Genomic DNA, 57,671 nt, shown 5'->3' on the forward strand with positions numbered 1-57,671 from the left:
TACTGTGCTTAGCAATCTAACAGAATCATTTTTTGGTATCATAATTTCTGTTTCTATTGGTAATACTAATTGTTGATTAGTATTGTATAAACTGAATAGTTTCATGATTTAAGTTTATGCAAAAAAGATGGATTCTATTGAATCCACCTTTTCCCATTTATTCGGCTAGTTGCTTTTGCAACAGCCCCTACTAGATACTAATTTAAATCTCTATAATCATTAAAATTAATTGTTACATCTTCATAGCTAATATTTTTCTTTTTAATAAAGTAAAGTGATGTTATTAACCCTATAGCTCCAACTACTACAAAGCCTATAAGAATACTTGTTAAATCTGGAACATTTTTTAAGATATATGGTGATAAAGTAGCTATACTATTATTAATCATATGCATAATTATAGATGTCCATAATGATTTTGTTTTGTATGTTATATAACCAAATACCAAACCTAATAGTGTAGCGTATGTCCCTTGAATTAAATTTCCGTGGAAAATACCAAAGAATAATGCTTGTATAATTATTGTCCATAAAATAGATATATTCTTATTTAAAGTCTTAAATATAACACCTCTAAACATAAATTCTTCTGTAAATGGTGCTATTATTCCTACTGTTAATAAAGCAATAAATATATTACCTTGGTTTAATGGTGCAAGAAGATTTTCCATCATAGAAAAATTATCTTTGAATAATCCTGATTCTTGAACTAAACTTAATGCACCAGAGTTGAATAACCACGCACTTATACCTAAAGTAATTCCAATTATAAGATTTACTTTAGCAGTCTTAACTATTTGTAACTCTTCCTTAAAGTTCTTCTTTCTTATCTTGTATATTAATAAAAATACTAGCACTGTTATTATTGAAGATGCTAATAGAATATAATTTGTTAATCCTAATATCTTATTAGTTAGCTCTTCAGGATTAAATCCATTTAATTCATTTAAATTATTCATTGCATATATAACTCCAATTATTCCCCCTCCCACTATTGATACTATTAACTGAATTCCAAATGTTAAAAATAAATACCCAACTGCTGCAAAAAAACTTTTTAATTTTTCTTTCATTTTCATACCCTCTTTCTAGTAAACTTTTATACCATATTTTCCCTAATATAATTATATATTACATTTGTACATTTAACTATAATCATATAAGAAAATAAGATTTTTGCATAAATAAAAAAACATATTTTTATAAATTTATACTACTCTTATCATAAATTTATTTATATACTTTATAAATTCTTTAACTTTTTGGTTAAATACTCATAAAAAACTCATTTTTACCATACTTATATCTTTATTTTTTTTCATCCTTAGTTTAAAATTAGAAGTAAAACTAACATATTATTATCTAGATATATACATAAATTTATTAAAATCACGAATATATAAGTTATAGTAATAATTTAACTTCTTAATAAAAAATATCAGTAATTGATAGAATATAGATAAGTTAATATTTTAGTAACTTATATAAAAATTACATACTATATATAGTTTCAATTTTGCTATTTTAATTAACTAAGAATATAATCTCTTTAATGCACTTATAATCTCAATTGTTTTATTATTAATTGAAACATATATATGATAAATTGATTTAAAAGTAAAAAAATAGTATATAACTAATATATAAGCATTAAAAAGATAAATTTATATAGGAGAGGTATTCGTATGTCAAATGAAATTAATTCATCAAATTTTATAAGAAATATAATAATTGAAGATTTAGAAAGCAAAAAACACGATGAGATTATAACTCGTTTCCCACCTGAACCAAATGGATATTTACACATAGGTCATGCTAAATCAATAGTTTTAAATTCAGGTCTTGCAAAAGAATTTAACGGAAAGTTCAACCTAAGATTTGATGATACAAATCCAACTAAAGAAGATACTGAATATGTTGAATCTATTAAGGAAGATGTTAAGTGGCTTGGTGGAGATTGGGATAGCATTTACTTTGCTTCAAACTACTTTGATATAATGTATGATAAAGCAAAACTTTTAATAAGAAAAGGATTAGCTTACGTATGTGATTTAACAGCTGAAGAAATAAAAGAATATAGAGGAACTTTAACTGAACCAGGAAAAGAAAGTCCTTATAGAAATAGATCGGTTGAAGAAAATCTAGATTTATTAGAAAGAATGAAAAAAGGTGAATTTAAAGATGGAGAAAAAGTATTAAGAGCTAAAATTGATATGTCTTCTCCTAATATAAATATGAGAGATCCTATTATATATAGAATTGCACATGCTACTCATCATAATACTGGTGATAATTGGTGTATATATCCTATGTATGATTTTGCTCATCCACTTGAGGATGCAATAGAAGGTATAACTCATTCAATTTGTACTTTAGAATTCGAAGATCACAGACCTCTTTATGATTGGTTTGTAAGAGAATGTGAAATGGAAAGCACTCCAAGACAAATAGAATTTGCTAGACTTAACATGACTAACACTGTTATGAGTAAGAGAAAACTTAAACAACTAGTAGATGAAAATATAGTTGATGGTTGGGATGACCCAAGAATGCCTACTGTATCTGGTTTGAGAAGAAAGGGATATACTCCTGAAGCTATCAGAAATTTCTGTAGTGCAATTGGTGTTTCTAAAGCTAATTCAGTTGTAGATTCTCAAATGCTTGAATATTTTATAAGAGAAGATTTACAACTTAAAGCAAATGCTGCTATGGCTGTTATGAGACCATTAAAGGTTGTTATTACTAACTATCCAGAAGGTCAAACTGAAATGCTACCAGTTCCAAACAATGCTAAAAATGAAGATGCTGGTACAAGAGAAGTTCCATTCTCAAGAGAAATATATATAGAACAAGATGACTTTATGGAAGTACCTGTTAAAAAGTATTTCAGATTATTCCCAGGTAACGAAGTTAGATTAATCGGTGCTTATTTTATAAAATGTAACGATGTTATAAAAGATGAAAATGGAAATGTAGTTGAATTACATTGCACTTATGATCCAGAAACTAAGAGTGGTTCTGGATTTACTGGAAGAAAAGTTAAAGGAACTATTCACTGGGTAGATGCAAAAACTGCTAAACCTGCTGAATTTAGACTTTATGAACCATTAATATTAGATGATGCTCCTGAAAATGAAGGTAAGCACTTCTTAGAACAAATAAATCCTAATTCATTAGAAGTATTACAAGGATTTATTGAAGAAACTACTGCTAAGATTGCAAAATCACAAGATAAATTCCAATTAGTAAGAAATGGTTTCTTTAATGTAGATCCTAAGTACACTACTGATGATAAATTAGTATTTAATAGAATAGTATCTTTAAAGAGTTCATTTAAAATTAATAATTAAAGAATGAAAAAGTGAAAAATTATGGATATAATTCAGCTATGCTGAATTAATTTAAAAGAGTTGCATTGCGACTCTTTTTCTATTTTATATAAATTATATTTTAAATATCTTCAAACTTTTTATCTATTTTAAATTCTTTATTCTTTTTAAATTCTTTATTCTTTAAAATATTTTTGTTTCTTATATAATTTTATACTAATTAGTCAATTTTCTATTGAAATAATTCTATATTCCTTATAAAATTATCTATGAATTTAAATACTCTTTATATTAAATCTAATTATAAACTTTTATAAATTATGCTATTATACTTTACATAACTAGGAGGTACTTATGAATAATTTTATTACTATTTTAATATTAACGATTGTTGGTGGGCTTATTGGATGGATAACTAATATCTTGGCAATAAAGCTTTTGTTTAGACCAATTAAACCTGTTAAAATTCCTATTTTAAATATTGAAATATTAGGATTAATTCCTAAAAGGAAAAATGAAATTGCTGCTAATATTGGTGAAGTAATTTCTAATGAGTTACTTTCAATAGATGACATATTAGATCAAGCTTTAAGTAGTTCAAATGGAGAAAATTTCAACTCTTACATAATAGATAAAATAAAAAACATTATAAATGAAAAGCTAAATATAATTCCTATGCCGTTTAGAATGATGGCTTCTCCTTATATTGATGATATTTTAAACAAGGAAGTACCTAATGCAGTTGATGAAATTAGCGTTGACCTATTAGATAAAGCTAAAGAAAATGTTAATATTCAAGAAATTGTTGAAGAAAAAATTAACCAATTAGATTTGGAAAAACTAGAAGATATAATAATTAGTGTTGCTAAAAAAGAGCTAAAGCATATTGAAATTCTAGGCCTTGTACTAGGTGCTATTATTGGAGTACTTCAAGGTGTTTTAGTTATTTTTCTTTAATCTCTAAAAATATCATTTAAAAATATATAAACTTACGCATTATTGCTAAGTGATTCAAAAAAAATACTGTATTACACCTTTATAGTAATACAGTATTTTTAGCTTAATGATATTTTATATTAGCATAATTTATTTATCTAAATTAATAGTTATTTTTTCATTTTCTAATATTTTAGCCCCATAATTCATCTTAGTGATAAAGTACTCTTTACTATTCTCTAATGCTGGTAATGTTAGTGTGAAGTTATAGCCATCATCAATTCCATTAAATTTAGTTTCTAGAATCTCTATATCCTTTGTGTTTTTATACCAATCCTCTTCTTGACCATTGTTGGAATTTTTATATTTATTAATTTTATCTTCATCCCAAATTTCAATATCTATATCCTCTAATCTATATAAATATTTTTTAACTTTTACTTCTATTACAGTTTTATCTTCTTTGAATTCAATATTTTTTATAATATATTCTTGTTCATCTCCTATCTTTATAGCTGTTTCACTATTTCTATTTATTCTCTCCATCACTAACTCTCTACTATAATCACTTTTACTTATAACAGGTATAAGACTTATCGATTTTGCCTCCTCTGTGGCCCCTTTATATCGCCAATAATAATTACCTTTAACTCTTTCATCATTTATATTTTTCCCACTACCTGAACCTCCTATAATACTTATAGGAATACCTTTATCATCTTGCACTAAAAAGCTCAATGAATAATTTTCCGAGAAATTTTCAGGATTATTTTCATCTAGTTTCACTAGTTCTGTGTCTGTATCCATATAGACTATAGTATTTAAATTAGATGTAATTAACTTATTTATCTTAAAAATACTATTCTCATATTTTATTTCTTTTTTACTTCATATTCTTCTTTTCCCATATCCTTAGAATCTAAAGAAAATTTAAATTTAAATTTTTTAGGATAACTTCCTACCCAATTTCCATATAAATCATTAACTATAAATTCTATTTTTGCCTTATCTGATAATTCATTTTCTGTAAATGCATAAGATGCTAATCCAACATAAGTATTTTCATCTATGAACTCACCATCATTTTCTTCATTTTTATAATTTATATCTTTAAAGCCACTTTTTATAATAGGAAATATTATAGGTTTATCATCAAATCCACTTTCTGACTTTAGCTCATATGCTATAGCAAGTTCAATTCCATCATAGTAAATATTTTTAATTGTCATTGTAATATCTTTATATTTTTTTGTTATATTTATATCCTTAGCCCCTTTTATATATTTATCCCCAACACCTATAGCATCATTAATACTTTTGAAAGTAGGTCCTATAAGTGGTAAATTTTCTGCATATGCAGGCATAAACATATTAAAGCTTAACATACCAACTATAATTACCGCTGCTACTTTGGATATATTTTTCAGCTTGCTTTTTTTCTTTATTTTTCTTTCAGGTAATTCATCTAAAGTTTTTAATATAGTATGTTTTAGTGTATCTGGTATATTTATATTGATATTTTTCGCTTTTTGTTTAAGGATTCCATCAAATTTATCTTTATCATACTTATTCATGATTATCACCTTCACTCATAATATTATAATTTTTTTCTCTACCTCTATTTAATCTAGATTTTATAGTTCCTTTAGGAATTTTCAATGTATCACTTATATCCTCTATTGACATATCATCAAAATAAAATAACCACATAGTTATTCTTAAATCAGAACTTAATTAATCGATAGCCCTAATTAAATCAAGATTTTTATATTTATCCTCATAAGTCTCATTATTAATTTGTGAATCTTCAATATAAGTAACCTTTTTATTTTTTCTTATTATGTTGTTACATTCATTTATCAAAATCCTTGTTAACCATGTTTTAAAAAACTCTTCATTTTTTAAACCAGAAATCTTCTCATAAGCCTTAAGTATAGTATTTTGAAAAGCATCTTCTATATCATATTCACTATTTAACATGCCTCTTGCTACTATATATAAAGACTTTAAGTTTTCTTGAAGTAATATATTAAATGCTTCTTTATCCCCCTCTATGGCTAATCTAACATTATTTTTCTTAAGCTTTACATCTTTATATTTGTTAAATACCCCTATAGGAATAATATTAGACATATTCATTATATTTCTCCTTCCCATCTAACATAGCTATGTTAACTTACCTTCACTTAATTAGACGTATAACTTAAATTAAAGGTTCCATTAAAATATATAATTAATATTTATTGTAAAAAAAAGAGCTGTGGCAACAGCTCCAAGTTAAATATATACTCATTTTTTTTTTTACTCTTCATATAACTTTTTATCCTATGCTTTTCTTGTCGCTTAGATTTTAATAAATTATAAGCTTCTTCTTTTTTAAGCTTTCTATATCTTTCTAGCCTTTCTGGATCTAAATTTCCATTTTCTATAGCTTCTCTTACTGCGCATTTAGGTTCATTTTTATGAGTACAATCAGAAAATTTACATTGTTTTTCTAACTCTTCAATATTACTAAAAGATTTATCTACATCTGCTGATATTAATCCAAGTTCTCTCATTCCAGGTGTATCAATAATTACTCCACCAGACTCTATAACAAATAGTTCTCTATGTGTTGTAGTATGTCTCCCTTTATCATTTTCACTAATTGAATTGGTCTTTAAAACTTCTTTATTCATTATCTTATTAATAAGAGTTGACTTCCCTACCCCTGATGACCCTATAAATGCTATTGTTACTCCAGTTTTTATATATTTTCTTATTTCATCATATCCATCTTCATTAATACTTGATGTTACCACTATATCTATTCCTATAGCTATCTCTTCTATTTGTTTTACTTTATCATTTATATCTTCGCATAAATCTGATTTAGTCAATATTATAATTGGAGTAGCCATACTATCCCAAGCTACTGCAATATATCTTTCTAGCCTTTTTATATTAAAATCATTATTTAATGACATACATATAAAAACAAAATCTATATTAGATGCAACTATTTGCTTATCATACCTAGTACCTGCTACCTTTCTTGAAAAATAGCTTTTTCTATTTAATATATTATGAATTATTGCATCTCCATTTTTATTATTTATCCTATCTAATAGTACCCAATCTCCAACAACAGGATAATCAAAAGTACTATTTGAAGAATATGATAATTTCCCAGATACTCTTGCAAGTACTTCTCCTTCTTCAGTAAAAACCTTATAAATATCTTTATATTGTACTGAAACTCTCCCTAAATAAAAGTTTTCATTATAAATACTTGCTTCCTTTACGTATCCTTCATTTACTCCTAATTCTAGTAAGTTTTTATTATTCATTTTTCCTCCCGAAACTAAAACATATTGGGAAGGATATCTAATTCATTGCTATACTGTAGTCACCTTCCCATTAACAACAATATAGGTTTTATTTTTTCTTACTAAACTCATCATAAAACATCACATCCTTTCAGATAATTAATGGTAAAACAAAACTTACCATTATATTCATTATATATTAATATTCATAATTTTTGCATAATTTATTAAATATTTTTGTAATTTCAACCTCTAATTAATGTATGATAAAAATATACATTAATTAACAATATTATTAATAGTGTAAGTAAATTTTATTGGAAGAATAAACTTATGCTTAATACTTTAAATTGGTTTAAATCCTATTCAATAACTGATATACAAATAAATGTAGTATATGCAAATGATGAAGCAATACCATTTTATAACCGTTATGGATTTTATATTGGAAATTATATCTTAAAAAGAACTTGATACTTAAGACTCAATTTAAAATTATTATGAATTAATAAAAATATCAATTAGAACTTTATTAATAAAATACTATGATAAATACTGTAATCTCTTTGTAATGGCATGATAAGTTAAATTATATGTTAAATTAGTAAAGTGGGAAATATACGATGAAAGCACAAATTAATCTTATTACTATTTTGACAAATGGTATAGATAAAATGAAAGCATTCTATAATAAAGTCCTAGGATTTAGAATTGAAAATGACCTTGGTAATTATGTTTAATTTGAAAATGATGGAATAAGATTTGCTATTTGCATGATAGACGTTATGTATGATCATAGTAGTGAATATAGGAAAGAGTCATCTAGACAAGGGTTCGAACTTGCTTTTCCATGTGAAAGTCCTAAGGATGTTGAGGAATCATTTAATATGTTAATCAGCAAAAGAATAACTTCTGTTCATGAACCACAAGATATGACTTGGAATCAAAGAACAGCATTATTTGCTGACCCCGATGTAAATATACATGAAATTTTTGCAGAAATTAAATAGTTAATAGTTTTAAACTATTACAAATTAAAAGTTGATAAATTTAATTATCAACTTTTATACTTTATTAGTTAGATATAACATCACCATTTTCATCTAATAAATATATTGCAAAAACTATCTCAATTTTCATTGGATCTTCTTTAACACTTTCACCATTATAAACAATTCTTATTCTATCACCCTTATTTAATTGTGGAAGATTCCCAATAGATATGTTATTTAAATCTATGATAATACTATCTGCATCAATAATATCTTTATCTGAATTAACACTTTCATTATCTATGGGACTAACATCAAGACTTTCCTCTGTAATATCATTAACCACTGCATTCATATAGTTTTCTGCTTTACACTTACTACATCCTGTTATTAATAGAATTAAACAAAAAGCCCTAATAAAGAAAATTAATTTTTTCATAGGATACTTATACTGACTCCTACTATTGACTAAATTATTTAACATGATAATTCCCCCACTCACTTAAAAATAATTAATACCTAATAGAATAAATGCTTCTTATAAGACTATATTATGCTTACTAATATAAATATACAATTATTTACTTTTGAATGTATAGGAATTTAATGAAGATGCACTTAAATTTTACGAGTCAATTGGGATGTGTACAAGAAAGCGAAAAATAGAATTTAACTTATAATAGTTTGTTACTTAATCTTAAATCTATTATGAGGTTATTAATTTATTTGAATTGAATAATTGTATTATAATACAAATTGAATAAGAGTTAGATTAGCGTACACACCTAGAAAAGTGGAAGCCATTACCTAATGAGCTGCTTTGTTAAAAATAACAAAAAAGAGATTAATCCTATTTAGTAAAAATCACTCCCTATAATTTAATTATACCATGTATAAAATGAAAATATAAGTATACATTTATTATTATATATATGTTAAGATAATGTACCTATAATAATAAGAGGAGGGTACATTAAATGAGCACTAAATTTGATCCAAAAAACAAAATTATAAGACTATGTATGTTGGGAATGAATATGGAAGATCAAGGTAACTCTGAAGAAGCAAGTGCATTATTTCTTCAAGCTTTGAATGAATCAGTAAATGACTTTGAAAGATTTATTGCAGCCTACCAAGTAGCTAAACATAAAAAAGATATTTCAGATAAATTAAAATGGATGGAAAAAGCTTTAGAGTATGCCATAAAATCAAATGATGATAGTGTTAAGAGTGCTTTTCCCACAATATATTTAAGCATTTCAAAATGCTATGAAGAATTAGGTGATTCTGATAAGGCGAAAGCAAATTATGAATTGTCAAATTCATCTAATACTGAACCTTATGATAAAGGACCTTTTTATCATGGAACTAGAGCAGATTTAAAGATTGGTGATTTGCTTGTAGCAGGTCGAAATTCAAATTATAATTCTGAAGTTAAGATGAATCACATTTATTTCACATCCAATCTTAATGGTGCAGGACTTGCAGCTGGATTAGCAAAAGGAGAAGGTAGAGAACATGTTTATATTGTAGAGCCAACAGGAGCCTTTGAAAATGATCCAAATATAACTGATAAGAAATTTCCAGGAAACTTAACATGTTCTTATCGCTCTCAAGCACCTTTAAGAATTGTAGGTGAAAAAACAGACTGGATGGAACAGACACCTGAAGAACTTAGCCAATGGAGTAAAAAATTAGCTAATACCAAAGGTGAAATTATTAATTAAAGATATCTTTAGTTGATATTCTCCTATCTACTGGCTACATTTTTCGTGAAGAAATCTATTATGTAATAAAAAAAGAAATTCCACCAAAAGTGGAATTTCAATCTAATCTCTTCTCTTTAACTTTCTCACTAAAAATAGAGAATCATATCTAACTAATTTTACACTATAACTTTCAAAACTACTTCTAGTAGTTTTCACTATAATTATGCATTATCAATTATGCATTGTTATAGCACCTCTTATCTTTTTATTTGCCAATAACATCTTTTTGATGAATAAATTTTTTCTTCCTTTTTAAGTTTATCCATAACTTTTGAAACTTCTTTTTTGTCTACCCCTGTTCCTTCTGCAACTGCAGTAGCATTTAGTGGTTTATCATTTTTAGTAAAGAAATCTAAAACTAAATCATAATTTTCCATATGTTCATCTCCTTTTGTATTTGTTACTATAATTTTACATAATACTATATATCAATTTCAATAATTATTTTTAATTTTTTTAAATTATTAACTAATATTTAATATCTGCAATTGAAATCTTATAAAATTAATTGTTTTATACTCCATTTTAATATTTCTGATAACCTTTTATATTTCATAATATTAATATTTAAATTATATACAAATAAAAACACTTTTAAACTTCATTGTAAAATTATTTTTATATCTACTTTAGTCTATATAGAATATTCAAAAAGGACGTCGCGTAACGCGACGTCCTTTTTATTATAATCAGGAATCAAAATATCCTTATTCCTTTTCAAGTATTTATTTTATAGATTTAAAAATGCTTCAAATCTATCTCTTACTTTATCTTCACCTAATATTTGCATAATAGTATAAAGATCTGGAGTATTGCTTCTATGAGATAGAGCGGCTCTTACAGCTCCAGCAACATCAGAAATCATTCCCTTAAATGCATCTGGATTTGCTTTGTATTCTTTTCTATTTGCACAGTATCCAAGTTCTGCTCCAATAACCTTTAACTCTTCAAACCAATTTTCTTGGCTTCCAGAATTGAAGTTGAATTTATCTTTATATACTTTAATTATTTCTTTGGCATTTTCTAAGCTTAAAGTCTTTGGAAGTTCAACATTTTCTGCTGTTTCCTTATTGAATAATTCATCAAAGAAGTAATCCACTTTTCCTCTTACTTCATCCCACTTAGCAAAATCTTTTCTTGGCTTTGGACCTTCCTTATCTATATTGAATATTTCTTTTGACATCTTTTCATTAGATGTTACTAAATCGTACATTTCTTTATCGAACTCTTTAGCCCAAGCTGTATAATAATCATAAACTACATCTGCTTTCATTTTGCAAATAACTTCTTTACTTACATCATTTAACTTAACTATATCAAATAATGCTCCTGACTTACTCATCTTGTCTAAAGCAACTTTAAATTCATGATAATCTACAGATGGATTTTCTGCTCTCCAATCTTCAAATGTAGAATTTATTATATTTAATAAGTATTCTATTACTGATACCATTGGATATCCAACTTCTTTGTAATATGAAACTGCTGCTTCAGCATCTTTTCTCTTTGATAATTTTCTCTTTGAGCCATTATCATTTTTCATTATTGTTGGGATATGTGCATAGTTTGGTCTATCTAATCCTAATACATCAAATAATTGAACATGTATTGGAAGTGATGATAACCATTCTTCACCTCTTATAACATGAGTAGTTCTCATTAAAGCATCATCTACAACGTGTGCAAAATGATATGTTGGAAGTCCATCTCCCTTTATGATAACTATATCTTGATTATTTTCTGGGAAACTTATATCTCCTTTTATTAAATCATGGAACTCTACTCTATTTTCTATATTACCTGGTGACTTGAATCTAATTATGTAGCTTTCACCATTATTTATTTTTTCCATAGCTTCTTCAGGAGTTAAATTTCTATCCTTAGCATATTCTCCATAATATCCTGGTGTTATTTTAGCTGCTGTTTGCTTTTCTCTAAGTTCTGCTAATTCTTCTGGTGTATCAAATGCTGGATAAGCTAATCCTTTTTTAATTAAATCTTTTGCAAAAGCTCTATAAATTTCTGCTCTCTCACTTTGTCTATATGGACCATATTCACCCTTAGATGTTTTATCTCCAGTCATTCCTTCATTAAAGTCCATTCCAAAGTTATGCATTGTTTGAATTGTATCTGCTATAGCACCTTCAACTTCTCTTTTTTGATCAGTATCTTCTATTCTTAAGAAGAAAACACCTTCACTTTGACTTGCTAATCTTTCATTTATTAATGCTGCAAAAACACCTCCAATATGTTGGAAACCCGTTGGTGATGGTGCATATCTTGAAACAACATCACCTTCTTTTAAATTTCTTTTTGGATACTTTGCAATATAATATTCTGGTGTTTTATCAACATTTGGAAATATTAATTCTGCTAATTTTTCAAAACTCATATTCATCTTCCTTCCGTAGTTTAAAATTTTATATAAATAAAAAAGTTGGCATATGTAAATTTACTTATTCCGTCGCTTCTCTCCAAGTCAACGCAAACTTACATATGCCAACTTGAAAACTAAAGGATGGAAATTATAAAATGTTATTAATACTGGTAACATTTTTATAATTTCCTATACATAAAAAAAGCCCTTCATCCTATAAATATTAGGACGAAAGACAAAATTCCGCGTTACCACCTAAATTGATTAATTAAAATTAATCCACTCATTCTCTTTAAGGGGAGAATCCCACAAACTTACTTGCAATTTTTTTAATATGCTGTTTCAGTTTATAGCTCTAGAGCTTCTTCAATAGGATCAAATTTTAAGCTTCCACCTATACTTAAATCTCTGTTAAATGACTATCTATCTACTTTTCTCTTTCATTGCTTATTATTTATAGTTTATCATAAACATTATAACTATACATTTAGCATTTGTAAATAATTTTATACTATTCACTTCATTAGGATAATTTTCAATCTAAATTCTCACTATAAAGTCTATCTAATTCATCCTTTGGCATTAAAACTTGAACTAAATATCCCATTATTATTACTCCAGGTATGTCAATCAAAAGCCTTGCTAAAGTAAATTCATAACCAAGTGACGAGAACTCAAACATCACTGTAGATATTTTAGTTACGCACCAAGCATTCATAAATATTATTATATTACTAAATTTAACACCTTTTTTAAGGAGGACTTTTGTAAATGGGAAAGCTGCATACATTGGTCCTGCCGCTATTGATCCTATTAATATTGCAAGAGAAATTCCTTTTATTCCTGAATCGTCTCCCATGTATTTCATCATAGTTTCTCTTGGAATCCAAACATCCATAAGCCCAAGCATTATCATTATTGGTGGTACCACCTCAATCATTTGTTTAAAACTTGAAAAAGCTGTATTAAATGATTTTAAACCTAACTCTTTATTAAAAATTGTTACAATTACTGTTACTATAAGTAATATAATAAAAAAAGAATATCTTTTTATTAAAGCTTTTATCATATCATTGTCACCACCATTTCAACAAAAAATGCTACTATTATTGAAAAAACAAAAGCTATTATATTCCTATAAATAGCTGCTTTTTTACCTATATGTTTAGCTTCTAAAGGAATAGTAATTATGCCAATTAAAGTAAGAGTTGATATAAGTGCTGCAACTTGTGCTATCCCTGCTCCACTTTTAAGTAGCATATCTCCAGTAGAAAATGCAACAAATGTAGGCATCATTGCAATACTTCCTAAAATTGCAGATAAAATTACTCCAAATATACCACTATTACTTCCTATTATATTTGATATTGTCTCTGGTTTTAATATTGAAATAGTCAACCCAACAACTAAGATTATTCCTAAGAATTGAGGCAGGATATTTTCTATTGACTTCCATCCTTTTAATAATGCCTTCTTAGTTTTTTCCTTATCTTTTCTATATGATATTAAAAATAATATAGCTGTTGCTAAATAAAGAATTATACTACTCATACTACTTCACTTCTAAAATATTATTATTAATATTATTATATAATTCAAACTTAATTAGGTGAAAACTCTGATTTTGAATTGAAATTTAAAGTATTAATTTTATAAATAGCTAATAAAATTTGCCTAATTGTGTATAGATACATATAATATAGCTATAATTATTAATATATAAGTTACACTAAGGATTTAACAGTAATTAAACTATATAAATTAATAAAACTTAAATAAATCTAGTACTCTAGCAACTTATATTAAAATTATCACTTATTTATATGTTTAGGATAAAGTTAAAATCTTTATTAAAAACTTTTTTTAAAACTTTATTTGTATTGGAGACTTATTATGAAAAAATTAATTTTAATAATTTCTATTATTTTATTGTTTATAGCTTCTTTTGCTCTAAGTTATAGATATTTTAATTCTAAAAAAATTAATGAAACTCCAGGAGGAGAAAGTTCTGATTCAATTATAGACAATAGCAATTCAAATAATGACTCAAATAATAATTCAAATAAACCATCTACTGAAGAAATTAATTCAAAAAAGGCAAAGGATTTATTATCTAATATGACCTTAGAAGAAAAAGTTGGACAAATGTTCTTTATTAGATGCCGAAAAGAAACTGCACTTGAAGATTTACAAAATTATAAAGTTGGTGGATTTATTCTATTTGATAATAATATAAAGGATGAAACTAAAGAATCCTTAACTAAAACATTATTAAGCTATCAAAACAATTCTAAAATAAAACTTCTAATTGGAATAGATGAAGAAGGCGGTATTGTTAATAGATTAAGCTGGTATCCTGAATTTAGGGCTGTTCCTTTTTATTCACCTCAAGAATTATATAATGAAGGTGGATATCCATTAATAGCTAGCGATACTAAAGAAAAAGCAGAGCTATTAAAAAGTATGGGAATTAATATGAATTTAGCCCCAGTATGTGATGTATCAGTAGATCCAAACGATTTTATTTACCCTAGAACCTTTGGAATGAATGCTTTAGAAACATCTGAATATATAAAAACAGTAGTAAATACTATGAACGAAAATAAAATAGGGTCTGCATTAAAACACTTTCCTGGCTATGGAAATAATGTAGATACTCATACTGGAATATCTATTGATGAGAGAAGTTATGAAAGCTTTCAAAAATCCGATTTTCTACCATTTAAAGCTGGGATAGAGGCTGGTGCTAGTAGCATATTAGTATCTCATAATATAGTAAAGTCTATGGATGCAAATCTTCCTGCATCACTTTCTCCAAGTGTTAATAAAATCATTAGAGATGAATTAAGATTTGATGGAGTAATAATGACTGATGACTTACAAATGAGTGCCATAAAAGAATATATAGGTGATTCTACATCAGCAGTACTTGCTATAATTGCTGGTAATGATTTAATAATAGCATCTGATTTTGATATACAAATACCATCTGTATTAGAAGCTATAAGAAATGGAGAAATTAAAGAAGATCGTATAAATGAATCTGTATTAAGAATTCTTAAACTAAAACTTGATTTAGGTATAATTTAAGAATATATTTCTACACTTTGGCAAATATCACTTCTTACTATAACAATAAAATGATAAATAAAAAGTGGGCATATATAAGCTTGATTTCATCCCTTCCTTGAAGGTAAATGCAAACTTACATATGTCCACTTAAAAATTATAAGAAAAGAAAATAACTTCGTAAATAATGCATTTTTTATTCTTCTCTGTTTTTATCTTTAAAAGCTTCTTTATCTTTATAATTATCATTAGATTCTTTATTAGCTGTTCCTACTTCATATAAGATTCTATTTTCTAATCCTTTTATTCCTTTAGTTAATTTAGCGTATTGCTTATCAACAAAAGAGTTTTCTTTCCCAGTAATCTCTAAATGTCCCCTTTCTACTTCCATTGCTGCTTTAGTTTTTCCAAAATCATTTGTATTTCTTAATTTATTATTAGCTGAAATTAACTTCTTCAGACTATCTTCAACTATTATTCCGCCACTATTTTCATAAAAGTTTATTTTATTTTTAGAGTTAATGCTTTCATCCTTTTTATTTTTTTCTTCTAGCTTACGCTGATTTTCTAAAGCTTCTTTCTCTTTTTCCACTAATTTCATTTGTTGTATTTCAGCTTCTACTTCAGCTATTTTTTTATTTATCTCTTCAAGCTTCATTCTTTTTTCCTTAGGATCCATTTCAGTTTCTTGAAGCTTTATTTTTTGTTCCTTAAAATTTTCTTTTAGTTGCTGTAAGTTTTTTATTATTTGATTCGAACTTTTTTCTACAGTTATACTTTTTTCTTTTTCTGCTTTTTCTTTCTTTTGATTTTCTGAAGCTTCTTTAAGCCTATTATATATTGGATTATCCCAATTATTTATTCTTTGAATCTGCATAAGATCTCCCCCTTAACTTAATTAGATTATCGTTTCAATTGGGAAGTTCTTTATCGTTTATTCATCATTTATATCTTCTAACTAAGTTTTCAACTCATTATATTTAACTTTAAAACTCAATAACTTTAAAACTTAGTAAATTCAAAACTTAATAAATTTAATTTAAAATAATTAACTTTTTATTTAAATATTCTATTATTAAAGTAATTATATTCGTACCAGTGCTTAGTAATAACCCTTTTATTATACCAATCATAATAATACTTACTTTCTATTAAGCCTTTATCATAACCATCTTTTACTGCATCTTGAGCATCTAATGATAATCTAGTCAAATATCTATCATCCATTTCATGTTTAGTATTAATTATATTTATATTTTGTTTTGCTATATAATTATCTATATTAATATAATTTAAAAATAAATATATAGTTAATCCTACAATTGCCATTGGCTTAAGTAAGTACTTCCCTCTCCATATAAATACAAGTAATATAATTAAAGAAATAAATAAAAAAACTGTAAATGCTTGAACTAAAATTCTTAGTCTAGTATATCCAAACTCCCCTATATATAAGTTCATTTTATATATAGCAGAAGCTCCCATATTCATTGTTAATACTGTTATTACGCTATATAAAGTATTTAATGAATTTTTAACGTTTTTACTATTTGTTGCTGTTTTGAAATTCATTATTGTTATCATTGATAAGTTTACTATTACAAGTGCAACTAGTTGGAAAAATCCAGTTCTAGCATAATCCGCAAAATTAAATCCAGCTGGTAAAGCTTTATTTAGATATAAATATGAAATCTGTATTTTAGTAAATACTAAATAAAGTATAGTTATTGAAATTAATATTGTGATTATTGTTGTTGAATTAAAATCTTTTTTTATTAAATTACTTTCTACATCTCTTACCTCTGTGCAATTTAAACTATAGTATAAACCAAATACTAAAAACATTACTATTATTGCTATAAAGGCTTTTAATATAAAGTCATAAATATTCTCTATATTAAGATATCTCCATATATTTGCCAAGTAATAACTAAATATCTCATCTGCACCTGCAAGTAAGATTCCCAGTATTATAATTAAAGGTATTGATATAGCTAACCCAATTAATATAGATTTAACATGATCATTTTCTTTTTTAATGTTTCCTTTTTTCAATGCTTTGTTTAATATTGAAGGAATTTTAGTTGAATTCCCCAAAGATTGCCCTATAATTATTTCTAAAAATGATGCTCCAAAGCTTATTAACTTAAATTCAATATTTTTAAATGTTAATAACAAAAATCCTGAAAATAGTGAAATAGGTATAACTATTAAATTTAATACTCTAAAAAATTCATTTGTAAAAATGCCATAAGTAAATGATAAAATTATACTAGATGCTACAAAGAAATATCCAAGAAAGCTTTTATTTTTTACTCCTATGATTAACATAAATATCACTGTCATTAAAATAGTTAAAATAGCAACTGAAATACCTAGATAACCAAAAATAAACCTTGAAAATAATATTCCTATACCTAAAGAAAAAGCTATAAGAATCAATGCTTTATTAGTATCCATGCTTTGTTTTTCAACATCTATCTTAGAATTTCTTACTTTATATTTACTATTCATATTTATAAATTCTTTTAATGCCTCAACTGCAAAAGATTGATAATTATTTATACTACACTCAGTTAAAACATTTATAAGCAAATCATTTTCTACTTTATTAATATTATTTGCCCATCTACATTCTTCAAATACCAAGCTTTCATCTATTAATTTAACTTCTGAATTTGTCACATCGATAAACATTAAATTAACATTATAATCTTGTATATTGATTTTCTTGCTATAATTGATAATTGGAGAATCTTCAAATTCTATTCTTCCTTCTTTCCATCTCTCAATACACTCTTCTGGTTTTTCTTCGTTTTTCATACTTATTATAGGTAACCTATTTTTTGATCGTTTTAATAAAAGGATTTTATCTCCTTTCATTAAAACTAAAGCTACAGTATTGACCATATTTTCTCTCCCTCCATTATTCATCTATATATTCTAATATATCTCCTGGTTGGCAATTAAGTTCTCTACAAATAGCTTCTAATGTAGAAAATCTAACTGCCTTTGCTTTGTTATTTTTTAATATAGAAAGGTTAGCATTAGTTATACCAACTCTTTCTGCTAATTCATTTAATGAAATTTTTCTTTTTGCCATCATAACATCTAAATTTACGACTATTCCCATATTGTGCTCCTTCATCATATAGTTAAATCATTTTCTTCTTTGAACGTAACTGCCTTATCAAAAACCTTCGCTAATATAAATATAAAAGCTGAAGCAAATAAAAATATAAATACTTCCATATCTGTATGAATACCCATATTATCAACATATATAAATTTAAATTCCTTAAAATTATAATTTACAAATAAATTAATTAAATAACAGACTGATATTATTAATGATGATACTGATATTTTCTTGAAAGCAATTGCATTTGATCTAACAAATGGGTCTCCAATTATTAATGTCTTTATTATTCCTTTAAGCTGAAATACTATATAAAACAAGCTAGCTATACCAACAATTAATAGTATTGTAACTAAGACTTCATTAATAACAATGTCTTGTATTCCTCTTTTATAGAATGTCATATAAAATACCATAGCCGTAAGAATTATTCCAAATACTATAGTAATATTAAGAATAATTGATAATACCTTCGATAAAGTTTTTTCATCTTTTAACTTCATAGTAATCTCTCCTTTTCTAATAATTATATTAACATTCACAAAATTGTTTATCAAGCTATTTTTATCGAAAAACAATATATTTTTATTTTATATTATGAATAAGCTATATATATTCTTAAATTAATCTGATGTAATATTTTATAATAATTATTTTAAATTATGCATATGCATTATACTTAATTCTATGAGTATTAAACTATATCAAATTAAAATTTTAGCATTTTAAAAATTAGGCACCCAACTAAGAGAAATCATAAAAATTTCATATTACAAATAAAAAAAGAGATGTATAAAATATCTCTTTTTCTATTTGTAATATTATTTATTTTTTCTCAGTTATGTAGGTACTATAAATTTCTTTTCAGTACCTACATAGATTTTATATTTTTTAATTTACCTTACTATCTTTTTAACTAATGCTCCTGTTCCTATTCCCATCATTAATACTCCTAATAGCATTTCTATATTACTAAGCATATATGAAATTGGAGCTGGTTGAGCTTCATTAAGGCCCACTGCTGCAAACATACCTACACTTAAATTTAAACTTTCGTTGTAGTCCTTTAAAAATCTTCTAAATGTAAAGCCATTTTCTAAAAACGTATACCTAACAATTTTTTCATCTACTATTATCCCAAACAGTAAATATAAAATTGAAAATACAAATATTACAAAAAGTGAAAAATATGCTGCATACAATGGTCTTTCGCCATATCCGCAAGTTACAAATCCCAAAAAAGACATTATTCTTGGTATAGGCTTTAAAACCTTTCTTTGTGTTTTTCTACATAAAAAATAATACTCCCCGAAATTATTAACTAAGTTGTTTTCCTTAAATTTATCTGCTATATTTTCATATACTGTATATATTCCTTCGTATTCATCTCTATTTTTCTTTCTTAATTTTATTTTATCTATAAATGTTTTTTCATCTAACTTACTTTTATACTTATCCCTAAATTCTAAGTCTTCTATATAAGATTTTACTATTTTAGCACCAGATAAATCAGTATCTATTATTATTACTTTCTTTAAATCACAATCAAATATAATTCCACTTGTCATATCACTTAATTCAAAATTAGTGTTATTCAAAAGGCACTTATTAAATACTATGTGACCTAAATCACAATTTAAGAACTTTGCATATATATTACATTCATTAAATTCACATGACAAATTGTCTTCCTTATTTAAATTCGGTTTTGTATCGCTTTCTTGCTTAATGAAGATACATTCATCAAATACTGCGCCACCACCTATGAAATTACAATTTATAAAATAGCATCCTATAAACTTACATCCTTTAAATTTTATATTTGAAAATCTACAGTTTACAAATTTCGCACAAATTATATCTGTATAACTTATCTCTTGAAATTCATCTTCACTTTGTGGATGACCTCCACCTAAAACAATGTCGTTAAACTCTTTAAAACTATATTTCTCATTTGAGTTATAGTTACTAGATATATTTTTATATTGCTTAATTTGATTGAATAACTTTTCATTGTTATCAATTCTATTCTGTAATTGTATTTTAGCTACACATACTTCTTCTTTAAAATTAATATAAGACATAGTACAAACTCCTTATAAATAGGTATTTTATTTACCTGTATTATTATGCCTATATATTATTTTATTAATTCCTTTTTATTATAGTTTCCAAGCTTCTTTTAATAATATTACAGCTTCCTCTATTTCTTTATGCGTTAAACTAGCATATCCTAGAAAAACTATACTAATCTTATCTTTCATTTTAAAATATGAATTAGATAAGCCTAAAATTTTTATTTCTTTTTCTTCTGCTTTTTGAATTAATTCCTCTTCTGTCATTCCATTGTTAACCTTTAGTAACAAATGTAATCCAGAATTGGTTCCTATTATTTCAGTTCCTTTAAGATATTTTTTTATTAATGAAACTAAAAATTCTCTTTTTTTCTTATATATATTTCTCATTTTATTTAGATGCCTTTCAAAATATCCTTCTTCCATGAATCTAAATAAAGATTGTTGATCTATTCTCGAAACTGTACAAGTAAGAAAACTAAAATTTTCTCTATATATTTTAATTAACTCATTAGGTAAAACCATATATCCTATTCTAATTGAAGGAGCAAAGCATTTTGAAAAAGTACCTAAATATATAACTTTTTCCTTAGTATCTAAACTTTGCAGAGCTGGTATTGGTTTACCTTCAAACCTAAACTCACTATCATAATCATCTTCAATTATATATCTATTACTCTTTTCATTTGCCCAAGATAAAAGCTGCATTCTTCTACTTATTGGCATTATAACTCCCGTAGGAAATTGATGGGATGGTGTTATATGAATTATTTCTACATTACTTTTACTAAGATTCTCTACATCTATTCCTTGGGTATCTATCTTTATAGGCTTAACTTCTATATTATGAGTTTTTAATATTTTTCTTATCTTGTAATAACCTGGGTCTTCCATGCCATAAATCTTATCGTTACCTAAAATATTTATTAATATTTGAACTAAATATTCTGTTCCTGCTCCAATAACTATGTTATCTGCACTTGAATTTACTCCTCTAGAAAATTTTAAATAATTCGAAATAGCTTCTCTTAAATTTCTATCACCTTGAGAATGTCCTATTTGTAATAAATTTTTATTTTCCTCATTTATTATATCTTTATTTATTTTTCTCCATGCTGTATAAGGAAAACTTTCCAAATCTACTCTACTTGAAAAAAATTCATATTTATACTTCTTCCCAACTGTTTTTTTATTATCATATTTATCATTGATTGAACTAATATTTATTACTCCTTGAAATTCTGATACATAATACCCTTTCTTAGGTTTTGATATTATATATCCTTCAGTAATAAGTTGCTCATATGCTGATTCTATCGTATTTTGACTAATCTCTAAATGTTTAGAAAGCTTTCTTTTTGATGGTAACTTGCTATTCGATTCTAACTTTCCGCTTTGAATTTCCTTCTTTATAAAATTATATAATTGTATATATAAAGGAACACTACTGTTAGTATCTAAATTAATATTAATAAAATCCACAATAAACACCTCTTTCGAATTAACCGTAATGATATATATTAATTTTTCGATTTTTATATAACATCTCCAATTTAATACATATCATTAATGTTAATATTTCTTAATTTAGCAATAGTAACTGATAAATATAAGTTAGCGAAGATAAATAGAATATATAAAATAAGCACATCTAGTTATGGTAGCCTTTATATTATCTTCAAAACTGGCATCATTAAATTAATACAAACTGACACTTATCAAAGTTTCAGTTTATGTATATAATAGTATCAGTGGTAGTACTAATAAGTCAATGATAGCGAGGGGTTTAGATATGAATTTATTACATCCAATTTGGGCAGAAATTAATTTAAATAATTTAATATATAACATAGAGCAAATCAAGAATAAATCTGGTAATAGTGAAATAATTGGAGTCGTAAAAGCAAATGCATATGGTCATGGTGCAGTAGAAATATCAAAGGTTTTACTTAATCATGGTATTAATAGACTTGCAGTTGCTAATATAGTTGAAGCAATTGAACTTAGAGAAAATGAAATATCAGCTCCTATAATGCTACTTGGTATTAGTGAAGATTATGCGATAGACGCTTTAGTAGAATATGATGTTGAACCTACAATATCAACTTATGAATTTGCTATAAATCTTAATAAAAAAGCAAAAGCCTTAAATAAAACTATTAATATTCATATAGCTATAGACTCTGGAATGGGTAGAATTGGCTTTAGAAAAACTGATAAGGGCTTAGAAGATATACTAAATATCTCTAAATTAAGCAATCTTAAAATTGAAAGTATTTTTTCTCATTTTTCCACTGCTGATTGTAAGGATAAGAGTTACTCTTTAAAACAAATTGAAATTTATAATACTTTCTTGGATAAACTTCAAGAAGCCGGTGTTTATATAAATAAAAAGAATTTATCTAATAGTGCTGCTATAATTGATTTGCCAGAAAGTCATTATGATTGTGTAAGACCTGGTATAATTCAATATGGTTATTATCCCTCAAATGAAGTTGATAAAGAGCATTTTGATATAAAGCCAGTTTTAACATGGAAAACTAAAATCATTCACATAAAAGAAGTTGAAGAAAATGAATATATAGGATATGGTAAAACCTTCAAAACAACTAGAAAAACCATAGTTGCAACACTACCTGTTGGTTATGCAGATGGATATTCTAGGGGACTTTCAAACAAAGGAAAAGTTATTATAAACGGTCAGTTAGCACCTATTATAGGCAATGTTTGTATGGATCAGTTTATGGTTGATATTACTGATATAGAAAATGTTCATCTTGGAAATGAAGTTATATTACTAGGATCTGATGGAAGTGTTAAATTTGATGCTGATGATATGGCTAAATTAATAAATACAATAAGCTATGAAGTTCTTTGCCTTATTGGTAGAAGGGCTCCAAGAATATATATAAAAGATTATAAGACTATAGGGATTAGATATCTAATGTAAAAAGTTCTATTTTGAAAATAAAAATGCAAAATACAAAATACAAAATATTTATATATAAAATATTAAATATAATTTTCATTTTGCATCAAATTTCATATTTAATAGTATAAAGTTATTAAAATTAGTAAATTTAATAAAATATAAATGGGGGGCGCGAAACGCGACCCCCGTTATATTTTATTATTATTTTAATCCACTATCTCATCTAAAATTTTATTAAAAAATGGATAGTAACATTTCCAGAAAAAGTTTTTATTACTAATCGTATTATCTATTGATAGTTTATTCATAAAAGGTGCATAAAACTCTACTTTATAGTTGTTTAAAATTTTATTGTTATCAGAAGCATCACAAGCCATGTAATATGAGTTATAATCTCCTTTTTTCTCTATAAATGCAGGATATGATGTATCTAAGCCATATTTGCTTAATACCTTACTTCCTTCTTCTGTAACATCTATATTAAAGCTTCCTAATACTTTAGCATTATCTTTTACTGTTATCACTTCATACCAATAATAATATTTAACATTATCTTTTAAATTATATTGGCTTTTTGCCTGGTCAGTAAATGAAAGATAAACATAATTTTCATTTAAATGTTTTTTATCTTCTAGAACAATAACTTGCCCATCTTCATGAACATATACTATTCCTGTTCCTTCCTTGCTCCATTCTTCTTGATATTGCTTTTCATAATTTTGAATTATCCAGTTCGGTACTTCTCCATAAGACCTACTTAAATCTTTAAAATATCTTGCTATCCATCCAGACCATTCAACTCCGAAGATATCCATAGTCCTTTCTCTTGCTTCTCCTTGAGTTGGAGAATTAAATATATTAAATTCTCCAACTATTGTCTTTCCATTTAATACATCATATATTGCATCTAATTCTTTATCAGTAATTCCTCCATAAGATAAATCCTTATATTTAAAATTATCAAGTTCATAATCATTGCTGTGAACTCCATAAGTATCAGCTAAATATATTAAATCTAAGTCATTATCTAATTGTTCTGGAATCTCTTTAATAAAATAATCCTCTGTAGAATCTTCCTTTAATTTATATGGGAAAAATCCATAATAATCTTCATTATACTGAAATGCTGCATTTGTGTACTTATTTAATATCTTCTTATTATTAAGTATCCACATAATATTTTTGTGTTCCCTATATTCTTCGGTAGGTACTGTCTTATCTAAGATTATAGCCTTTATATCACTACTGCCCTTAAGTTTCCATAGATAAAAAGGCATTGTTACAATTAATAAAATAACTATTATGATTATTATTTTAATTAATCTTTTATTTTTCATCTATACCCCCACTCATATTGATTCTTGTAATTTTTCCCCATTGATATCTATTCTTTCTATAATTTATAAAAGCACTTATTCTATAAAGAGAACATAATTGTCTAAAGCCAATACACTCTAAAATACTAAATAAATATAGTTTTACTGATATTTTTCTCCTAAACTTATAGTCAAATAAAAAGTTATTTAAAGTTATAGAGACCCAAGAAACAATTACGTTATAAAAAATAAATAAGAATAAATATAAAAGCATAAATTTTATATTTACAACTTCCATTATAAAAGCTAAAAATATAGATAATAAACCTAATATCTCTATAATTGGAGATATTACCTCAAAAACTAAATAATAAATATATGATATAAAGCTTAATGCTCCATATTTAATATTTAAAAATACGTATTTATGCCTCCATATACTTTGAATTAAACCCATATGCCATCTTCTTCTTTGCTTTTTAAGATCCGAATATCTTTCTGGTACTTGTGAAAAACAAATTGCATCTGGAACATATTCTATCTTGTATTTTTTCTTATTTTTAAGACAATAGGTATGAAGCTTAACAACAAGTTCCATATCTTCACCTACAGTTTTAGAGTTATATCCCCCCGTAGAAATAACTATTGATTTATTAAACAATCCAAAAGCACCTGAAATTATCATATTTAAATTAAACTTATTAAATGCAACTCTAGATGCTATGAATACCCTTATATACTCTATCATTTGAAATAAAACGATAAACTTTTTAGGTGTTACTTCTTTTATTACTTTCCCCTCTTTTATTGTTAATCCATTAGCAACTTGAATACTTCCTCCAGCAGCTACAGTTCTATCATCTTCTATAAAAGGCTCAACTATTTTTAAAAGTGAATCTTTTTGTAGCATAGAATCTGCATCTAGTGAAATAAATAAAGGATATTTACTTACATTTATCCCCATATTCAAGGCATCTGCTTTTCCTCCATTCATCTTGTTTACAAGAACAATTCTTATATTGTCCATTGTATTTTCATAAACAGATATAACATCCTTACAATCAATTTGCTTTCTGATAGGTGTAATTATTCTTTTTAAATTAAAAGTATCTATAACATATTTTTCTGTATTATCTGTAGAACCATCATTTACAACTACTATCTCATATTCAGGATAATCTAAGTTTAAAAGGGATTTTATACTATCTATTATAGTTACATCCTCATTATAAGCTGGAACTAATATAGAAATTGGAATATAATTTTCATTCTTATTTAAAGTTAAAGATGATACAAATTTTCTCCTCTTAATAAATTTCTCTATATCCACAGTTGATAATAATGTTGTTATGAAGAAAATTACTGAATAAATAAACATGTAGTAAAAAAATATTTTATTTAATACTATAACTATACTTTCAATCATTTAAAGCCCCCCTCAACTAATGAATTATTCTCTTTTACTGTAAGATTTATATATTCATTATAAGTTATAAGCTTTTTATTAAATAAGCTATACAGCATAATATCTCTAGCATACTTATCATCAAGCTTCATAGCTTTTTCAATTAGTAAAGTATTATTATCAAAATTTATAATGGACATTGCCGAATTGTATCTTACAAACCAATTTGAATCGCATAATGTTTTTAACAGCCCTTCTTTTATTACTTTAGAACTATAATTTACTGCTATTTTTGCTGCTAATGCTCTTATTTCCCATCTTTCATTATTTAATAAATTTATTAACTCTATCTCCATATAAGCATACTTAATTCTTCCAAAATATTTTATTATAGCTAACTTAACTTCTGTACTCTCATCATTACTTTTTAACTTATTAAATAGCTGCTTATTTACCTCTTCAAATTTATTATTCGTAAAGTGATTTATAACTAAAATCTTTATTCTTTCTGAGAAGCTATCTATATTTTTACCTAATTCCTCATTAAAATCTTTTTTATCGCCTTCGAATATATCCATTGAATCAATTAAAATCTTATCATTTATATATATGTTTCTATCTGAAATAATTTTTAGTGAATTTATAAATTTATCTTTATCTCCTATTTTTGCTAAAGCCCTTATAGAATTTATTTTTATATAATTTGATTCACTATTTAATCCCTCGATCAATCTATCAACAATTCTAATATCGTGATATCTATATTCACCATAAACAAAAATACTATGTGCATATTTTAAATAGTCTTCTTTGTCTAGCATCTTAAACTCTTGAACAAATCTTTTTCTAAAGTTATCTAGGAAAGCATTTACTGCCTCCTTGTCTTCCTTTTTACTTCTAAGTTCTATAATCTTATCATTAAATACGTCTAGATAAATTGGATTATTTATTCTATCATTTATTTTTATAATAGCATCATTATCTATCTTATTATTTAATTTAATATTTTCTATTTGTTTATCAATTAATGGATTTATTTCTTTTCGTGCCTTAATAACCATTTTCATATTCTTTCTTTTTATCAATCTAGATAAAAATACAAATATTATAATGCTTAACATTATATATGCAAGAAGCCCCACTATAAAAAACACTATTTTTACATTCATTGAAATCTATCACCCCTTTTTTATTACTCATCTTCAAACATCTTTTGAACACTATAATATGCAGGTTTCAACCTTTCATGATAACTTGGAGTATTCCACTCTTTCCAACTATATGATTGTAGATTACTACTATATACTAGCTCCTCACCCCTCTTTACATTGATGCCCGAATATATTTTACTAATTCTAATTGGTTTTGGATTTAATCCTTCAACACAATAATCTCCTGCTACTTTTTGTTTTGATGGATCATAGAAATTTAATAACTGCCATGGTATTCTAATCTCTATTTCATCGCCCACTATAAAGAAATCTGCTAAAGAATTATATTCATCTGAATTAGGATTTCCATTACCATAAATCAGCTTTCCACTCTCAAAAATTTGTTCATCCTTAATTAATTTTTGCTTAGTCTCTTTTATATAAATATCTACATTTTCCATTAAGTATTGATATATATAATTAAAGTTATCCATATCCTTAGTTCTTTCTTCAGTAAACTTTTGTATTGAAGGTAAACTTTTAGCTCTATATCTTAAATAATCATAATAATCATGTATATATACTCTTGAATTTTCTTTTCCCTTTATTTCTATTATAAAATCAACACCTCTATCAAATTCTAATCCAAATAGACTACTTTTATATGCTCCTGAATTAGGTGTTACATCTATAGGTATATACACGCTATCATTTTCTAAATCCAAATCCTTTATATTAAGTTTAAAGTATATATAACTTTCATCGCTATCCATATAAAGCTTAGCTTCATCATCATTTATTATTGCTTTACTATTTTCCCATTCACTAAAATTTCCATCTGGATATGATTTAACATGTTCTTCTCCTGTATCAAATGATAATAAACCATAAAACTGTTCATTGGTTTGTTCATCTAACCAATAGGCTGTTCTTTCTGTATCTATTAAGTCATTTGTATTCCATGATGTTTTAAACCACTCATCTTGCCAAGAAAAAACTATTGCACCTGCCATGTTTTCCTTAACTATATCCTCATATAATTCTGGAATAATTTCTGCTTGTTCATTTTCACTTAAATTTCCTTGATCAAATCCTCTTGTTGAATCGAAATGGGCTATTCCACGTGAACTTGGAACTCCAAATTCCGTAACAATTACTGGAATCTCATGATGATTATTTATCTTTTTTAGATATGCTCTATATGAATTATTTTTTCCTTCATCATCAATGAATTCAGTATATTCTGGTTCCATATTTAAGAAATTTGGATAATTAGGATATATGTGATATGAAGCAAACATTCCTGTTTCAAATTTTTCTGTTCCCTTTATTTTATCTACATCTATTTGGGCAATATCATTATAATCTTCTGGTTCATAGGGCTGTATTAATGGATCTGTAGGAGGCCAATTAGCAAAAGCAATTATTCTTTGTTCTTCATACTTCTCACTTTCATATTCAACAGCATAATCCCCAACTTGAGCTAAAAATGCTTCAAATGGAGTTCCTTCTTCTAATTTCAAATATTCACCATCATAGGAAGTTATCTCTTCATTAAATAAATCTGTTCCATAGACAAAGTATCCTTCCCACTCAATCCCCAGTATAAATCCTAGTACATACTGTGATATATCATATTTATACTTTCCTGATGCATGTGTGGAGTTTTGAGGAATATATGCATTACCATGGACTACATCAATTAATGAAGTTATATCTCTTTTCATATTTTTTATTATCCTATCATCATATGCATTCATAGTTTCTTCGATTGAATTATCATTGACCCACATTCCATGTATTATATATAACGGATTTTCCCTATCTTTATTAAATTCATATAACGCTTCATAAAATTCTGGTTTTAATATTGTATATACTCTTATTGTATTAGCATTCATTTCTGCTATAAGATTGAACCATCTTAGATAATCTTCTTTAGTAACACCATATTCATTTGGAAAATATCCCGGTTTTGATGCTCCTAAATTAACTCCCTTTACAAAAAAGTTTTCCCATTCTCCATTTTTATTTACTAATATATTTTTCTCTTCAGTTTTAGTAGAAAAGTTTATTGTTCCTGTTTTTTTAGTAAATCTTTGCTTATCTTGAAATATATATAATGCTGATATAATAATTAATATTATCATTGTTATTATTAAAACTCTTTTTAAAAAAACTTTTATACTCATAACTTCACCTTACTACTTTTCACTCTTTACCTCATATATATTTTCATCCATCCACTTACCTCTCTTATTAATAAACTTTTTCATAGCTTCTATTTCCTCTTCATGATTTTCTGTTGCTGGATCATTTGGATTAGGCCATACATTTTCTCCGTATACTTCATGCCATCTAGCAAAATTCCTTTCTATTGCATCTCCTAATGATAATACAGTATTATCTATTAACTTATATAAATAATCCTCACTTAAATAAGTTTTTCTTAGCTCTCTATATTTTTTCACAAAACTTTCAACAAAGTAATCATCTTGAACTAGTTGATCAAACCATGGCATATCTTCAAGTTCAAACCCTTCTGGGACCCATGCATCACTATAAGTTGCATTTCCCATAGAAAAATTATAATCCCAAACTGGCCCAGCCTTAAGCTTTCCACCTATCTCCTTGTAGTAATAAGCACTTCTTGCTCCTTGGTCAACATTTCTAAAAAATTCATTTATAACAGCATAAGTAGCAAAACTTTCTATATCAATATGATTTCTATATCCTAAATCTTTGTCTGTAAAGAATGGTGAATATAGCCTCTTTTCAAATTCATCAACATCCTTTGTAATATAATCTAATTTTTCTTGAGTTAAGTTTTTCGATGATGGATATGCACATATTAATTCATTCTCATATCTTCCATTTTCAGTCTTTAGTCTTTGAGAATATGTGTCTAATAAAATATCATCATCCTTTATAGAATCCCTTAAAATCATATAGCTTGTTTCTTCTAAATAAGAAATTGGCTTTGATAAATTAACTCTATTATCATCAACTTTAATTTTTTCTATCATTATATATAAACCTACATAATCCTCTTCTTTTAAGTCCTGCTCTTCTCCTGAAGTTTTCAAAAACACCTCACAATATTTTGTTCTAGGCGCATAATCCATTATTTCTCTACTTACGCTATAGACAATGTGGTTTCTTATTAATGATTTATCCATGTATGGTCCATTTAAAACCCAATCACTTTCTACTGGCATACCAAGTACTTCCCTTGGATTATTATTCCCATCGCCATCTATCAAAGTAACTGAATATTGCTTTTTAGGCTTACTTGAGGTAGTATTTCCTCTAATTTTTATTAATATATCACTCTCCAATTGAATTTCATCAGAAATGTTATTATACTCTTTCCTACTATTATATATCTTCATATCTGCAACTATAGTTGATTCTTTATTAATCTCTTGTCCTTTAGTATCAATAACTATTAATGGTAATTCACTTTGAAAATCAAAATTATACTTAACTGATTCTTCTTTGCTTGTATCATAATAATCTTTAAGAGATACTTTAAATAGGAAAAGTAAACTAACTATAACTATACAACCTATAGCAATAGTCTTTATGCTATTTAAAATAATCATCTTATAATTTGGTTTTGAGGTTCTTTTTCCACTTCTCATAATTATCCTATCATTTCACCACTTTGTGAAACTAAATTCATAGATTTTATTCCTTCTATGCTACTTAACCTATTAATAAGTCTTATATCTTCATCTTTCTTTAATCTTACTTCACATACTATTTCCATATTTTCATTATTTATAGTTCTAGATCTAACTTTATAATGCTTAACTTGTTTAAATATTACTGAGTATATATTTTCTTCTATCCCAATTTTCCCACGAATCACTAAAAGATATTTTTCTCTTGAAGTAGTATTTATACTAAATATAAACACTACTACTGCTATAAATAATGAACCAATAATTGCAATATCATATATTTCAACTCCACAAGCTAATCCAACTGATATGCTCCAAAAAATATAAACAGTATCTCTTGGATCTTTTACTGCTGTTCTAAATCTTACTATAGATAAAGCTCCCACCATACCAAGCGATAAGGCTATATTACTTCCAATAACCATCATTACTACAGCTGTAACTAAACTCATCATGATAAGTGAAAGATTAAAATTTCTACTATATGAAACTCCTCTATAACAGTACTTATAAGTTACATAAATTAATAATGATAAAATTAAAGTTACTGTCATTCCTAAAGCTATAGGCAACACTCTTTCTAAAATAACATTATCCATAAGATAGTAATAAAACGTTCTAAAACTCATATTTTTCTCCCTTTCTAAATAAAATAACCTTCAAATATTGATCTTGATAAGCAATATTTGCTAACTGATTTTTGAACTGCTTCGCATTCTGATATAATTTCTGTAAGCCATTTATGAATATAAGTTCCATGCTTAACTTCTAATACTATATATGGATATAAAAATATTGGTTCCATAACAATATCATCACTAAACAAATCAAAATTTGCTTCACTTTTTCTAATGTTAAAGTCTAAAGTAACTCTAATATCACTAAAGTCATGATAAAATGCTATTCTTTCATATTCAATCATAACTACTGGTCTATAATTACCAGTTGTCATTATCGTATATATTTCATTTGCTAAGGGCTCATCATAATTTAATAAAACTGAAAAATCCCCATCTATTATTCTTTCAGCTACATTCCTTGCTATTATTAGAGTATCCTTCCGTTGATTTATATTAAATTTTCTTTTCACCTCTAATTTTACGTTTTTATCATTTGTTCCATAGACTCTAAGTCTTATCTTTTTTCTATTTTCTTCGCCATTCATTTTACTAAAGTAATCTTTATTATCTATACTATCAAAATATAAACTCCTTACACTATACCCTACTTCACCATTGTGATTATCCTCACTTAGTGTAGCTTTTAATGCCGACAACAAATATTGCTTATTAAATTCATTTATCAAGTACTTTAATTCTTTTCTTTCTACATTTAAAGCTTTCTCCATTGCTCCTCCCATTATTTTTTAAGATATCCTCATTGTTCTATATTTATTTTAATGCCATTACTAGTAACATGAATTTCTCCATCTCCTGTAATTAGTACATTACTTTTTATATTTTCTAATGCTTGCATAAGCTTTTTACTAGGCGTATGCTCTACATTATCAGTTGTTATTATAGAAAACTCTGGTTTCACCTTAGCTAAAAAATCAACCATAAAATCATTATTTCTTCCATGATGAGGAATTTTTAATAAATCATGATTTTTAATTTTTGAATCTCTTAATAACTCCTCTGTAGCGTTCTCTTCTATATCACCTGTAAATAGAAATTTATTTTTCCCATATCTTACATTTAGTACTATAGAATTCTCATTTTCATTAATATAATTGTCCTTTGGAGCTAGAACTTCTACTTTTAAATCTCCATCAAATATTTTTTCTTCTACTTCAACCTTTGCTATTTCTATATTCTTTTTATTAGCTACCTCCACCATTTCTCTATACTGCTTTTTTTCTTCATTTACATAGGATGTAAAAATCTTTCCAACTTCTACTTTTTCTAATATTTTATCTGCTCCACCAACATGATCCTTATCAAGGTGAGTTATTATCATATAATCTAATTTTTCAACTCCTAAATCTTTTATTCTTTCTACTATATAATCTCCTTTTTCATCTCTAGCTGTATCGATTAGAATAGTAACTTCATTACTTTTAATAAGAATACTATCAGCCTTCCCTACATTAAAAAAATATATATCTATTTCTTTAAGCTCTTCCACTTCCACATCACACGATGTAAAAGTAAAAAAAGGGATAATAAATAAAAATATAAATTTAAAGCCCTTCATCTTACCTCCTCTTCTATCTTTTATTAACTGTATTTTAACATATTATATTCCATATTTTTACTATTTTTATATAATTATTATAAGTTTATGCAAAAAAAAATATTTAGATAACTAATTTATTGTATCTAAATATTTTTATAATGTGTATGAAAATATCTCTTTAGTATTTATTTTTTCTAAAATATAATATTTCTAATAATATAATTACTAATGTAATCCCAATCGATATAAGAAAACCATAGTCATTATTTAACAAAGGCATATTTTTAAAATTCATTCCAAATATCCCTGATACGATTGTTAGGGGCAATGTAGAAACAGTAATAACTGTTAATAGCTGCATAGTTTTATTCATTTTATTTGATAACTCTGAATTATAAATATCTATACAAGAATATATTGAAGCTTCAATATTATCTACTAAACTTAAGGTATTATCTAAAACTAATAAAACTTTATTGTAAAGATCTAATTCACCAAATTCATCATCTAAATAAGTTATCATAGATTTATAGTACGAAGTAAATCTCTTTATTAATGATACTTTTTTCTTCACTTCTAAGATTTCTTTATTATCTGCATTTCCCTTATAAACTGCTTCTTGAAATAAATCATCTACTTTTTCCTCTATATTCAATAATTCCTCTGTATACTCATATGCGAAGTATTGAAATAAAAATAAGCACAACATATACTTATCTATTTTTTCATGTAATGATATTTTTTCCTTTAAAAATTCTATTAGTATATCAGTTTCATAATTTATTATAAATTCATTTTTATTAATAAATGCATCTACTATGATCTTTTCCCCATCAATTACAACAGGTATCTTTAAAATTACCATTTCTTTATTCTTTATTATTATATCTTTATGAATATTAGTAAAACTCCTATTGCTTACTTTTTTTGAATTATTAGAGTTATATAAATATCCAGCTATATTAGGTGATTTCTTATTAATATCTATATTTTCTTTTATATCTCCATTTATATAAATCGCTGTTGCCATATTATCATCCCACCTAAAGTTTTTATTTATATTATAGTTCCAATAAAATTAATATACAATTATTTAGGATGTTTTTCGCTGCAAAACTTAAATTTATAACTATATGAAGCATATTCTAATCAAAAATTTTCCGATGACTTTTCACATTAACTTTTTTACTCTTCACCATTTCCTCTTTCACTATTTTGCTTCGCAAAATATTACGTATGAGAAGATAACTATTTATATAATGTTATCTAAATTACTTATAAGTGAATCTAAGTTTGATAACAAAGTTTTATCTAACTTTCCAGCTGACTTTAACGCATTATTAATATCTACTTCAAAATTCTTTGGAATTTTACTGCATGTATTTTTAACTATATTTACTAATCTCTTTTCTCCTGGATGAGGCACTTCATTAATAGCAAATATTATATCGAAATAACTTGCTAGGAATCCTGATAATCTATGATTAATACTATTTAAATCTCTTCTATTTATTGCTTTACTTATTTGATTATAATAAGAAGATATATTTCTTTTTAATAATGGATAATTCTTTTCTATAATATTTTTTTTAAGTCTCGTAGGATATTTACAATTTGTAATTTTCTTTAATTGAGTTAATCTTCCTTCTCTATCAAAAATAATATTAGAATTTTTTACATTGTGCCAAAAACATGTGCTATATCCTACAGATGCATTTTGTTTTATTAATATATTGTTTATTACATCTTCTATCCAATCTATACTAAAATAAGCTATATCTATTGGCGTATTTGTATCCCTTAGTATAAATTCATCACCTTGTCCCCAATAGTCATTTCCAACCTCTTTATAATCTGCATACTTACTAACTATATTTTCTCTTATCTCTACTGGAATATCTGAGTAAGTAAATACATCAATATCTATATCTGATAAATTATCATTTCTTTTGGATGTAGAAGAACCTGCAAAACTTATAGCCGCTACCTCTTTTATATCCTTGAAATCACTTATTATTTCCTCCAAAATTAATTCTAATTTCTTATCCATTATCTCTCCCCCTTGTATTCTTTATTAAATTGTACTACTAATATATTTATTAATAAATTGGAGAAAGTAACAAAAATAATAAGCATCTCACAAATTTGAATTTACAAGATGCTTATAAAAATTATATAAGTTTCTATTTTAAAATATATTTTATAGAGATAATCATAAAACTATATTAATTTTACATTATAAAATTTCAACCAATTATTTACTTGTATTAAATATGCTATCATTTGTGGGCCAGTCATTAATTGTCCATACCATGGTGTTTTATATGCTGCCCCTTTTGTATCGACTATTTCTTTTACCTTTGTTGTATCTATTATATCTAAAATAGGTGAAGATTTATCATTTAATATTTTAGTCATAGTATTACAAACCATGTCTGTATATATAGGATTATGAGTTTTTGGATATGGACTCTTTTTTCTATATATTATTGAATCTGGTAATATTCCTTCTAATGATTTTCTTAATAATCCTTTTTCTCTTCCATCTAATAATTTTATATTTGATGGAATATTAAATGCATATTCTACTATTCTATAATCTGCAAAAGGTACTCTAACCTCTAGACTATTTGCCATACTCATTCTATCTTTTCTATTTAATAAATTAACCATAAACCATCGTAAATTCAAATAAAATAATTCTCTCATTCTATACTCTAACTTACTTTCTCCGCTTAGATGAGGAACTTCCTTTAAAGTATCATTATAAGCAGTTTGAGCAACTTCTTCTATTTTTAATTTTTTTAAATCTGGACTTAAAATCGCCTTTCTTTCACCTATAAATCTAGACCAAGGAAAAGTATTAGCATTTATCATCTCTTCATTAGTAAACCATGGATAGCCTCCAAATAACTCATCAGCACATTCTCCAGATAATGCTATAACAAATTCCTTTTTAACTTCCTTACAGAATAAATATAAAGAGGAATCTACATCTGCCATTCCTGGTAAATCTCTTCCAAGTACTGCATCATCTAATGCATTTGCTAAATCTCTATGATTTAATACAACAGTCCTATGATTACTACCAATATATTCAGCCATTAATTCTGCAAAATGCTGGTCAGATGTTGGTTGAAATAATGATGATTTAAAGAACTTTTCGTTATCTTCATAATCTATTGAATAAGTTGTAAGTGTCTTATTTTTCTTTTTATATTCCTTTGCAGCTATTGCTGATATAGCTGAGGAATCTAATCCTCCTGATAAGAAGGTACAAAGTGGAACATCTCCAACTAATTGCCTATTAATTGCATCGATAAGTAATTCTCTAACATGTTCCACTGCTTCTTCTTCGCTTTCATTAAATTCTTCAGCTTTTAATTCCCAGTACATATCTTTCTTAATTCCATCTTCATTAACAACTATATATTGTGCTGGTTTAACTTCTTCAATATCTTTATATACTGTTGTTCCAGGTATTACTGCTGGCCCAAGTGCAAATAATTCTGTTAAACCATCTTTATCTACTACTGGTTCCACATATGGATGCTTAAATAAAGCTTTTATTTCTGATCCAAATATAAATGTACCATTTTTCATTGTATAAAATAGCGGCTTAACTCCCATAGTATCCCTTGCAAGTAAAACTCTCTTTTCTCTTTCATCATAAATTGCAAATGCAAATATACCATTAAATTTTTTAATACAATCTATTCCCCATCTAATGTAAGAAATAAGTAATATTTCAGTATCTGAATACCCTTCAAAAGTATATCCGTCATTTATTAATTCTTTTCTTAAATCTTCTGTATTATATAATTCACCATTATATACCACTACATATTCTTTTCCATTAACAACCTTTTTCATTGGTTGCCTTCCACCTTCTGGATCAACTACAATAAGTCTTCTATGTCCAAACATTACATTATTGGATATATAAGTACCTTCGGCATTGGGTCCTCTATTAATTAGTGTATCTGTCATCTCTTTTAAGGTCTTTATATTATTTTTGATGTTTTCCTTAAAATTCACAAATCCTGTTATTCCACACATAATCATCCTTCTTTCTATATTTGTCTATTATATATAGTTATATGATTATGTTTTGACAATAGTTCGTTAAAAATACGGTGAAAAAGTGAAAGAATGATAAAATGATAAGAAATAAAATGATAAAAAATGATACTTTAAATCAAAAACTGTATCACTTAAAGTTGACTCTTTAAACTGAGTGCATAATTAATTTAAAAATAAATATAACTTTTAATCCTAATTACCTATAATTAATATTTTGTTCCATATGAATATGTGTTTTAAAAACGTGTTGTTTTAAATATAATAACCTGTTTGTTGATTAAACTCTACCATATTTGTCTAGAATAAAAATACATATTATATACACTTAAACTATGATTATTCTTTTTATACTTTTAAGTTAAGGGTGAGTGAAATGGAGTATATTATTAAACAAAGGCTAGAGTCTAATAATAATTTAATAAAAGAAAATAATTTTAAAAGAAATTTTAAATTAATAGATGATCATTTAAATCAACTTAATTTAATAGATTTATTTAAAGATAAAGAAATCAAAGTTTGTCCTCATTGTAATAGTACTAATTTCATTAAAAATGGTAAATTTAAAAGTATTCAACGCTATAAATGTAAAAACAAAAATTGTTCTAAAACATTTTCTACAAAAACTAATTCACCTTTTAGCTATTCAAAAAAAGATATTACATTATGGATGAAATACTTAGTTCTTATGAATAGTGGCTTTTCTTTACGAGATTGTTCAAGTATTTTGAGCATAAACCTAGCTACATCATTTTATTGGCGACATAAAATTCTTGTTGCAGCAGCTTCTAATAATAATTTCAAAACCCTAAAAAATTATGTTGAAGTTAACAAAATAATGCTAAACGAAAACTTTAAAGGAAATAGAGATGCTAAATACTTAAGCAAAGAAAAGATTTTTGTAGTCTGTGCTATTGATAATAATAATTCAATTCTATCTAAGGCAATAGGTAGATACTCTATTTCATTGGCATCAATATCTAAAAATTTTTATCCTAATTTAGATAAATCAGCATTTTTATCTGCTTTTAATGATAGATGCTTAATTGCTTTTGCCAAAAATCACAACTCTAAGCTATCTAAAAATGAAATAGAAAAGTATACTAAAAATACAGTTGAAAATTTTAATGCTGAAAATCCTAGTAGCTATTATAATAGATTACCAACAGTATCTAAATTTACTTTTAACATTTATAGATGGCTTATTAGATTTAGAGGGGTTGCAACTAAATACTTAGAAAATTATTTAAGTTGGTATATACTTGATTATAAATTCAACTTTTCTCTTAACTGTGCTAATCAAATTTCATTATTTAAAAAATTAAATTGTGAAAATATATTGTTAAAAGTGAAGGACTTTCAAAATTTCAAATTATTATATCAATATAATTGTATTGGTAATTATTAATTTTGTATTGTATTATTATACAGTTCTATTTTTACTATTAAAATCTAACTCTTTTTATTAACAACATTTTTTTAAAACACATCTGTATATATTTAGAAATGAATATATAGTATTGTTATAAGTTGTTAGTTTATATTAATAATAAAATATAGTATAATTTGTAGCATGTTTTTTGCCTATACTTAAATTAAGTGATTAATCAGTATGTAATTTTATTTAATTATAAAATTATTTATTAGTATATCTTAAATATTTTTATTAATATATTATAAAAGTTAAAAACGGGCTACTGATTAAGGATCTTTTATCCGCTAATACTCAGCCCGTTCTAATTTAATAATTTTTCATTTTTTGATAATTTTTCATTTTTAATTATTTCTGATTTTTTAATTATTTTCTAGTATGAACTTTTCTATTACTTTAGCAACCCCATCATTTTCATTTGTGTCTGTAATATAATCAGCCATTTCTTTTATTTCATCAAAAGCATTTTCCATAGCTACTCCAAGGCCTGCGTATTCTAACATATGTATATCATTACCTGCATCACCTAAAGTTATTATTTCTTCTCTCTTTATACCTAGATGCTTTGCTAATAATTCAACTCCAACACCTTTATTAGCATCTTTATTTAAGAACTCTAAGAAATATGGTGTACTTCTTACAACAGTATATTTTTCATATACTTCTTTTGGTAATTTTTCTATAGCTGGTCCTAGTATTTCAGGCTCATCTATCATCATAATTTTTATCATAACCTCATCATCAGCTATGGAATCTATATTCATTTCATGAATCTCTATATTATTAATTTGAGCTTCAACTTCTGTATATTTGCTATTTTTAGGAGTAATTAACCCTTTCTTTTCCCAAAAGGCATGAATATTAACTCCTAATTCATCACTTAAATTTTTTAAGTAATGTAAATCAGCACCATTTAATGCTACCTTATTTATTGCTTCTTTACTTTTTATTTTTTGTACTAAGGCTCCATTATAGCTAAGTACATAATCATTTTCTGTTAGCATATCTAATTCTTCTAAATATCTTGAAACACCTTCTATTGGTCTTCCAGTTGCTAAAACTACTGTAACACCTTTATCTCTTGCTGCTTGGATAGCCCTCTTAGTTCTATTAGATATACTTTTATCTTCCCTAAGTAAAGTTCCATCCATATCCATGGCTACTAACTTATACATTCTTAATCCTCCGTTTATAATTAAAGTTAATTAAATTATATCATAACAATAACTATAAATGAATTTATTATATTCATCTTAAGTTGTTCTACATTATATTTTATTTATCAAATTCAACATAAGATCTTAAAATTGAATTAAACCCATCTCTTTTTAATACTTCAAAAATTACACCTATTACCTCATAACTAGAAGTAATTAAAGAATCTTTTCTAATCTTTGACAATAGTTTTTCAACATCACCTACTAATATATTTAAATCTGACTCATTTACCATTGCACCACAATCTCTTGCAGCATTTTCTATACTAGTTTTAACTTTCCTTATATTAAATTTTTCAAGTCTTCCGTCTTTTTTTATTATATTCATAAAAAACCTTCTTTCTATAATATAAATTAATTTTAACTTTATCAAAACTTATTTATTAAAACTTAACTTTAATTTGTTACTGCTACTTCTTCAAAACAAGATTCTGTATTATTAAAATTTAATATAAAATTATTAAAATCATTTAAATTCAAAGGCTTACTTATATAATACCCTTGTATTTTATCGCACTCTATATTTGTAAGTAGTTCAATTTGATTTTTTATTTCAGCACCTTCACAAACCACATCTAAATCTAAAGTATGAGCTAAATTAATTAGAGTTTTAATAATAGCGAATGTTTTTTTGTCATTTTCTACACTTATAAGTAAACTTCTATCTATTTTTAGAGTATCTAATGGTAAAGTTTTTACGTAATTAAAAGAAGAATATCCTACACCAAAATCATCTAAAGCTATATTAAAGCCAAGTTTTCTCAACTGATTTAATATGCTTACAGTAAACTCAATATTATCTATTATTTCATCTTCAGTAATTTCTATCTTTATAAAATTAGGATTTACATTACATTCATTTACTATACTTATAATCCTCTCTAAAAAGTTAACTTGCTTTAAAGCAGTATATGATATATTTACTGAGACTTTAAAATCAGTTTCAGTTAAATTTCTCATTTTTTTGCAAAATTTACATGATTCCTTTAGTACAAACTCATCTATTCTAATTATATCTCCATTTTTTTTAGCTAATGGTATAAACTTTATTGGTGAAATTATTCCAGTAGGAGTAATCCATCTACTTAAAGCTTCCGCACCTACTATCTTTTTAGATTTAACATCATATACTGGTTGGTAATATACTTCAATTTCATCATTATCTATAGCCATACTCAGTCTACTTTCTAGATTTAAATTTTCTAACATTTCTTCTGAGAATATCTTATATGTATTTCCGCCTCTTTGTTTTGCCTCATACATAGATATATCAGCATACTTTAATAAAGTAAATACATCTTCAGCATGATCTGGATAACAGCTTATTCCTATACTTGCTTTTAAACTAAAATTATATCTACTAAATTGAATGCTTTTTTTTAAGAGTTTTAATATACCTTTCGCTATGTCATTTATATTATCTAAATCACTTTCGCCTCTTTTAACTACTATAAATTCATCTCCACCCAATCTACCAACAGTTATATCATCAGAACATAATTCCGTTAATCTATCTGCTACAACTCTTAGAACCTCATCTCCTGTATTATGTCCTAAAGTATCATTTATATTTTTAAAATCGTCAAGGTCGATAAAATAAATGCTAAACTTTTCATCTCTACTTATTAATTCTATTAAATATTCAAGCAAGTTATGCCTATTTAATAAGTTCGTCAAAGTATCATAATTAGCTAAGTAAGTCATATCCTCAGCATATTTTTTTATTTCTGTAACGTCATTTACTATTATTGAAAAGTACCCCTCATTAAGTGAGTATATCGATACAACTCCCCACTTGTCATCTATTATGTTTATTTCCTGTGCAATGCATTCTGATTTTGAATTTTTTATTCTTGTTAAAATTTCTAATATCTGATTTCTATATCTTGAAAAATTTATATATATATCCGACAATTTATTATTTATTATTTCTTCTTGTGTAAGCCCCAATAACTCTGCGCCAGCAAAATTAACGTCTATAATAATTCCATCTATATATTCCCCTTCGTTATTTTCTATTGCTTTTAAATGAAAAAATGAATTAGACATTGCATTTAATATATTTGTATAATTTTTTTCCTCTTGTTGCAAATACATTTCTGTATGCACAAGTTTATTTAATACTATATTAATTTCATCATCCAACTTACTTATTTCATCATTTTTAAAATTATTATTTTTATCAGCTGACATTATAAGTTTTTTTATAGATTTTTCAATTAACTTAAATCTTTTTATTATATTTTCATTAACAAATAAATAAATTCCTATATTTACTGAGATTAACAGAAATAGTATTAATATTAATGTTAATCTATAATTTATAATTGCTTCTAGTGAACTCTCTTCTAATTTATAAACTATAAACATAAATATTGCACTAATAATAATAGATATCAATAAAGTGGAATAGAATAACAACATCGCTATTTTTTGTGAAATCCTCATTTTGTTCACCATCCCAAATTTATCATTTTATTCTTACTATAATTATACAATTTTTCATATATACCATTCAAGTTTTTTAAATTTATATTTAAATATATTAATTATAAATTGTTTGATTAAAGTTACTCTAGATTTTTAATAAATTACAAATATAATTAATCTAAAAATAAAAGTAATAAGGTGACTACTCATAAATAACTTTTACGAGTCATCACCTTATTAACATATGTCTACTAAGAATTATAGTCTTTAATTTTTAGCTTTGCTTAACTTAGCAACTTTTCCTTTTATTTTTATTTCTTTATATTTTTTTAATATTAAATTTCCTTTTCCATTTAGAATATCAACAAATGAATGACCATCTTGCACATCTATAATTCCTATATCATCACCTGTTACCTCATTTAAATTACTAAATGCCCCCAATATATCTATATTTCTTATTTTTTTCTTCTTCCCTGCTGTTATATGTATTTTAGTAACTTCGTTATGAATATTCTTCTTAACATTTGTTTTATTACTATAATCATTCTTCTGACTTTCAAAGAATCTTTTTCTTCCTTCTACTATTTCTTCGTATGCTGGAAGACTAACCTCTTCTATATTGTAACCTATATATTCTTCAATTTCGGTTAAAAATCTTTTTTCCCCTTTAGACACTAATGATATCGCAAGTCCTTTTTTCTCTCCTCTTCCACTTCTTCCTATTCTATGTACATAACTTTCTTTTTCCATTGGAACTTCATAATTAAATACATTAGTTATATGGTCTATATGAATTCCTCTAGCTGCAACATCAGTTGCTACAAGCACTTTAAATTCCTTATTTTTAAAACTTTCCATAGTTGCTAGTCTATCTTTTTGCTCCATATCTCCATGCAATTCTCTAACACTAATTTTTTCTTTTTTTAATAAAGAACTTAAGTTCCTAACTGAATCCTTAGTATTACAGAAAATTATTGCTGATTCATCTGTAAATGCATAAAGAGATTTTAATAGATATTTAAACTTTTCTTCTCTATCTACAGTTATATAGTTTTCAGATATTTTATCCCTATTAAACACCTTTGATTTTATACTAAGTACAGTTGGATTATTCATATAACTTAAATATAATCCCTCTATTTCCTTTGGAATTGTCGCTGAAAATAAAGCTACATTTTTTGATTTTGGTAATTTATCTAATACATCTGTAATTTGATCTATAAATCCCATATTAAGCATTTTATCAGCTTCGTCTATTACTACAAGGTCTATATCCTGAGTATTTAAGTTTCCCCTTTCTATATGATCTATAACCCTTCCAGGAGTTCCACATACTATATGTACTCTTTGCTTAAGTTCTCTTACTTGCTCATTGAAAGGCTGCTTTCCAAATATAGCTGCACACCTAACCTTCTTTAATCTTCCTATATTTGATATATCTTCTTTTACTTGCATTGCAAGCTCTCTTGTTGGAACTAATATTAAAGCTTTTACCTTATTTTCTTCTACATTCACTAGCTCACATATTGGAATTCCAAAACTAGCTGTTTTTCCACTCCCCGTTTGAGATTTCACAACTAAATCCTTTTTATTTAACATATATGGAATAACCTCTTGTTGAACTTCAGATGGTTTTTCAAACCCTAAATTCTTTAGTGCTTTAAGAATTTCTTCACTTAACTTCATATCCTCAAATTTATCTATATTCATTAGAATACCTCTCTTTTTAAAATTCTGTTATTTAAACTAAATTTCTAATAAAACTATTTATTACTATTAAATAGCATTATTTATTTTACCCTATAGCACTAATTTTAACAATGTTAGATATTTTATAAAAAACAGTAGATAGATACCTATCTACTGCTTAATTATTTTAGATAACATTATTATATTATTTTACACAATCGCATTCTACAACTTTTAAAGGTCTCATCATTTCATGATCCTCATGTTCTAGGAAATGACAATGCCATACATAATTGCCTGCATAGCCTTTAAATTGCATTATGATTCTAGTTACTTTTCTAGCCTCTGAATCAACTGTATCTTTAAAGCCTCTTTCATAATCATGAGGCTCTTCTTTTGGTCCAGTATAAATTACTTCACCTGTATTATTATAAGCATCTACATCAAAAGGTCTTCTCCAAAGAATCTTAAACTGTACTAAATGAATGTGAATTGGATGTGGCAAAGCCATTGGATTAATTAAATTCCATATTTCAATACTATCTAGTTCAGGTTTCTCAGTAACAGGATCACTCCAAGTCATATTATCAATCATAAGCATTGGTCTACCATAACTATCAGTCATAGCTCCAAAAGATACTTTTCTTTTTCTTCTTACTAAATCCTTATTTAATGGATGCACTGCTCTAAGGGTACTAGGAACAACACTTGTATCCTCGACTTGTAATGGCTCTACAACATTAAATCTCATAATCATATTAGTACCTGATATATCTGAATCAGCATCATCATTCATTAATATAATTCTTTCTCCAACATGTTGTGAAAAATCTATTATTATATCAATTCTTTCAGATGGCATTAACTTAAATGATGTTAGGTTGACAGGTTCTTCTAATAATCCTCCATCAGTACCTATTTGAATAAATTCCTCATCATTAGAAAGTCTCATAATATATTGACGTCTATTTGAAGCATTTACTATTCTAAATCTATACTTACGAGGCTCAACATCTAAATACGGCCATACTTTACCATTAACTAATATTGTATCCCCAAAGAATCCAGGTACTATTGATGGAGATACACTAACTGGAAATGGTGGATCTGCCGGATAAAATAATTCTCCTTCTTCAGTAAATGATTTATCTTGTACTAAAAGAGGAATTTCATATTTACCCTTAGGCAAATTTAATCTTTCCTCTAATAAATCTCTAAGAATATACATACCTGCAAGACCTGCATATACATTTAATCTTGTTTGACCCATAGCATGATCATGGTACCATAATGTAGTACCTGATTGATAATTTGTATATTTATAAGTTTTTCTAATAAACTCCGATCCTGTAATTTTAAATCCATTAGTGAACCAAGCTTCTGGATGTCCATCACTACTACTTTCTACCTTTGCTCCATGCAAATGAACTACTGTTTTTGATTCTGGATCATCTACAGTTCCATGCAAGGTTTTATCATAAGGTAAAAAATGTTTATCAGGCAATTTGTTATCCCATAATACATAAGTTGGAATATTTTTAAATGCTTCTATTGTTGGACCAGGATATAATCCATTATATCCCCAAATCTTGGTTGGTGGAAAATATGATGAAAAATAATGCTCTGCTTCTTCCATACTAATATGATATCTTTTTTCATTATCTTTAGAATCATTGTTATCATCATATATAGGTTTTGCCACTTCCATAATTGGCAATTTATCTATAAATTTTGGAATTGTAAACGGATCAGATGGATTAACTATAAAACATATATTATCATTACAACTTTTTACTTCTACTTTATCTTTTGAATTTTCTTCTAGCTCATTTTTCGAAGTATTTATATCTAGTTCACTTGAAACCATACTCTTCACTCCTTAAGCTAAGTTATAATATAATATATTCACCCTTATGTTAAATGTTCTTTTTACAGTTACCTTTTTTATTTTTTTAAATAAACCAACTTCCAAATGCATATCCTACATATATAAATACTGCATTCCATATTGCTATACCAATAGTTGAATAAATAGAAAACCTTATTATATTCATTCTGAACATTCCAGCAACAAAAGGTATTAAAGTTCTTCCTACTGGAATTAATCTAGTTATTAAAACTCCTTTATCCCCATAATTTTCTATGTATAAGCATACCTTATCAATAGATTTACGCGACTTAGGAAACTTATTGTATACCTTAGTTAATATTGGCTTACCAAACCAATAAGATATTCCGAATAAAACATAACTTGCTAATGCCCCTGCTAAAACAGATATTCCTAATGCTACAAAAAAGTTAATTCCTGACTTTGCTACAGCAATTCCTATAGCTGGCATTATTATAGCAGCTCCTAATCCAGGAAAGTTTAAGTATTCTAAAAATATAATTATAAATAAAAATATTAAGCCATATCTTGCAAAATATTCTATTACTATTTGAATATTGTCCATTTCATCTTCACTCCAAGCTATATATGTTGATGACTTTTATTTTACCCCATCTTTCTTAAAATTAAATATTGTTTTTCTTAATTTTTACTTAATTATACTTTTATTTCATTTAGTTCATTAGATATGCTAACAGTAACTTTATTGTATTTTCTAACCCTTCATAGTGTGTTCTTTCCATTCCATGTGATGCATGAACTCCAGGTCCTATAAGTGCACCTCTTATATCATTTCCACCTCTTAATGCAGCTCCTACATCAGATCCATACATTGGATAAATATCTACTGCATACTTTATATTATTTGCTTTAGCTAATTCTATAAGAGATGTAACCATATTATAATCATAAGGTCCACCAGAGTCCTTAGCACAAATTGATACATCATACTCTGTACAACTTAAATCATCTCCAATACACCCCATATCTACTGCTATCATTTCAGTTATATCATTTGGAATATATGAAGCTCCATGTCCAACTTCCTCATATATAGAAATAAATAACTTTGTTGTGTACTTAGGAGTTATTTTTTCTCTATTAAAGATTTCTAATAATCCCATCAATGCAGCTACACTCCCCTTATCATCTATAAATCTTGATTTTATAAAACCACTTTCAGTTATTGTTGTCTTATGATCTATAAAAATAAAATCTCCAGGACATATTCCAATATCTTCAACATCTTTCTTTGAAAGTACTTTTTCATCAATTCTTACTTCCATATTTTCTGGATCACGCTTTTTTTCCTTACTATCTGGATAAACATGAGCTGCTGGGCTTGTACTTAAAAATGTTCCTGTATATATTCTTCCATCCCTAGTTCTTATCTTACAATATTCACTATCTAAAGTTGGTGGAATTGGACCTCCAAGTAAAGTGAACTTTAGTGTTCCATTATTAGTAATAGATCTAACCATTGCCCCTAATGTATCTACATGATCTGCAAGTCCTATAACCTTATCATTACTTTTTCCTGGAATTGTTATTATTCCACATCCCTTATTTGTTATTTCAAACTTATATCCAAAGCTATTAGAAATTTCTTCAATAATCTTAATTATATCGAAACAAAATCCTGTTGGACTATCAAACTCCAATATTCTTTTAGCAGTACTTAATACGTATTCCTTATTAATACTATATTTCATCATTATCACACTCCTCACTTTTTATAGCGCTAAAATCTATCATTTAAATCTTAACGATACAAAGTAAACTATATTCTTTATCAATTTATTTTACTATATTTTCTTATGGTATTTCCATATTTATATAATAATTATACATACTTTCTATTTCTGATATTATCACAAATCTATTTAATATTATTCTTTAATTTATCTATAAAGAGTAATTAACTTATAAAGCTCTTATTGTAAATAAATTTATAGCTTAAAACTAATTTATCTTTATAAATTTAATTCTGAATATATTAGAATTAGAAAAGGAATACCTAAACGGTATTCCTCTTATAAATTAAAAGCCATTATTTTCAGATACTTCCTTAATCCATCTTCCTGACTTCTTTATTGATTTTTGTAATGTCTTTAAGTCTAAAGCAATATATCCATATCTATTCTTATATGCATTACTCCAAGACCAACAATCTATAGGTGTCCATGAATGGAATCCAAAACAATTTGAACCTTCTTCTATCCCCTTATGAAGATATTCTAAATGTTCCTTAAAGAAATCTATTCTATAGTCATCTTCAACAATTCCATTTTCATTTATATATATTTCTTCTCCTTCAACACCCATACCATTTTCAGATATATACCATGGAATATTGTTATAGTTATCTCTTATATTCATTGCTATATCATACATAGCCTTAGGATATATTTCCCATCCTCTATATGGATTCATTCTCTTATTTGGCATATCATAGTTATCAAAATATTTATCTGGCATCCATCCATTACTTTCATCGAACTCTGACTCTTTAGCCATTACTCTCCTTGGTTGATAGTAATTTACACCTAGAAAATCTATTGTATTTTCTTTTATTATTTTTAATTCTTCTTTAGTGGACTCCCATAATACATTATCTTTAGTTAATATATCAACTAAAATTTCTGGGAATTCTCCTTTTACTGCAGGATTTAAAAATGAATTGTTAAATACGCTATCTGCAATTTTAGCCGCTCTTAAATCCTCTTCACTATTACTTCTTGGATATGCAGGAGTTAAATTTAGTATGATTCCAATTTTCCCTCCATCTTTATTGCATCCTAGTTCTCTATATTTTTTAATAGCTTTAGCAGAAGCTAAGTTTAGATTATATAAAACTTGCATTGCTTTTTTTCCATCTACTAATTTAGGATAATGGAATTGATATAAATATTCCCCTTCAACTACAACTATTGGTTCGTTAAAGGTTGTCCAATGTTTTACTCTATCTGAAAATAGTTTAAATGCTGTTTCTGCAAATTTAACAAATAAATCAACTACATGCTTTGATTCCCAACCACCATATTTATTGTATAACTCTACAGGTATATCAAAGTGATGAAGATTCATTACTGGAATCATCCCATTCTTTATAGTTTCATCAATTACATCATTATAAAATCTTACTGCATCCTCATCAGGTTCACCAGTTTCTAAATCTTTTATAAGTCTAGTCCATTGAATAGAAGTTCTAAAACTATTTAAGCCGATTTCTTTAAGCATAGCTAAATCTTCTTTATAACTATTATAAAAATTTGATGTTACTGATGGCCCTACTTTATCAAAGAAAGCTTCTGGTTCAACTTCATACCAGTAATCGAATACACTCTTGTGAGGTTTATTGAACTCCCCTTCAGATTGTGGCCCTGATGTTGCAGATCCCCACCAGAAGTTTTCAGGAAAATTATATTTTATTGTCATGATTATTCCTCCTATAAATATCTTAATCGCCTATATTATCTCTTCAAATCTAAATTATTTCACAACACCATTATATATATTATTAAATTATTTGTCTATACTTTTAATATAAACAATTATATCTTTTATTGCTCGATTAATATTGAAATATATAATACCTTTCTGTATAATAAGTATATACTTATTAATGGAGGGGATTTTTCATGGAACTTAATAATGAAACTAATATGGAAGCAATAGCATTTGAATTAATTAGTAATGTAGGTGAGGCAAGATCTTTATTAATGGAAGCTTTAATGCTAGCTAGAGAAGAAAATTTCGATGCAGCAGATGAAAAAGTTAAAGAAGCATCTAAGTTCTTAACTAACGGTCACCATAGCCATTTTGGATTAATACAAAAAGAAGCTGATGGTGAAAACCTACAATTTTCATTAATTTTAATGCATGCCGAAGATCAATTGATGACTACAGAAACATTAAAATTAGTTGTTGAAGAATTGATTTTAACTCATAAAAAATATTCAAAATAATATATAGTAAATAAGGTATAATAAAAAATATTTAATAGATTTATTATACCTTATTTTTTTATAAAAATTTATAAAAAAACAATTAGCAATTAAGAAATTAATCTATATTTGCTAATTGTTTTTTAATTATCTCAAATATTTATTTTTGAAAGGCATCTATAACATCATATGCTTGTTCTAATACAGCCAATCCATCAACTCTACCATAAGTAACAACATCAATTACTGCTACTGGTATTTTATCTTTAACCATTGTTTTAATTTTTGATTCTATAAAGCGTACTTGAGGTCCTAATAAAATAACATCAGCTTTTTCCCAATTAGATTCAGCTTCACTTTGTGATACTGCCCATATATTGCATTGTACATCATTTTCCTCTGCTGCTTTTTTCATCTTTGTAACTAATAAACTTGTTGACATTCCTGCTGAACAAACTAATAATATATTTTCCATATATATCCCTCCAATTATACTTTAATTACTATATCAATTTAATTCTATTTTATTTTCTACTAATTTTCTACTAATTTTCTGCTGCTTCTACTGTTTCTGCTTTTTTCTTAAAACGATTAGATTTTTTATTTTCTGAATTTTTAGCTTCTTTTTCTGCTTTAAGTGCTTGTATATCTAAAACTCTTATAAATGGTACCCATATTAATAATACTACTGCTAATTCAACTAATTGTAAAATACCACCACGAATTGAGTTTGTAGCTAACATACCACTAAAGAATATTGGAACTGTCCAAGGAACAGATACCCCTGTAGTCATAGGAACTAATCCTATTCTCATTGCTAAATATGCTATAACTACTGCTGCCATTGGTGCTAATATCCAAGGAATAAGTATTGCTGGATTCATAACTATTGGTAATCCAAATATAACTGGTTCGTTAACATTAAATATACCTGCTGGTGCTGCTATTTTAGCAACCTGTCTTAATTGTTTACTTCTAGCTATTATAAATATTCCAATTATAACAGCTAAAGTCATACCAGTACCACCTATACCAACTGTATAAGTTTCCATAAATTGCTTAGTTATTATATTAGGTACATCTTTATGAGCTATAAAAGCTTCATAATTTTGTAATGATAAAGTATTCCAAATTGGATCTAAAACTGAATTAACTATAATTTGTCCATGTAATCCAAAGAACCATAAAATTTGTATTGCAAATATAGCAATTATAGTTGCAAATAATCCACTACCTAATGACATTAATGGCATTTGTATTATTTCATATATAAAGTCATGAATATTTCCCCATGGTGTAGCTGTAAATATCATTCTTATTACTAAAAATAATCCTAATACAATAAATGAAGGTATTAAAGCTGCAAATGATTTTGCTACTGTTGGTGGAACACCATCTGGCATCTTTATTGTCCAATTTTTATTAAGTATCCAAACATAAACTCTTGTTGCAAGAAAGGCTGTTAGTATTCCAACAAACATTCCCTTAGCTCCTAATCTTGCTATTGGAATTACATCGTTTACTATTTCGCCAGCTTCAGTTGTAACCATAAGTGGTGTCAATACAAGGAATGCTGCTACAGATATAGCTGCTGGGAATATGGCATCAACATCATAACTCTTAGCCAAATAATACCCTATACCTAATACTACAAATAATGTAGCTATACTCATAGTTGCTGATGGTAATATATTTAGTATATTACCTAGTGCAGTTTTTCCCTCTTCACCAATTAATTTATCTAAGTAAGGTAAATTTACTAAAACAACTGCAAATGACCCTACTATTGTTAGAGGAAAACTTAGCATAAATGCATCACGTAAAACTGTCAAGATACGGCTTGTACTAAGTTTGCCTGCAAAAGGTAACATGTACTTCTCAATAAATTCATTAAATTTTGACATACAATCTCATCTCCCTAAAATTTATAATTACTTTATGAAATCTATTACAATACTTATTATACATAAAGATATATCTTTTGTAAAGCAAAAGTATATCTTTTTACGAAAATATTTTTATACTTTTTTTCTTGATAAGGTTTAAAATCAAAAAAAGTGCAATCTGAAAACTACGATTACACTTTAAATTCAACTATTTTATTTACTTTCTATCTAACGCTTATACTTTTAAATTCAAATTTATCATTTCTATGACGTGATTTTGAATATTCAAAAGGTTGTCCGTTATCTAGAAATGCAATTTGTTCAACTTCTAATAATGGTGTATATTTACTTGCTTCTAAATATTTTTGTTCAAGTTCTGTTGGCAATAAAGCCCTTATAGTTCTATGGGCACTCTTTATTTTTAACTTAAGTTCTTTTTCTATGTATTCATATATAGACTTTTCTAAAATTCCTATTTTAAGTCCAATTATTATATCTATTGGCATATATGTATATTCAATAACATAAGGTTCATTATCTGCATATCTTACACGACAAATGTAGTATACGAAATCAGATTGATTTACTTTTAACTTTTTTGCTATTTCTTCTGATGGATTTACAACTTTAAACTCAAGTACTTTAGAAGTAACTTTTTTACATAAAGATGTATTAGTAAATCCTGCAAATTGCCTTGATTTACTTATTTCGTTTACATTTTCATTATCAACACTTTTTACAAATGTTCCTTCACCTCTTCTTTTAATAACCAATCCACTCATAACAAGTTTATCTACAGCCTTCTTTACAGTTATTCTACTTACATTGTAATATTCACACATTTCTTTTTCTAAAGGCAATTGTTCATTTTCTTTATACTTACCACTTAATATCTTATCTTGTAAATCTAATGCTATTTGCTCATACTTTAGCATGTTAATATTTCACCTCATATAATATTTTAATAATATTATAACATTTACATAATAAAATATTAATTAATTTATTATAAACATAGATTTGTATTTTATAAATTTATATAAAATTTTAATAAAGGCTTAATATTAATATAGAACCTAGTGATATTAAAAATATTTTATACCTTCATACCTTATAATAAAATAAATAAAAGAACTTCTCTATAACAATTAAGTTAAGAAAAGTTCCTTTTATTAATATCTATTTATTTAATAATTCAAGAATCTCTAGTATTTCCTTTGCAATTTCTCTTTCTTCTCCTTTATAAGGATATGAATGTATATGAATAGCAGGATTAAAGTTAAGTTCAATTATTGCATAACTTGAATTTTCATCATTATAATCTTCTATCATCATATCAACACCACAGATATTAGCACCAACTGACTTTGCTGATTCTACAGCTATATCTTTAAACTTTTTAGGTATTAAATCTGTATAATCTATACTATCTCCACCTGTACTAATATTAGAGTTTTCTCTTAGATAGACAATTTCATATTCATTAGGAATATAATCAAAGTCCTTACCTTCTTGTTTTAAAAATAACTTGGCATGATCATCTAAATTTATTTTTTCTAATGGAGTTTTATAGCCCTTTCCTCTTAAGGAACTTTTATTTTTTTCTTCAACAAGTTCTTTAATTGTACTAATGCCATTTCCAATAACATTTGCTGGCACTCTATGAAGGATTCCAGGCACTTTATCTCCTATTACTAAAAATCTATACTCTTTTCCTTTAATAAACTCTTCTACTAAAACTGTATTGTCATTTGTAAAAGCAATTTCAAAAGCCTCTTTAAGATCATCTTCCTTAGCTCCATCTTTAAATATTGATATACCAATTCCAAAGTTAGTTGACTTCGGCTTTACTACTATAGGTTTATCAATAAATTTATTAATATTTTCAAAAGCCTCTTCTAAGGAAAAGAACTCAAACCCACTCGGAACTTTTATATTATTTTTATTTAAAATTTCCTTTGTAACAACTTTATTTTCCATCATTAAAACTGTTATATAGCTGTCTTTAGAAGTTTTAGTTGCTTGCTTTACATATTCAATATGGTCGCCTTTCTTTAATGAAATAAAGTTTTCACTTCTATCTATTACGTCAACCTTTATTCCTCTTTTCATAGCTTCCTTCATTAATATTTGAGTTGAAAGCTCTAAATCTTCAAATCCTTCTAACTTAAATCTATTTTTATAAGCATCTTCACGATATGTTTTAGCTAGTTTTAAATGACTTTCTATAAATCCTTCTTCTTTTACCATTTCAGAAATTCTATAAGCATAAGTTAATTTAGGATTTAATATCTTTTCCATCATATTATTTATTATTTCTTCTTTTCCTAAACATAGCTCATCATTCATATCTTTAATTTCATTTAATATTTGCATAGCCCAATCATTTTTAGATATAGTTTTCCCATCTTTATATAAAGTTACATCCATTTGTCCATACATAGAAATTATATTTTGATTATTTTGAGCTTCTTCTTGCCAATTCTTATAATCACTTTCTTCTTTAATAAGTAAGTATATAGTAAATATATTTATAAAGTTCAAATCATCTAGTGATATACCAGCTTTATTAAATGGATTTATATCTATGCTTCTTATTTCAAGATAATTTATTCCATCATCTAATAATGAATCTAAAAATCTAGTGTTATCTATTGCTTTTAGTCTTATTTGTGTATATAACTCTTTATGACTATCTATAAGTTTATCATCTATAAATCTATATACGCTTGAAACGTAATCCTTAACCGAAGTATATTCTGGATGTAAATCTATAGGATTCTTATATCCGCATTCACTATTTCTATAAGATATGGCTCCATCATTAGTAAAACTATCATTTGATATCTTATTTAAATCTACTACACATTTATCACCAAAAGTCTTATGCATAATAGTAGTTCCACCTAAAAGATATATAAGTAACCATCTGTATCTTAAATAATTTCTAACTACTTTTAAATATATATTATCTCTAAAGTCTCTGTAACTTTCTTCTTTTCCAAGAACTCTATATAAATCTTTTATTAATTCTTCATTAAAAGAAAAATTATAATGTATTCCAGATATTAATTGTTTTTTTCCACCATACTTTTTCAAAAGTTTTTTTCTATAATCACTTGCTCCCCTGCCAGTATCACACTTACCATAATCTGCAACAGGAATTAAATCATCCTCTGGAATATCACATGGCATAGATTGTGGCCAAAGATATTCATCCTTAAGCTCTAATGCTGTAATATCATAAAGAGAATTTAAAAAACTATGAACCTCTTCTAAAGTATTTAAAGTTGGTGTTATAAGTTCAATTTGACTTTCAGAAAAATCAGTAGTTATATACGGATGGCTTATCTTACATTCAAACACTTCTGGATGTTTAGTTAAAGCTAACTCACCATTTTCATTTACTCTTAATGTTTCACGCTCAATTCCAAAATTTCCTCTTAATAATTTATTTTTATATTCAAGTGATTTAATCACATCTAACATCTTGATACTCCTTCCATATCTTAAATTTATAAATCGAATAAGCTGTAGTCCCTTTTAAAATACTTGATATCGATATTCCCCACCAGATTCCACTTACTCCTATATATCTTGTAAGAACTAATGCTAGTGGAATTCTAAGTATAGTAAAAATTATACTTATAAGCGCTGGTATTTTAGGCACTCCAAGCCCTGTAAATACACCGTTAGATATCATTTCTATGCTTGCAAATATTTGTGAAAATCCTATTATTCTTAAATAATCACTTGCAATTACGATAGCATTATTTTCTCTAATAAATATCTTTACTAATACTTCCGGAACAAATATAAATATTACACTTACAAATAAAGCATAAATAATTCCTATTCCTACTGCTGTATTATAACCTTCATTTATTCTATCATACCTTTTAGCTCCATAATTTTGGCCAACAAAACCAGCAATAGCTCCATTTAATCCACCTACAACCATATAAACTATAGATTCTATTTGTAGACCTATTTTTTGAGCTGCTATTGCATCTGAACCAAATCCCCCTATTATTCTAGCTAAAATTATATTTACTAAAGTAAATAATACTCTTTGAAAAGACATAGGAAGTCCTAAAACAGTTATTTCTTTAATCTTACTATAATCTAATCCATTTTTTAAATTAATACTAAATAAACTCCTTGCCTTCACTATAAATAATAAAAACATTATACCATTTGCTATTAAAGTTCCAAGTGCAGCACCTGTAACACCTAACTTTGCTCCGTATATAAATAAAGGATCTAGGATCATATTTATAACTACTCCAATTGCACTTATATTAAGAGCACTTTTGTTAACACCAAAACTATTAAAAATTCTGATAAATAAAGTATTAAAGAAGGAAAAGAAAAGCATTGGTGAACTTATAGCTAAATAAATATACGCTTCTTTCTCAACTATAGTATTACCTAAATTTAAAAACTGTATAAAGTTCTTTCCAAAAAAGATCAATACTAAACAATATATTAAACTAACAATTCCATTTAATATTACTCCATTAGATATATACTCTTCTACTGCTTTATTATCTTTTTTTCCTATAGAATGTGCAACTTTTATTCCTGTCCCTATTACAACAAAAGCATTAATTGAATATCCAAGTCCAATAAAAAAGCTAGAGGATCCTATACTTGCTACTGCATCACTACCAAGTCCCCCTACCCATAACATATCTATTAAGTTATAAGTAAATTGTAATAGAGAACTTCCTATTATAGGTATTGCTAAAGTAATTAATACCTTTAACACATTACCCTTAGTTAAATCAACTTTTTTCATAACTCTCTCCATTTTCAAAGTTCTTAATTTTATCTATACACTTTGAACTGCATATACATTTTTGATTATCAGTCAAAATACTATTTAAAAATCTCATAACTTCATCACATGATTCTATATCCAAACTATAATACATCCATGTACCTTCTTTTCTGCATTTTACTATCCCACAATCCATCAATACTTTCATATGATGTGATAATGTTGGTTGGGTAAAATGAAAACTTTCTAATATTATACAAGCACATTTTTCTCCTGTAGATAGCATATCTACTATTTTTACTCTATTTATTTCACCTAGTGCTTTAAATATCTTTATATTCTTCTCATAGTTTTTAATCATAACACCCTCCTTACATAGATAGTTGTCTATATATAGTTTATAAATTATATAGATGATTATCTATATACAACATATTTAAATATAGATTATTATCTATGTTTAGTCAATATATAATCTGTAATATTTTGCGAAGCAAAATGGTGAAAGAATGAAAAAATAAAAGAATGAAAAAATTAAGGTGAAAAATACTTAAAGGATTTTTAAAGAAAGTAGTATCACCAAAAGATAAATATCTTCTGCTAATATCCTAAGATAAAAAAAGCACCTTGACTTCTCAAGGTGCTTTTAAAAAT

General features: G+C 26.2%; 49 protein-coding genes, 2 pseudogenes and 1 other annotated feature. Of the genes and pseudogenes, 9 read left to right on the plus strand and 42 right to left on the minus strand.

What is annotated here, in order from left to right:
* Positions 1-197: 197 nt before the first annotated feature.
* Positions 198-1,073, minus strand: a complete 876-nt coding sequence (locus tag NSA50_RS10965; protein WP_257445087.1) for a CPBP family intramembrane glutamic endopeptidase — start codon at positions 1,071-1,073, stop codon at positions 198-200.
* Between the two features lie 612 nt (positions 1,074-1,685).
* Here NSA50_RS10965 and NSA50_RS10970 point away from each other — a divergent pair.
* Both NSA50_RS10970 and NSA50_RS10975 read left to right on the plus strand, forming a co-directional pair.
* Complete coding sequence (locus NSA50_RS10970; RefSeq protein WP_257445089.1) at positions 1,686-3,350, plus strand: glutamine--tRNA ligase/YqeY domain fusion protein; 1,665 nt, start codon at positions 1,686-1,688, stop codon at positions 3,348-3,350.
* Between the two features lie 333 nt (positions 3,351-3,683).
* Positions 3,684-4,286: a DUF445 domain-containing protein gene (locus NSA50_RS10975; protein WP_195262453.1), complete on the plus strand. Its 603-nt coding sequence runs from the start codon at positions 3,684-3,686 to the stop codon at positions 4,284-4,286.
* Between the two features lie 129 nt (positions 4,287-4,415).
* Here NSA50_RS10975 and NSA50_RS10980 read toward each other — a convergent pair whose 3' ends face one another.
* The 5 genes and pseudogenes from NSA50_RS10980 to rsgA all read right to left on the minus strand — a co-directional run bounded on the left by NSA50_RS10980 (position 4,416) and on the right by rsgA (position 7,594).
* Positions 4,416-5,141, minus strand: a complete 726-nt coding sequence (locus NSA50_RS10980) for a DUF5643 domain-containing protein (protein ID WP_308463900.1) — start codon at positions 5,139-5,141, stop codon at positions 4,416-4,418.
* A complete protein-coding gene (locus NSA50_RS10985) occupies positions 5,138-5,839 on the minus strand; it encodes a DUF4179 domain-containing protein (RefSeq protein ID WP_257445092.1) in 702 nt (233 codons plus the stop codon). The genes NSA50_RS10980 and NSA50_RS10985 overlap by 4 nt, the downstream gene beginning before the upstream one ends.
* Positions 5,832-5,987 (minus strand): annotated as a pseudogene (locus NSA50_RS10990) (RNA polymerase sigma factor); the annotation flags it as partial. The gene NSA50_RS10985 and the pseudogene NSA50_RS10990, both read right to left, overlap by 8 nt.
* 12 nt (positions 5,988-5,999) lie before the next feature.
* Positions 6,000-6,422, minus strand: coding sequence for a sigma-70 family RNA polymerase sigma factor (locus NSA50_RS10995; protein ID WP_257445096.1), 423 nt, complete (start codon positions 6,420-6,422; stop codon positions 6,000-6,002).
* Positions 6,423-6,505: 83 nt separating this feature from the next.
* Positions 6,506-7,594 (minus strand): ribosome small subunit-dependent GTPase A, encoded by a 1,089-nt coding sequence (gene rsgA, locus NSA50_RS11000; RefSeq protein ID WP_257445097.1) that lies wholly within the window; start codon positions 7,592-7,594, stop codon positions 6,506-6,508.
* A gap of 312 nt (positions 7,595-7,906) precedes the next feature.
* Between rsgA and NSA50_RS11005 the strand changes: the two genes are divergently transcribed.
* On the plus strand, positions 7,907-8,047 hold the full coding sequence (locus NSA50_RS11005) for a hypothetical protein (protein WP_257445098.1): 141 nt from the start codon (positions 7,907-7,909) through the stop codon (positions 8,045-8,047).
* Positions 8,048-8,196: 149 nt separating this feature from the next.
* A pseudogene (locus tag NSA50_RS11010) lies at positions 8,197-8,583 on the plus strand (VOC family protein).
* Positions 8,584-8,647: 64 nt separating this feature from the next.
* On the opposite strand, the gene NSA50_RS11015 reads toward NSA50_RS11010, so the two are convergent.
* Positions 8,648-9,049 carry a hypothetical protein gene (locus tag NSA50_RS11015; protein ID WP_257445101.1) on the minus strand — a complete coding sequence of 134 codons (402 nt, stop codon included), beginning with the start codon at positions 9,047-9,049 and terminating at the stop codon, positions 8,648-8,650.
* Positions 9,050-9,743: 694 nt separating this feature from the next.
* Here NSA50_RS11015 and arr point away from each other — a divergent pair.
* Positions 9,744-10,292 carry an NAD(+)--rifampin ADP-ribosyltransferase gene (gene arr / locus NSA50_RS11020; RefSeq protein WP_458339758.1) on the plus strand — a complete coding sequence of 183 codons (549 nt, stop codon included), beginning with the start codon at positions 9,744-9,746 and terminating at the stop codon, positions 10,290-10,292.
* Between the two features lie 239 nt (positions 10,293-10,531).
* Here arr and NSA50_RS11025 read toward each other — a convergent pair whose 3' ends face one another.
* The 4 genes from NSA50_RS11025 to NSA50_RS11040 all read right to left on the minus strand — a co-directional run bounded on the left by NSA50_RS11025 (position 10,532) and on the right by NSA50_RS11040 (position 14,262).
* Positions 10,532-10,711 (minus strand): MarR family transcriptional regulator, encoded by a 180-nt coding sequence (locus NSA50_RS11025; RefSeq protein WP_257445105.1) that lies wholly within the window; start codon positions 10,709-10,711, stop codon positions 10,532-10,534.
* A 353-nt stretch (positions 10,712-11,064) separates the two neighbouring features.
* The gene (gltX, locus tag NSA50_RS11030) at positions 11,065-12,726 is read right to left on the minus strand and encodes a glutamate--tRNA ligase (RefSeq protein WP_257445107.1); all 1,662 of its coding nucleotides are present in this window, start codon (positions 12,724-12,726) and stop codon (positions 11,065-11,067) included.
* Between the two features lie 206 nt (positions 12,727-12,932).
* Positions 12,933-13,164, minus strand: a binding site (T-box leader).
* Positions 13,165-13,246: 82 nt separating this feature from the next.
* On the minus strand, positions 13,247-13,780 hold the full coding sequence (locus NSA50_RS11035; protein WP_257445109.1) for a permease: 534 nt from the start codon (positions 13,778-13,780) through the stop codon (positions 13,247-13,249).
* Positions 13,777-14,262, minus strand: a complete 486-nt coding sequence (locus tag NSA50_RS11040) for a permease (RefSeq protein ID WP_257445112.1) — start codon at positions 14,260-14,262, stop codon at positions 13,777-13,779. The genes NSA50_RS11035 and NSA50_RS11040 overlap by 4 nt, the downstream gene beginning before the upstream one ends.
* A gap of 342 nt (positions 14,263-14,604) precedes the next feature.
* On the opposite strand from NSA50_RS11040, the gene NSA50_RS11045 reads away from it, so the two are divergent.
* On the plus strand, positions 14,605-15,801 hold the full coding sequence (locus NSA50_RS11045; protein WP_257445114.1) for a glycoside hydrolase family 3 protein: 1,197 nt from the start codon (positions 14,605-14,607) through the stop codon (positions 15,799-15,801).
* A gap of 175 nt (positions 15,802-15,976) precedes the next feature.
* Here NSA50_RS11045 and NSA50_RS11050 read toward each other — a convergent pair whose 3' ends face one another.
* The 6 genes from NSA50_RS11050 to pdxR form a co-directional block, all read right to left on the minus strand.
* Positions 15,977-16,657, minus strand: coding sequence for a hypothetical protein (locus NSA50_RS11050; protein ID WP_195262463.1), 681 nt, complete (start codon positions 16,655-16,657; stop codon positions 15,977-15,979).
* 179 nt (positions 16,658-16,836) lie between these two features.
* Entirely contained in the window at positions 16,837-18,690 is a 1,854-nt protein-coding gene (locus tag NSA50_RS11055) for a DUF4153 domain-containing protein (protein ID WP_257445116.1), read from the minus strand.
* 16 nt (positions 18,691-18,706) lie between these two features.
* Positions 18,707-18,913 (minus strand): helix-turn-helix domain-containing protein, encoded by a 207-nt coding sequence (locus tag NSA50_RS11060; RefSeq protein ID WP_195262465.1) that lies wholly within the window; start codon positions 18,911-18,913, stop codon positions 18,707-18,709.
* 14 nt (positions 18,914-18,927) lie between these two features.
* Positions 18,928-19,422 (minus strand): DUF2975 domain-containing protein, encoded by a 495-nt coding sequence (locus tag NSA50_RS11065; RefSeq protein WP_257445119.1) that lies wholly within the window; start codon positions 19,420-19,422, stop codon positions 18,928-18,930.
* Positions 19,423-19,815: 393 nt separating this feature from the next.
* Entirely contained in the window at positions 19,816-21,003 is a 1,188-nt protein-coding gene (locus tag NSA50_RS11070; protein WP_257445121.1) for a pentapeptide repeat-containing protein, read from the minus strand.
* 78 nt (positions 21,004-21,081) lie between these two features.
* On the minus strand, positions 21,082-22,476 hold the full coding sequence (gene pdxR, locus NSA50_RS11075; protein WP_257445123.1) for a MocR-like pyridoxine biosynthesis transcription factor PdxR: 1,395 nt from the start codon (positions 22,474-22,476) through the stop codon (positions 21,082-21,084).
* 310 nt (positions 22,477-22,786) lie between these two features.
* On the opposite strand from pdxR, the gene alr reads away from it, so the two are divergent.
* The gene (gene alr, locus NSA50_RS11080) at positions 22,787-23,944 is read left to right on the plus strand and encodes an alanine racemase (RefSeq protein ID WP_195428643.1); all 1,158 of its coding nucleotides are present in this window, start codon (positions 22,787-22,789) and stop codon (positions 23,942-23,944) included.
* Positions 23,945-24,132: 188 nt separating this feature from the next.
* Here alr and NSA50_RS11085 read toward each other — a convergent pair whose 3' ends face one another.
* The 11 genes from NSA50_RS11085 to asnB form a co-directional block, all read right to left on the minus strand.
* Positions 24,133-25,263, minus strand: a complete 1,131-nt coding sequence (locus NSA50_RS11085) for a hypothetical protein (RefSeq protein WP_257445126.1) — start codon at positions 25,261-25,263, stop codon at positions 24,133-24,135.
* Positions 25,253-26,668: a glycosyltransferase family 2 protein gene (locus NSA50_RS11090; RefSeq protein ID WP_257445128.1), complete on the minus strand. Its 1,416-nt coding sequence runs from the start codon at positions 26,666-26,668 to the stop codon at positions 25,253-25,255. Before NSA50_RS11090 ends, NSA50_RS11085 begins: the two co-directional genes overlap by 11 nt.
* Positions 26,665-27,816: a HEAT repeat domain-containing protein gene (locus tag NSA50_RS11095; RefSeq protein WP_257445130.1), complete on the minus strand. Its 1,152-nt coding sequence runs from the start codon at positions 27,814-27,816 to the stop codon at positions 26,665-26,667. The genes NSA50_RS11090 and NSA50_RS11095 overlap by 4 nt, the downstream gene beginning before the upstream one ends.
* Before the next feature lie 23 nt (positions 27,817-27,839).
* Positions 27,840-29,990 carry a family 2 glycosyl transferase gene (locus tag NSA50_RS11100; RefSeq protein ID WP_257445132.1) on the minus strand — a complete coding sequence of 717 codons (2,151 nt, stop codon included), beginning with the start codon at positions 29,988-29,990 and terminating at the stop codon, positions 27,840-27,842.
* A 12-nt stretch (positions 29,991-30,002) separates the two neighbouring features.
* Positions 30,003-31,442, minus strand: coding sequence for a CotH kinase family protein (locus NSA50_RS11105; protein ID WP_257445134.1), 1,440 nt, complete (start codon positions 31,440-31,442; stop codon positions 30,003-30,005).
* A gap of 2 nt (positions 31,443-31,444) precedes the next feature.
* The gene (locus NSA50_RS11110) at positions 31,445-32,113 is read right to left on the minus strand and encodes a DUF4956 domain-containing protein (protein WP_195428652.1); all 669 of its coding nucleotides are present in this window, start codon (positions 32,111-32,113) and stop codon (positions 31,445-31,447) included.
* A 14-nt stretch (positions 32,114-32,127) separates the two neighbouring features.
* Positions 32,128-32,832 (minus strand): polyphosphate polymerase domain-containing protein, encoded by a 705-nt coding sequence (locus NSA50_RS11115; protein ID WP_257445136.1) that lies wholly within the window; start codon positions 32,830-32,832, stop codon positions 32,128-32,130.
* A gap of 29 nt (positions 32,833-32,861) precedes the next feature.
* Positions 32,862-33,680, minus strand: coding sequence for a ComEC/Rec2 family competence protein (locus tag NSA50_RS11120; RefSeq protein ID WP_257445138.1), 819 nt, complete (start codon positions 33,678-33,680; stop codon positions 32,862-32,864).
* 160 nt (positions 33,681-33,840) lie between these two features.
* Positions 33,841-34,692, minus strand: a complete 852-nt coding sequence (locus NSA50_RS11125) for a CorA family divalent cation transporter (protein WP_257445140.1) — start codon at positions 34,690-34,692, stop codon at positions 33,841-33,843.
* Positions 34,693-34,914: 222 nt separating this feature from the next.
* On the minus strand, positions 34,915-35,712 hold the full coding sequence (locus tag NSA50_RS11130; RefSeq protein ID WP_257445142.1) for a DUF4037 domain-containing protein: 798 nt from the start codon (positions 35,710-35,712) through the stop codon (positions 34,915-34,917).
* A 170-nt stretch (positions 35,713-35,882) separates the two neighbouring features.
* Positions 35,883-37,721: an asparagine synthase (glutamine-hydrolyzing) gene (gene asnB / locus NSA50_RS11135; protein WP_257445144.1), complete on the minus strand. Its 1,839-nt coding sequence runs from the start codon at positions 37,719-37,721 to the stop codon at positions 35,883-35,885.
* Between the two features lie 397 nt (positions 37,722-38,118).
* Between asnB and NSA50_RS11140 the strand changes: the two genes are divergently transcribed.
* Positions 38,119-39,150: an IS1/IS1595 family N-terminal zinc-binding domain-containing protein gene (locus NSA50_RS11140; protein ID WP_257445146.1), complete on the plus strand. Its 1,032-nt coding sequence runs from the start codon at positions 38,119-38,121 to the stop codon at positions 39,148-39,150.
* 386 nt (positions 39,151-39,536) lie between these two features.
* Here the strand turns inward: NSA50_RS11140 and yidA are convergent, their stop codons facing one another.
* From yidA to NSA50_RS11180, 8 genes are all read right to left on the minus strand, one after another.
* Complete coding sequence (gene yidA, locus NSA50_RS11145) at positions 39,537-40,349, minus strand: sugar-phosphatase (RefSeq protein WP_257445148.1); 813 nt, start codon at positions 40,347-40,349, stop codon at positions 39,537-39,539.
* Between the two features lie 100 nt (positions 40,350-40,449).
* The gene (locus NSA50_RS11150) at positions 40,450-40,719 is read right to left on the minus strand and encodes an ATP cone domain-containing protein (protein WP_195428669.1); all 270 of its coding nucleotides are present in this window, start codon (positions 40,717-40,719) and stop codon (positions 40,450-40,452) included.
* Between the two features lie 68 nt (positions 40,720-40,787).
* A complete protein-coding gene (locus NSA50_RS11155; protein ID WP_257445151.1) occupies positions 40,788-42,761 on the minus strand; it encodes a bifunctional diguanylate cyclase/phosphodiesterase in 1,974 nt (657 codons plus the stop codon).
* A 327-nt stretch (positions 42,762-43,088) separates the two neighbouring features.
* Entirely contained in the window at positions 43,089-44,534 is a 1,446-nt protein-coding gene (locus NSA50_RS11160; protein ID WP_257445153.1) for a DEAD/DEAH box helicase, read from the minus strand.
* 184 nt (positions 44,535-44,718) lie between these two features.
* Entirely contained in the window at positions 44,719-46,380 is a 1,662-nt protein-coding gene (locus NSA50_RS11165; protein WP_257445155.1) for a multicopper oxidase family protein, read from the minus strand.
* Between the two features lie 85 nt (positions 46,381-46,465).
* On the minus strand, positions 46,466-46,966 hold the full coding sequence (locus tag NSA50_RS11170) for a DedA family protein (protein ID WP_257445157.1): 501 nt from the start codon (positions 46,964-46,966) through the stop codon (positions 46,466-46,468).
* A gap of 109 nt (positions 46,967-47,075) precedes the next feature.
* Positions 47,076-48,113, minus strand: coding sequence for a M42 family metallopeptidase (locus NSA50_RS11175; protein ID WP_257445291.1), 1,038 nt, complete (start codon positions 48,111-48,113; stop codon positions 47,076-47,078).
* A 328-nt stretch (positions 48,114-48,441) separates the two neighbouring features.
* Entirely contained in the window at positions 48,442-49,839 is a 1,398-nt protein-coding gene (locus tag NSA50_RS11180) for a glycoside hydrolase family 1 protein (protein ID WP_257445159.1), read from the minus strand.
* 203 nt (positions 49,840-50,042) lie between these two features.
* Here NSA50_RS11180 and NSA50_RS11185 point away from each other — a divergent pair, with 203 nt between their 5' ends.
* Positions 50,043-50,369 (plus strand): PTS lactose/cellobiose transporter subunit IIA, encoded by a 327-nt coding sequence (locus NSA50_RS11185; RefSeq protein WP_243241901.1) that lies wholly within the window; start codon positions 50,043-50,045, stop codon positions 50,367-50,369.
* 139 nt (positions 50,370-50,508) lie between these two features.
* On the opposite strand, the gene NSA50_RS11190 is transcribed toward NSA50_RS11185, so the two are convergent.
* From NSA50_RS11190 to NSA50_RS11215, 6 genes are all read right to left on the minus strand, one after another.
* Positions 50,509-50,823 (minus strand): PTS sugar transporter subunit IIB, encoded by a 315-nt coding sequence (locus NSA50_RS11190; RefSeq protein WP_257445161.1) that lies wholly within the window; start codon positions 50,821-50,823, stop codon positions 50,509-50,511.
* A gap of 70 nt (positions 50,824-50,893) precedes the next feature.
* On the minus strand, positions 50,894-52,252 hold the full coding sequence (gene celB, locus NSA50_RS11195; RefSeq protein ID WP_195262489.1) for a PTS cellobiose transporter subunit IIC: 1,359 nt from the start codon (positions 52,250-52,252) through the stop codon (positions 50,894-50,896).
* 206 nt (positions 52,253-52,458) lie between these two features.
* Complete coding sequence (locus NSA50_RS11200; RefSeq protein ID WP_257445165.1) at positions 52,459-53,169, minus strand: GntR family transcriptional regulator; 711 nt, start codon at positions 53,167-53,169, stop codon at positions 52,459-52,461.
* A 244-nt stretch (positions 53,170-53,413) separates the two neighbouring features.
* Complete coding sequence (gshAB, locus tag NSA50_RS11205) at positions 53,414-55,723, minus strand: bifunctional glutamate--cysteine ligase GshA/glutathione synthetase GshB (protein ID WP_257445167.1); 2,310 nt, start codon at positions 55,721-55,723, stop codon at positions 53,414-53,416.
* Positions 55,707-57,035 carry an MATE family efflux transporter gene (locus tag NSA50_RS11210; protein WP_257445169.1) on the minus strand — a complete coding sequence of 443 codons (1,329 nt, stop codon included), beginning with the start codon at positions 57,033-57,035 and terminating at the stop codon, positions 55,707-55,709. The genes gshAB and NSA50_RS11210 overlap by 17 nt, the downstream gene beginning before the upstream one ends.
* Positions 57,022-57,378, minus strand: a complete 357-nt coding sequence (locus tag NSA50_RS11215) for an ArsR/SmtB family transcription factor (RefSeq protein ID WP_257445171.1) — start codon at positions 57,376-57,378, stop codon at positions 57,022-57,024. The genes NSA50_RS11210 and NSA50_RS11215 overlap by 14 nt, the downstream gene beginning before the upstream one ends.
* Between the last annotated feature and the right edge of the window lie 293 nt (positions 57,379-57,671).

Source organism: Clostridium mucosae, assembly GCF_024622765.1.
Lineage (GTDB): Bacteria > Bacillota > Clostridia > Clostridiales > Clostridiaceae > Clostridium.

Coding starts and splice junctions, on each gene's coding strand:
- NSA50_RS11070 (WP_257445121.1), bottom strand. CDS start 21,003: ATGTCTTATATTAATTTTAAAGAAGAAGTATGTGTAGCTAAAATACAA.
- gshAB (WP_257445167.1), bottom strand. CDS start 55,723: ATGTTAGATGTGATTAAATCACTTGAATATAAAAATAAATTATTAAGA.
- NSA50_RS11185 (WP_243241901.1), top strand. CDS start 50,043: ATGGAACTTAATAATGAAACTAATATGGAAGCAATAGCATTTGAATTA.
- alr (WP_195428643.1), top strand. CDS start 22,787: ATGAATTTATTACATCCAATTTGGGCAGAAATTAATTTAAATAATTTA.
- NSA50_RS10965 (WP_257445087.1), bottom strand. CDS start 1,073: ATGAAAGAAAAATTAAAAAGTTTTTTTGCAGCAGTTGGGTATTTATTT.
- NSA50_RS11200 (WP_257445165.1), bottom strand. CDS start 53,169: ATGCTAAAGTATGAGCAAATAGCATTAGATTTACAAGATAAGATATTA.
- NSA50_RS11130 (WP_257445142.1), bottom strand. CDS start 35,712: ATGGATAAGAAATTAGAATTAATTTTGGAGGAAATAATAAGTGATTTC.
- NSA50_RS11155 (WP_257445151.1), bottom strand. CDS start 42,761: ATGTTTATAGTTTATAAATTAGAAGAGAGTTCACTAGAAGCAATTATA.
- NSA50_RS11005 (WP_257445098.1), top strand. CDS start 7,907: ATGCTTAATACTTTAAATTGGTTTAAATCCTATTCAATAACTGATATA.
- NSA50_RS11120 (WP_257445138.1), bottom strand. CDS start 33,680: ATGAAGGGCTTTAAATTTATATTTTTATTTATTATCCCTTTTTTTACT.
- NSA50_RS11060 (WP_195262465.1), bottom strand. CDS start 18,913: ATGGGAATAGTCGTAAATTTAGATGTTATGATGGCAAAAAGAAAAATT.
- NSA50_RS11050 (WP_195262463.1), bottom strand. CDS start 16,657: ATGCAGATTCAAAGAATAAATAATTGGGATAATCCAATATATAATAGG.
- gltX (WP_257445107.1), bottom strand. CDS start 12,726: ATGAGTTTTGAAAAATTAGCAGAATTAATATTTCCAAATGTTGATAAA.
- NSA50_RS11180 (WP_257445159.1), bottom strand. CDS start 49,839: ATGACAATAAAATATAATTTTCCTGAAAACTTCTGGTGGGGATCTGCA.
- NSA50_RS11140 (WP_257445146.1), top strand. CDS start 38,119: ATGGAGTATATTATTAAACAAAGGCTAGAGTCTAATAATAATTTAATA.
- NSA50_RS11100 (WP_257445132.1), bottom strand. CDS start 29,990: ATGAGTATAAAAGTTTTTTTAAAAAGAGTTTTAATAATAACAATGATA.
- NSA50_RS11165 (WP_257445155.1), bottom strand. CDS start 46,380: ATGGTTTCAAGTGAACTAGATATAAATACTTCGAAAAATGAGCTAGAA.
- yidA (WP_257445148.1), bottom strand. CDS start 40,349: ATGTATAAGTTAGTAGCCATGGATATGGATGGAACTTTACTTAGGGAA.
- NSA50_RS11040 (WP_257445112.1), bottom strand. CDS start 14,262: ATGAGTAGTATAATTCTTTATTTAGCAACAGCTATATTATTTTTAATA.
- NSA50_RS11055 (WP_257445116.1), bottom strand. CDS start 18,690: ATGGTCAATACTGTAGCTTTAGTTTTAATGAAAGGAGATAAAATCCTT.
- rsgA (WP_257445097.1), bottom strand. CDS start 7,594: ATGAATAATAAAAACTTACTAGAATTAGGAGTAAATGAAGGATACGTA.
- NSA50_RS11170 (WP_257445157.1), bottom strand. CDS start 46,966: ATGGACAATATTCAAATAGTAATAGAATATTTTGCAAGATATGGCTTA.
- NSA50_RS10975 (WP_195262453.1), top strand. CDS start 3,684: ATGAATAATTTTATTACTATTTTAATATTAACGATTGTTGGTGGGCTT.
- asnB (WP_257445144.1), bottom strand. CDS start 37,721: ATGTGTGGAATAACAGGATTTGTGAATTTTAAGGAAAACATCAAAAAT.
- NSA50_RS11215 (WP_257445171.1), bottom strand. CDS start 57,378: ATGATTAAAAACTATGAGAAGAATATAAAGATATTTAAAGCACTAGGT.
- celB (WP_195262489.1), bottom strand. CDS start 52,252: ATGTCAAAATTTAATGAATTTATTGAGAAGTACATGTTACCTTTTGCA.
- NSA50_RS11090 (WP_257445128.1), bottom strand. CDS start 26,668: ATGATTGAAAGTATAGTTATAGTATTAAATAAAATATTTTTTTACTAC.
- NSA50_RS11210 (WP_257445169.1), bottom strand. CDS start 57,035: ATGAAAAAAGTTGATTTAACTAAGGGTAATGTGTTAAAGGTATTAATT.
- arr (WP_458339758.1), top strand. CDS start 9,744: ATGGAAAAAGCTTTAGAGTATGCCATAAAATCAAATGATGATAGTGTT.
- NSA50_RS11015 (WP_257445101.1), bottom strand. CDS start 9,049: ATGTTAAATAATTTAGTCAATAGTAGGAGTCAGTATAAGTATCCTATG.
- NSA50_RS11115 (WP_257445136.1), bottom strand. CDS start 32,832: ATGGAGAAAGCTTTAAATGTAGAAAGAAAAGAATTAAAGTACTTGATA.
- NSA50_RS11035 (WP_257445109.1), bottom strand. CDS start 13,780: ATGATAAAAGCTTTAATAAAAAGATATTCTTTTTTTATTATATTACTT.
- NSA50_RS11125 (WP_257445140.1), bottom strand. CDS start 34,692: ATGGCAACAGCGATTTATATAAATGGAGATATAAAAGAAAATATAGAT.
- NSA50_RS11045 (WP_257445114.1), top strand. CDS start 14,605: ATGAAAAAATTAATTTTAATAATTTCTATTATTTTATTGTTTATAGCT.
- NSA50_RS10995 (WP_257445096.1), bottom strand. CDS start 6,422: ATGGGAAGGAGAAATATAATGAATATGTCTAATATTATTCCTATAGGG.
- NSA50_RS11105 (WP_257445134.1), bottom strand. CDS start 31,442: ATGAGAAGTGGAAAAAGAACCTCAAAACCAAATTATAAGATGATTATT.
- NSA50_RS11085 (WP_257445126.1), bottom strand. CDS start 25,263: ATGAAAAATAAAAGATTAATTAAAATAATAATCATAATAGTTATTTTA.
- NSA50_RS11110 (WP_195428652.1), bottom strand. CDS start 32,113: ATGAGTTTTAGAACGTTTTATTACTATCTTATGGATAATGTTATTTTA.
- NSA50_RS11095 (WP_257445130.1), bottom strand. CDS start 27,816: ATGAATGTAAAAATAGTGTTTTTTATAGTGGGGCTTCTTGCATATATA.
- NSA50_RS10985 (WP_257445092.1), bottom strand. CDS start 5,839: ATGAATAAGTATGATAAAGATAAATTTGATGGAATCCTTAAACAAAAA.
- NSA50_RS11160 (WP_257445153.1), bottom strand. CDS start 44,534: ATGAATATAGATAAATTTGAGGATATGAAGTTAAGTGAAGAAATTCTT.
- NSA50_RS11190 (WP_257445161.1), bottom strand. CDS start 50,823: ATGGAAAATATATTATTAGTTTGTTCAGCAGGAATGTCAACAAGTTTA.
- NSA50_RS11065 (WP_257445119.1), bottom strand. CDS start 19,422: ATGAAGTTAAAAGATGAAAAAACTTTATCGAAGGTATTATCAATTATT.
- NSA50_RS11025 (WP_257445105.1), bottom strand. CDS start 10,711: ATGGAAAATTATGATTTAGTTTTAGATTTCTTTACTAAAAATGATAAA.
- NSA50_RS11150 (WP_195428669.1), bottom strand. CDS start 40,719: ATGAATATAATAAAAAAAGACGGAAGACTTGAAAAATTTAATATAAGG.
- NSA50_RS10970 (WP_257445089.1), top strand. CDS start 1,686: ATGTCAAATGAAATTAATTCATCAAATTTTATAAGAAATATAATAATT.
- NSA50_RS11175 (WP_257445291.1), bottom strand. CDS start 48,113: ATGAAATATAGTATTAATAAGGAATACGTATTAAGTACTGCTAAAAGA.